This window comes from Salipiger bermudensis HTCC2601 (assembly GCF_000153725.1).
Classification (GTDB): domain Bacteria; phylum Pseudomonadota; class Alphaproteobacteria; order Rhodobacterales; family Rhodobacteraceae; genus Salipiger; species Salipiger bermudensis.
Window position 1 is genome coordinate 3,071,094 of the sequence record NZ_DS022276.1, and the last position, 42,110, is coordinate 3,113,203.

Here is a 42,110-nt window from a genome sequence, read left to right on the forward strand (position 1 = left end):
TCATGCCCGGTCAGCAGCCGCAGGTCGGATTGCGCCCGCGCTTGGTCAGCGAGACGCCGAGGCTTGCGGCCGCGGCGGTCGAGGCGGTCAGGCCCGGCGTGACATGGTAGGGGACGCCGGCGGCGTCGAGCGCTTCGGTCTCCTCGTCGAGCCGGCCGAACACGCCCGGGTCGCCCGCCTTGAGGCGGACGGTGCGGGCACCGCTCGAGGCGTGGGCGATGATCAGCGCGTTGATGTCGTCCTGCTTCATCGACGGACCGAAGCCCTTTTTGCCTACGGGCAGGAGCGTGGCGCCCTCGGAGGCCAGCGACAGGATTGCTTCGGGCACCAGCTGGTCGTGCAGGATGACCTCGGCGGACTGGATCTCGCGCATGGCACGGACCGTCAGAAGCTCCGGGTCGCCGGGGCCGGCGCCGACGAAGGCCACGTGCCCGCGCGGCGGGGTCTGGGAAGGATGTGCCATCTGGATCAGTCCGCTGTGAGTGTTTTGCTTGTGCAAATATAGAACATCGTCCCCCTGTATCGCTAGGAGGGGGCAGTTTTAAAGAACTTTGTTCTCATGAGCGGCGGTGCTATGAAACATCGTCTACGGATGGACAGGAAAGAGGAAAACCCATGCAGCTCGATGGCACCGACCGGAAAATCCTTCGCGAACTGCAGCTCGATGCGGGGCGTTCGCTCGACGAGATCGCCCGCGCGGTGGGCTCGTCCAAGACCCCTGTGTGGAACCGGATTCGCAAGATGCGCGAGGGCGGCGTGATCGGTCCTCAGGTGGTGATCGCCGACGCCGACAAGCTGGGTTTCGAGGCCTGTTTCTTCGTGCTGGTGCGGACCTCGGAGCACGATGCCGACTGGCAGGGGCGGTTCCTGCACGCGGTGCGCTCGCGCCCCGAGGTGATGGAGGCGCACCGGCTGGCGGGCGATATCGACTACATCCTCAAGGTGCGGGTGCAGAACCCCCGGGCCTATGACGTGTTCTACCAGGCGCTGATCTCGGAGGTGAAGGTGCACAACGTCACCGCGCTGCTGTCGATGGAGGAGATCAAGAACACCACGGCACTGCCGGTGTGAGGGGGAGCGCAGGGCGCCCGTTTCGATTGCATTAGGAGAGGAAGCGGCGCAGCGTCGGGCCGCGGATTGGCGATCTTCGCATCGAATCCCTCGATTTCTCCCGGCCACATGCGAAGGACCGCGAAGCTGATCAGCTGGCGTCACTAGATCGCCGGTCCGGGGGGCGGCCCGGCGATGCGCGGCGGTCTGCGGCCTTGATTCCGCGCGGGCACGCGGCTCAGGCGATACGGAAACACACGAACAGCGCGAGGCGCCGCCTCACCGCGCCACCACCAACCGCTCCAGCCCGTGGAACGGGTAGAGGTCTGCGTAGCGCGGCGTCTCCGCCAGCCGCAGCCCCGGGAAGCGCGCAAACAGGATCGGCAGCGCCACCTGCAGCTCCAGCCGCGCCAACGGTGCCCCGACGCAGAAATGCGGACCGCCGCCGAAGGCGTGATGCGCAGGCGCCTCGCGCCTAGGGTCGAAGCGCCGTGGATCGGCATAGACCTCCGGATCACGCCCGGCGGCCCCCAGCAGAAGACCGACCTGCTCACCGCGCCGGAAGCGGTGCCCGAACAGCTCGACCTCCTCATAGGCGTAACGCATGAACAGATGCAGCGGCGGGTCGTGGCGCATGATCTCCTCGCAGACCGGCGCTGCATCGGCCTGAGAGATCGACCTGCCGGTCTCGAGCAGCGTCTTGATGCCGTTGCCCATGGTGTGCACCGTTGCTTCGTGACCGGCATTGAGCAGCAGGATGCAGGTGGTGATCAGCTCTTCGGTCGAGAGTTTCTCACCCGCCTCCTCGGCGGCAATCAGCTGCGACAGAAGGTCGTCGCGCGGATCGCTGCGTCGGGCATCGATATACTCGGTCAGGAAGGCCGAGAACTCGGAGGCCGCACGCGAGGCCGCCTCTTCGGTCTCGCGCGTGCGCCTTGCCTGATACATCGCCACCATCGCGTTCGACCAATCGAGCAGTTGCGGCGCCATTCTGTCGGGCACCCTCAGCAGCCGCGCGATCACGATCACCGGAATGGGCTGGCAGAAGGCGGGCAGCAGATCGAACTCGCCCGCGGGGAAGGCATCGATCAGCTCGTGCGCCAGTGCCTCGATCTCCGGGCCCAGAGAGGCGATGCGACGCGAGGTGAAGGCGCGCAGCACCAGCCCGCGCAACCGGGTGTGGCGTGGCGCCTCAAGCTCGAGCATGGAATGGTTCTCGACCGCGTAGAATGGCGCAAGATGCTCGGGTACGGGCTGGGCCATCTCGGAAGGGATCTCGCGCCCGAAGCGGCGGTCGCGCAAAAGCGCATGCACCGCGCGATGCGAGGCGGCACAGACCATGCCGTAGTCGTCCCACCACGCCAGATCGCCCGCTGCGCGCAGGCGGTCGTAGAACGGGTAGGGGTCTTGCACGAAGGCGGGATCGGTCGGGGCGTGGGAGAAGCGCTGCATGGGCGCGACCCTGCCTCCGCGCCGCTTCCCTGACAAGACGGCGCTTGCTATGTCACGACGATGACGCGGACCCTGTATCACAGTCGCGGCGCGCTGCTGGCGCTTGCCCTCATCACCACCGCCGCGCTCTCGGGGGCGGTCTGGCACTATGGGTACGTGCAGGCGCTGGGCCCGCTTGCCGCGCGCGGGCAAAGCGATCTCGAGCTTGCCTCCGAGCGCCTTGTCACCCAGCTGCAGCGCTTCCGCGAGTTCGCCGTGCTGAGCGCCGATCATCCGGCGCTGAGCGGGCTGCACCATTTCGGCTCGCGCCGTGCCGCCGAGGCGACCCTGCTGCGGGGGGCCGATCGCTCCGGTGCGGCGCTGGCGGCCTATGTCGATGCCACGGGCCGAATTCTTGCGGCCTCCGAGCCGGGTCTGCCCGAGTGGGTGCTGCAGGGAGAGCCCTTCAACCGCGCGCTCGACGGGGCGCTGGGCATCGCGCATGGCGCGGGACCGGAAGGCATCGACCGGGCCTTCTATTTCGCCGCACCGAGCTTTGGCATCGACGGGCGGGTGCGCGGGGCGCTGATCGTGGTGGTCGACATCGCGCGGCTGGAGCAGGATTGGCGCGGCTCGCTGCCGGCGGTGTTCTTCACCGATAGCGGCGGCGAGATCTTTGCCACCAACCGCTCCGAGCTTCTGGGCTGGCGCCGCACCGGCCCGACCGAGGTGGTCACCGCCGACGGCACACGGCGCGAGGTCACGTTGCGTGATCCCGGTGGGCATATCGTCTGGCAGCAGCGCTTCTCGCCCTATGTGCCGGCCCATGCGCTTCGGCTCGAGAGTGAGTTGCCGGTGATTGACATGACCGGCGTGCTGCTGATGGACACCGCCCCGGCCACGCGTCTTGCCGGGCTGCAGGCGGCGGTCGTGGCTTCGGTGGTGCTGTTCTTCGGCGCGCTGCTCTGGCTGGCGCTCGAACGACGGCGCGCGCTGGCCGAGGCCAACGTGGTGCTCGAGGAGCGGGTCTCGGCCCGCACCCGGGCGCTGCAGCAATCCAACATCGCCCTGCGTCGCGAGATCGCCGAGCGACAGGAGGCAGAGGCCGCGCTCAAGCGCGCGCAGGCCGAGCTGGTGCAGGCCTCGAAGCTGAGCGCGCTGGGCAAGATGAGCGCCGGGATCAGCCACGAGCTGAACCAGCCGCTGATGGCAATCCGGTCCTTTGCCGAGAACGGGACGGCCTTCCTGGATCGCGGCAAGCAGGAGCGCGCGGCGGAAAACCTCGGGCGCATCTCGGACATGGCGAACCGCATGGGGCGGATCATCAAGAACCTGCGCGCCTTCGCCAAGGCCGAGCCCGAGCCCGCCCGCCGGGTCGGGCTGGCGGCGGTGGTGGAAAGCGCGCTCGAGGTGCTGGCGCCGCGCATCGCCGAGACCGGAACGGTGATCGACTGGCAACGCCCCGAGACCACAACGGTGGTGATGGCGGGGGAGGTGCGGCTGGGGCAGGTTGTCATCAACCTGCTCTCGAACGCGATGGATGCCATGGCCGACAGCGAGACCCGCGCCATCACCATCCGCGTCACGCGCGACGATGACGGCGGGCGCGTGATGCTCAGTGTGAGAGACACTGGTCCGGGGATTGTCGATCCGTCGCGCATCTTCGATCCGTTCTACTCCACCAAGGAAGTCGGTGCCGAAGAGGGGATGGGCCTCGGGCTGTCGATCTCCTATGGCATCGTGGAGGGGTTCGGCGGACGCCTGCGCGGCGAGAACGTCTCGGGCGGGGCCTGTTTCACCGTCGAACTGCTGCAGGCGAAGGAGATGGCATGAACGTGCGCAGGGTGCTTCTGGTCGATGATGACGCGGCAGTGCGCGAGGCGCTGGGCCAGACCTTGGAGCTGGCCGAGTTCGACGCGATCACCGCGGGCTCCTTCGTCGAGGCCAAGGACCGCATCGCGGCGCAATTCGAGGGGGTGATCGTCTCGGACATCCGGATGCCGGGGCGCGACGGGTTCCACCTGCTCGATTACGCCCACGAGCAGGATGCCGAGCTGCCGGTGATCCTGCTCACCGGAGAGGGCGACATCCCGATGGCGGTGCGGGCCATGTCGGCGGGGGCCTTCGACTTCCTCGAGAAACCCTGCGCGCCGCAGGACCTGATCTCGGTCATCGAGCGCGCGCTGCGCACCCGCGGTCTGGTGCTCGAGAACCGGCGCCTCAAGGCCCAGCTCGAAACCGGCGACCCGGCGGCGCGGATGATCTTCGGGATCTCGCCGCAGTCCGAGACCCTGCGTGCACAGGCCCGCGCCGCCGCCCGTGCCGGCACCGATGTGCTGATCCGGGGCGCCCGTGGCTCGGGCATCTCGAAGGTGGCCGAGGTGGTGCACCTGTGCTCGACCCGGGCCAAGGGGCCGTTCGAGAAGCGCTCGGCGGCTGGTCTCGGGCGCGAGGGGCTCGAGGCGGTCTGGCAGGGCTGCGCCGGCGGCACGCTGTTTCTCGACGAGATCGCGCAGCTGCCGCTCGACACCCAGCTGGCGCTGCAGGACCGGCTCGAGGCGGGCGGCGCGCGGCTGATCGCCGGAAGCGTCGAGGATCTGGGGCAGGCGGCGGACGAGGGGCGGTTCTCGGCCGAGCTCTATTACCGGCTCGAGGTGATGCAGCTGCGCATTCCGGCGCTGGCGGAGCGGCCGGAGGACATCCCCGTGCTGTTTCGCCATTACGTCGCGCAGGCGGCGGAGCAGTCTGGCCTGACACCGCCCGAGATCGGTGAGGAGGTCATCGCCGGGCTGATCGCGCGCGACTGGCCGGGCAATGCGCGGGCGCTGATGTCGGCGGCGATGCGCTTCGTGCTGGGACTGGGCGACGAGGACGCCGCTGGCGAGGGGCTGGGGCTCACCGAGCGGCTGGCGCAGGTCGAGCGCTCGCTGCTGGCCGATGCGCTCAAGCGCACCGGCGGTCAGGCCAGCGCGGCGGCCGAGATGCTCAAGCTGCCGCGCAAGACCTTCTACGACAAGCTGGCGAAATACGGGCTGAAGCCGGAAGAGTCCGCTGAGCCTCTCGGGCGCGTCGAACTTTCCTTGGCGATCACGGGCGACACGGCTGCGAATCGGATTTGTGCGGATTCCGCACAAGCCGTGTCGAAGACGTGCGGATTTCGCACATGTAGCGCGCGCAGTCGCAAGGTTGGGTATCACCGGTTAAGTATCCGTTTAAATGAAAAATATCGGAATCGACTCGCGTTTGAGCAATCCCTGATGCGTCTGGCGCATGGCTGTCTTGTGCCTAGCGAAGGGCCGGCAGGGGAGCGGGCCCTCGCTCATCATCATCTCGGGAGGATACCGATGAAGAAGTTTCTGATGACCGCCGTGGCCGCTGCGGCCCTCACCACCGGCGCCACCGGCGCGATGGCGGCTTGCGACGATGGCGAAATCGTCATCAAGTTCAGCCACGTCACCAACACCGACAAGCACCCCAAAGGCATCGCCGCCTCGCTGCTGCAAGAGCGCGTGAACGAGGAAATGAACGGCAAGGCCTGCATGGAGGTCTACCCGAACTCCACGCTTTACAACGATGACCAGGTGCTCGAGGCGATGCTGAACGGCGACGTCCAGATGGCCGCCCCCTCGCTGTCCAAGTTCGAACAGTTCACCAAGGTGTTCCGCATCTTCGACCTGCCGTTCATGTTCTTGAACATGGAGGCCGTCGACGCGTTCCAGAACTCGGAAACCGGCCAGGAGATGAAGGAATCGATGGTCCGTCGCGGACTGCTCGGCCTTGGTTTCTGGCACAACGGCATGAAGCAGATGTCGGCCAACAAGCCGCTGATGATGCCCGAGGACGCTGCCGGGCTGAAGTTCCGCGTGCAGCCCTCCGAAGTGCTCAAGGCGCAGTTCGAGGCGCTTGACGCCAGCCCGCAGCCGATGGCCTTCTCGGAAGTCTACGGCGCGCTGCAGACCGGCGTGGTCGACGGCCAGGAGAACACCTGGTCCAACGTCTATGGCCAGAAGTTCTTCGAAGTGCAGGACGGCACCACCGAGACCAACCACGGTGTGCTCGACTACATGGTCGTGACCTCCGCCGACTGGTGGGACAGCCTCGACGAGGACGTGCGCAGCCAGCTCGAGACCATCGTCAACGAAGTGACCGAGACCCGCAACGCGGCGATCGCCGAGGTCGACGCCGAGAACCGCCAGGCGGTTCTGGATGCCGGCGGTGAGATCCGCGAACTGACCCCGGAGCAGCGTGAAGCCTGGGTCAACGCAATGAAGCCGGTCTGGGAGCAGTTTACCGACGATGTCGGCCAGGAGAACATCGACGCCGCGCAGGCGTTCAACTCCGAAGTCCAGGGCTGATCACCAGCCACGGCACCCGACCGGCCCTTGGAGACAGGGGCCGGGAGGGGATCAGGGGACGCGAGGCCGTCCCCTTTTTCATACCATCCTGAACAACGGACAGATGGCGCCGGGGCCGGGGCCCGGACGCGGAATGGGGGACGGCATGTCCAGTCATTATCAAGGCCAGAGCGCGTTTGGCCGCTTCGTCAACGAGATCGAGGAGACCGCCATCGCGGTGATCCTCGGGCTCATGACACTCATCACCTTCGTCAACGTCGTGCTGCGCTACGGCTTCAACACCGGCCTGATCTGGGGCCTCGAAGCGGTGACCATCCTCTTCGCCTGGCTGGTGCTGTTCGGCATCAGCTACGCGGTGAAGGTCACCGCGCATCTTGGCGTCGACGCGGTCATCAACCTGGTCCCGCCGGCGGTGCGCCGGGTGCTGGCGCTGATCGCGGCGGTGATCTGCATCGTCTACGCGGCGCTGCTGCTCAAGGGTGCCTGGGACTACTGGGCCAACTTCGCCAACCTGCCACAGACCACAGGGCGCTTTTTCCCCACCGGCTTCGAGGAGATGAAACGGACCTCCTACCGCTCGTGGTACGAGGTGGTCGACATCCCGATGCCCGATTGGCTGCGCTTCATCGAGCCGTGGATCAACTACGGCGATGCTTACGAGAAGCTGCCCCGCTTCATCCCCTACGCGATCCTGCCCTTCGGCGCCGCGCTGCTGCTGTTCCGCTTCATCCAGGCCGGAGCGCGGATCTGGCGCGGGGACCAGCAGAGCCTGATCGTCAGCCACGAGGCCGAAGACGCGGTCGACGACGTGGCCCACATGAACCGCGAGGACTGATCTGATGGACGTTCTTCTTCTCTTCGTTTCCGTCATCGGCCTGATGCTGATCGGCGTGCCGATCGCCGTGTCGCTCGGCCTGTCGTCGATCGTCTTCCTGCTGGTGCTGTCGGACACGTCCCTGGCCTCGGTGGCGCAGAGCTTCTTCCAGGCCATGGCCGGGCACTACACCCTGCTGGCGATCCCGTTCTTCATCCTGGCCTCGAGCTTCATGTCCACGGGCGGCGTGGCACGGCGGATCATCCGCTTCTCGATCGCGCTGGTGGGCCACATGCATGGCGGCCTCGCCATTGCCGGCGTCTTCGCCTGCATGCTCTTCGCCGCGCTCTCGGGCAGCTCGCCCGCGACCGTGGTGGCCATCGGCTCCATCGTCATCGCCGGCATGCGCCAGGTGGGTTACACCAAGGACTTCGCAGCCGGCGTCATCGCCAACGCGGGCACGCTGGGCATCCTGATCCCGCCGTCGATCGTTATGGTGGTCTACGCCTCCGCGACCGACGTCTCGGTGGGCCGGATGTTCCTCGCCGGGGTGATCCCGGGCCTGATGGCCGGCACCATGCTGATGATCACCATCTACGCCATCGCGCGGGTCAAGAACCTGCCCAAGGGCGAGTGGCTGGGCTGGGGCGAGGTGCTGTCCTCGGGCCGGGACGCGCTCTGGGGCCTGTTCCTGATCGTGATCATCCTGGGCGGCATCTATGGCGGCATCTTCACGCCGACCGAGGCGGCTGCGGTGGCGGCGGTCTACGCCTTCTTCATCGCCAACTTCGTCTACCGCGACATGGGCCCGCTGGCGGGCCGGGACGGCGAGCGCAACCTCACGCTGCTGCGCAAGCCGATCGCGCTGGTGACCGCGTTCTTCCACCGCGACACCCGCGACACGCTGTTCGACGCCGGAAAGCTGACGATCACGCTGATGTTCATCATCGCCAACGCGCTGATCCTCAAGCACGTGCTGACCGACGAGCAGATCCCGCAGCAGATCGCGGCGGCGATGCTCGACGCTGGCCTCGGCCCGGTGATGTTCCTGGTGATCGTCAACGTGATCCTGCTGATCGGTGGCCAGTTCATGGAGCCCTCGGGCCTCTTGGTGATCGTCGCGCCGCTGGTGTTCCCGATCGCCATCGAGCTCGGCATCGACCCGATCCATCTCGGCATCATCATGGTGGTCAACATGGAGATCGGCATGATCACCCCGCCGGTCGGCCTGAACCTCTTCGTGACCTCGGGCGTTGCCGGCATGCCGATGATGAGCGTGGTGCGCGCCGCACTTCCCTTCCTCGCGGTGCTCTTCGTGTTCCTGATCATGGTGACCTACATCCCGATCCTGTCGACCTGGTTGCCGACCACCTTCATGGGGCCGGAGATCATCACCCGCTGATCCGGGGACGAGATCGCTGAAACGAGAAACGGCGCCCTGCTTCGGGGCGCCGTTTTGCGTGGAGAGGGCGGGATCGCCTCCGGCGGGAGTATTTGCCAACATGAAGAAGCAGGGGGCAGCGCACCACACCCCTGCTTCTCTACGTTTCTAAATACTCAAAATCCGAAGCTGTCAGCTTGCTGCGGCGTTCAGGGCCTCGATGATCGGCACGAAATCCGCGGCCTTCAACGAGGCGCCGCCCACCAGCGCGCCGTCGACATTGGAGACCGCGAAGATCTCCTCGGCGTTCGACGCCTTGACCGAGCCGCCGTAGAGAAGCCGCACCGAGCGGCCCACGCCCTCGCCGAAGCGTTTCTCGAGCCGGGCGCGCATGAAGTCATGCACCTCGCCGATCTGGTCGGTGGTGGGCACCTTGCCGGTGCCGATGGCCCAGATCGGCTCGTAGGCGATGACGAGATTGTGGCCGGTGGCGCCGTCGGGCACCGACTTGGCGAGCTGGCCGCCGATGATGTCGAGCGTGTTCGACGCTTCGCGCTCCTCGAGGCTCTCGCCCACGCAGAGCACAACCATCAGCCCGGCCTCCCAAGCCGCCTCGCACTTCGCGCGCACGTCCTCGTCGTGTTCGTCATGGTCGGTGCGGCGCTCGGAATGGCCGAGGATCACGTAGGTCGCGCCGGCATCCTTCAGCATTCCGGCTGACACGTCGCCGGTATGGGCGCCGGAGGCGCTCGCGTGGCAATCCTGACCGCCGATGGCGATGTCCCCGGAGGCGGCTCCGGAAGCGGCGGCGACCAGCGTGGCCGGCGGGCAGATCAGCACCTCGGAGGCGCCCTTGGCGGCCTCCGCCATGCCCTCGAGTTCCGAAAGCGAGGCTTTCAGACCGTTCATCTTCCAGTTGCCGGCGGCGAGTTTCGTGCGCATGGTCTCTCCCTTATTCGGTGTGCGCCCATCATCGGGGGCGGGGCGGCGGCGTCAAGGGCGCCGCCCGGGGAGAAATGACGCAGGGGCCTGATTTTGCAAGGGTCCGGCCAGCCCCGGAGCATCAGTTGGCCTGACGGTCGGCCTCGAGCTCGTCGAGATCCTTGAACTTGATCGATTCGCCGCAGCCGCAGGCGTCGGCGACGTTGGGGTTGTTGAACTGAAAGCCCGACTCGAGCAGCGAGACCTGGTAGTCGATCTCGGTGCCGAAGAGGAACATCTGCGCCATCGGCGCGATCATCACGCGGGCGCCGTCCTGTTCAACGACCTCGTCATTGCCGTCGGCGGTGTCGACGAACTCCATGGTGTATTCCATGCCGGCGCAGCCGCCCTTCTTGACACCGATGCGCAGCCCGGCGCGCCCGTCGCGCTCCATCAGCTTGCGCACCTGCGTCACTGCGGCAGTGGTCATGGTGACAGCCTGTTTGCCTGGAATGCCGAACATTTCGCGTCTCCTTATTCACCAGCCAAGGTAATATGCCAGCCCTGCCGTCACAAGGGGGCGGCGGGGGGCGTCCTTGTGCGCCAGCGCTCAGGTCTCTTTCGCAGCAGCGCGCAGCGGTCTTGCCGGGTTTCCGGCCACGGTGGCGCCCGGGGCCACGTCGCGCGTCACCACAGCGCCGGCGCCGATCACCGCGTCATCGCCGATGCGGACGCCGGGCAGGAGGATCGCGCCGCCGCCGATCCAGACGTTTGCGCCGATGGTGATGGCCCGCCCGCATTCGAGCCCCGCGTCGCGGGTGGCGCCGTCGCGCGGGTGATCGGCGGTGAGGATCTGGACGTAGGGGCCGATCTGGGTCTTGGCGCCGATGCGGATCGGGCAGACGTCGAGGCAGACACAGCCGTAATTGAAGAACACGCCCTCTGCGAGGTGAATGTTGTAGCCGTAATCGACGTGGAACGGTGCCCTGAGCGCCACCGCCTCGGGGCAGGTTCCGAGGAGCTGCCGCAACAATCCCGGCCGGGCATCATCGCCGTAGATGGTGGCGTTGTACTCCGACATAAGCCTCTGTGCGCGCTTGCGGTCGGCGGCAAGCTCGGGATCACCGGGATCATAGAGATCGCCGGCCATCATCTTCTGCTTCTCGGTTGTCATGCCGCCCTCCGCCGCTGCGAGACCCCGAGCCTGTCAAAGCCCGGGGCAGGGCGCAATGGCGACGCTCAGGCGGCCTCGGCGGGCGTGGCCTCGGGGAAGATCGCCTGCGCCTCGTCGTCAAGCTTGCGCGCCTCCTTGAGCAGCGCCTCGCGCACCTCGCAGGCCATGGTCCAGGCGAGGTTGGGATCGGGGGTCGGCACGAGGAAGACCACCTCCTGCCCGAACACGTCGTGGCCCTTGACGTAGACGCCGCGGTCCTCGGCGCGGTCCTCGGGAACGTCCATGTCGTCGAGGATCTGTTCGTATTTCCTGCGCAGCGCTTCGATATCGGCCTTGTGCGACAACCGCAGCACCACCTGTTCGATCAGGAAATGCTCCTTCATGGTCCAGTTCTCGAACGGCTCGGAAACGAAGTCCACCACCGGCACCACCAGCCGCGAACCGGTCCAGACGCGCAGCTGCACGAAGGTGAAGTGGATGCGCTCCACGGTGCAGAAGCGACCCTGGTAGATCACCTTGTCGCCGATTCGGGCCGACTGGTTCAGGGCGATCTGGAGCGACGCCATGATATTGGTGAGCACGTTTCGCCCGGCATAGGCGAGAATGATGGTCGCCGTACCGGCACCGGCCAGCAGCGACACCCCGAGCGAGCGCATCACGCTGGCCTCGTTGATGGTGATGCCGGCCCCGACTAGCACCACGATGACGATCACCGCGCGACGCGCTGCCGAGATCCGCGTGGCGACGTTGCGGCGCTGCTCCATGCCGTCGCCCATGGCGGCGAGTTCCTCGTCGTCGAAGTTCACCAGCCGCGACAGGATCACGTCGGCGACGTTGACGATGAGCCAGAGCGTGGCGACCACGAAGCCGAGGATGATCAGCGGCGACAGGACGGTATCGATGCGGCCGGAGAACACGAAGACCTTGCTGGTCAGCACCGACATGGTCAGCGTCACCACGGCCAGCGTCAGCGGACCGCGGGTGGCCACCAGCATCGAGGTCGGCGAGTCGCGATGGGTGCGGCCGAGCCCCTTGGACATCGCCTTGTTGAACAGGAAGCCCACCAGCGTGGTGATCAGAACCACCAGCGGGAAGGCGCCCACCTCGTACCAGCGCAGGCCCCAAAAGGCCTTCTGGCGCAAGGGCTCGGGCAGCATGAGCTCGAACTCGGTCGGTCCGTAGGCCTCGGCCAGCGCCGGAAGCGACATCACGGTCTGCCGCGACACCAGCCAGACCGGCTCGCCGACCGCAGGCTTGATTCGATTGATGCGGATTGGCACCGGACGGTCGCCAAGCTTGACGTACCAAAGCAGCAGCGAGCGCCGCGGCTCGCCCGCCATCGGCGCGTCGGTGGTACGTGCATCGACGGCGTCGGGCCTGTCGCGCAGGTCGTACCAGTCGATGATGATGCGGCGATCGAGCAGAGTGGCGAACTGCTCGGCGCGTTCTGGGCCGACCTTGGCCTGCTCGTCGGGCGGGATCGCCGAGAGGTCGAGCATGTGCGCCGCCTGGCCCCACTCCTCGGCGTCGGCCCGGAACAGGAAACTCTCGAGGCTCGAGCGCGGCGTGGTGCGGTCGATATTGCCGGGCGGCGCGCCGAGGCCGGGATTCACCTCGGTGACACGATACCAAGAGTCGAGGCCGCTTTGCTCCTGCGCGTGCGCGCCGGGCGCCTGCAGGAGCAGCACGGTCAGCGCGCAGAGGGCGGGGAGGAGGGTACGGACAAGCTGCAGCATCGCGATCAAACGGCGAATGCGGCCGGTTCGTTCCCGTTTGTGGTAAAATAAAACCGCCGGCCTCTGGCGGGGCCGGCGGGCGGTTTACATGAAGCCGAGCTCGAGGCGGGCCTCGTCGCTCATCATGTCCATGCCCCAGGGCGGGTCGAACACCATCTCGACATCGACCTCCTTCACGCCGGGGACGGCGCCGACCGCATCCTGCACCCAGCCCGGCATCTCGCCGGCGACGGGGCAACCCGGCGCGGTCAGGGTCATGATGACCTTCACGGCGTTCTCGGCGTCGATCTCGATCGTGTAGATCAGGCCGAGATCGAAGATGTTGACCGGAATCTCCGGGTCATAGACCGAACGGCACGCTTCGACGCATGCCTCGTGCAGCGGGTGCTCGGTCGAGGAGGGCGCGATCAGCGGGGCGCCTTCGAGCGGTGCGTCATCCATGGCCTGTCCTTTGTCTGCTTTCCTGAGGGATTATATAGGAAATCAGACCGGGAGGGTAAAGGCCGCAACCGCATGTGCCGCCTGTGCGGAGCCGCTCACAGCACGTGCGTGGCGATCCAGTGCCGCACCGTCTCGAGCCGGCCGCGTGCCACCGGGATAACGCTCTCGTCGGTGAGGCGCAGCACCGGTTTGCCGGCGTCCCGCCCGAGCTCGCGCACCGAGTGCCGAGGCACCCACCAGGAGCGGTGCGGCTGGATGCCGTCCTCGTCCCGGGTCTGGGCGACGATATCCGAAAGTCGCGCGCGTTGGCTCAGGGTGCCGTGATGCATGCGCACGTGGACGTGATGCTCGCGCGCCTCGATGACCGAGACCTCGCCGAGGGAAATCGGCTGCGATCCGATGTGTATCTTGCGGTCTTCCGAGTCGGGGGCAGGCTCGGCGAAACCGGGCTCGGCGCTTGCCGCGTTCTGGGGCGCCGGGGCCGGCGCGGCCGCGCGGTCCGGCGTGGTCGCGGAAGAGGCCACCCTCGGCAGCACGAAACGCGTGAAGATGGTCTCGAACATGATCACCGTCACCGCGACATACCAGATGCGTTTCAGAAGCAGCGGGCGCAGCGCGTCGCCTGCGGCCCAGCTCAGGCTCGTCTCCATCGCCACGAGGGTCGGGGCAAACGCCAGAAGGCTGACCACAGGCCAATAGATCGCGGGCTCGGTGCGCCCGCTGAGGTAGCGCAGCGCCGCCAGCCCGAGCATGATCGCGGCGTGAACGCAGATGTAGAGGATGAAGGCCGCCACCCAGGCAATCGCATAGAGTCCCAGCGGCACCGACGCGAACAAGTGACTCGGATCGGAGACCAGCAGAATCACCAGCACGAATCCAAGATAGATCCACGTCAGGCGATGTTCGAACAGCGCCAGGAATTGCCGGATGCTCAGGTCGATTGGCTCCAGCGTGGTGGCCCGCAGGTTCAGATTGGTTCGAAGAAAATCATGCACGTCAAAATATCCGGCTCAACTGCGCCTGGCTCAGAAATGCATGCGATTGTCAGGGAAATCAAGGCGCTCCACGGGCGGTGACGCAAGCCATAGGGGGAGGCGTGGTACGCTTGGTCAGGGCATGTGCCGGCCGGGGGCGCGCACCCACGTGGCTCTCTGACGGCACAGGATCATTTCGCGAGGGGCGGCCCGGTCCCTGCCGTGCATCAAGTCGCGCTCATGACCATGGGGCAGCGCCGAGGGCGGGGCGTCCCCGGCGCCCGCGCGGGTCCGGCGCCTCGTGGCAAATATCTGTTAACCCAAGAAAATATGGCGATCCAAGCTCGTGGGGCAGGGGCCGGGAAGCGGGGCTCCCGGCTTTTCTGAGAAAATGCACATTTCCCTCGCCGAAACCGCTTGACGGCATCCGGACCTCCGCCTAGAAGGGCCTCCACGTTCGGGGAGGCACTCCTCGGAGGGCAGTGAGCGGTTGTAGCTCAGATGGTTAGAGTACCGGCCTGTCACGCCGGGGGTCGCGGGTTCGAGCCCCGTCAACCGCGCCACCACTGCCCCCTAAGATGCCGCCCCGCGGAAAGCGCGGTTGTAGCTCAGTTGGTTAGAGTACCGGCCTGTCACGCCGGGGGTCGCGGGTTCGAGCCCCGTCAACCGCGCCACTTTCCCCACCCACGATGGACGAGAAAAATCACCCCCACCGGGGGCACCGGGCGTTCGCTCACGATCTTCTCTACGTCGTCAAATACTCCGGGGTGAATTGGCGCGCCTGCGCGCCAAGAGGGGCAGCGCCCCTTCGGCACGCACCCCCACGCGCGCACCGCTTGAGAAACGCCGTCACGCAGGTTAAACCGCGCCGGATCGCGCCCTCATTCCCGAACGGACCAGACACATGAAATTTCTCGATCTTGCCAAGGTCTATCTCCGCTCCGGCAGCGGCGGGAACGGCTGCATCTCGTTCCGGCGCGAGAAGTACATCGAATTCGGTGGCCCCGATGGCGGCGATGGCGGCGGCGGCGGCGATGTCTGGGCGGAAACCGTGGACGGGCTCAACACGCTGATCGACTTCCGCTACCAGCAACATTTCTTTGCCGACAATGGCCGTCCCGGCATGGGCCGGCAGCGGACCGGCAAGGATGGCGATGACATCGTGCTGCGGGTCCCTGTGGGGACGGAAATCCTCGACGAGGACGAGGAGACGGTGATTGCCGACATGACCGAGCTTGGCCAGCGCGTGCTGCTGTGCAAGGGCGGCAATGGCGGCTGGGGCAACCTGCATTTCAAGACCTCCACCAACCAGGCCCCGCGCCGCGCCAACCCGGGCCAGCCCGGTGTCGAGCGCACGGTCTGGCTGCGCCTGAAGCTGATCGCCGATGTCGGTCTTCTCGGCCTGCCCAATGCCGGCAAGTCGACCTTCCTCGCCGCGACCTCGAACGCGCGGCCGAAGATCGCCGATTATCCGTTTACCACGCTGCACCCGAATCTCGGCGTGGTCGGCGTTGATGGCAAGGAATTCGTCGTGGCCGACATCCCCGGCCTGATCGAGGGCGCCCACGAGGGCCGCGGTCTCGGCGACCTCTTCCTCGGCCATGTCGAGCGCTGCGCGGTGCTGTTGCACCTGGTCGATGGCAGCTCGGGCACGCTGCTCGAGGATTACGACACCATCATCAACGAGATCGAGCAATATGGCGCCGGCCTCGATGACAAGCCGCGCGTCACCGTGCTCAACAAGATCGACACCATGGATGACGAGGAGCGCGCCTTCCTGCGCGAGGAACTCGAGGCCCGCTCGGGTGGCAAGGTGCTGCTGATGTCCGGCGCCTCGGGCGAGGGCACCACCGAGGTGCTGCGGGCCCTGCGCGCCTTCATCGACGAGAAACGCCTCCGCGAGGCCCCCGAGGATGACAGCGAATGGCGGCCCTGAGCGAGGCGCGCCGGCTGGTCGTCAAGATCGGCTCGGCGCTGCTGGTCGACAAGCAGACCGGCGCCTTCCGCGGTGACTGGCTGCACTCCATCGCCGAGGACATTGCCCGGATCAAGGCCCGCGGCACCGACGTGATCTTGGTCTCGTCGGGCTCTATCGCGCTGGGGCGCGGCATCCTCAAGCTGCCCCCGGTGGCGCTGCCGCTCGAACAGAGCCAGGCCGCCGCCGCGGTCGGCCAGATCCGGCTGGCGCGCGAATGGGAAGACGCGCTGGCGCCGCACGGGGTGGTCACTGGCCAGGTCCTTGTGACCCTCGAGGACAGCGCCGATCGCCGTCGCTACCTCAACCAGCGCGCCACCATGGAGACGCTGCTGGGCTTCGGCGTTGTGCCGATCGTCAACGAGAACGACACCATCGCCACCGACGAGATCCGCTATGGCGACAATGACCGCCTCGCGGCGCAGGTCGCCGTCACCGTGGGCGCCGACCAGCTGATCCTGCTGTCGGATGTCGATGGCTTCTACTCCGCCAACCCGGCACAGGACCCGACCGCGCATCGCTACGAGGTGATCGACGAGATCACCCCCGGGATCGAGGCGATGGCCGGCGATGCCGGCTCGGGACTGTCGAAGGGCGGCATGAAGACCAAGCTTCTGGCGGCCAAGACCGCCACCGCGGCGGGCTGCGCCATGGCGATCACCGAGGGCTCGGTGCTGCACCCGCTCTCGGCGCTCGAGACCGGCGCCAACGCCACGTGGTTCACCTCGCGGCTCGATCCGCACGCGGCGCGCAAGCGCTGGATCGCGTCGATGAAGCCCTGCGGTGCGGTGATCGTCGACGATGGCGCAGCAAAGGCGCTCGGCGAGGGCCGCTCGCTGCTGCCGGTGGGGGTGACCTCGGCGGTGGGCGAGTTCGGCCGCGGCGATCCGGTGGCGCTTCTTGATGCCCGCGGTGTCACGCTGGGGCACGGGCTCACCCGCTACACCTCCGACGAGGCCCGGCTGATCACCGGCCGCCACTCTTGGGAGATGGAGGAGGCGCTTGGTTATCCCGGCCGCGCCGTGCTGATTCACCGCGACGACATGGCGCTCTGACCCACGGCCCGCCTGGCCCTGCCACGCGGATCGCCCTCCGAAACCCCGATGCGAGACGCGTGCCGCCCGCGCGCCCGCCCGTTCTTCTCTGGTTCGAAAATACCTCGGGGGAGTCGCAGCCCTGCTGCGACGGGGGCAGCGCCCCCTCCTTGCGCCCGGGCTCAGACCGCGCGCCGCCGGGATCATCGCGGCGATCTCTCCGGGGCTCCCAACTTCCCCTAGGCCCCGCCCGCGCGAGGCGCTATAGGGGAGCCCTCTGAAACCGGAACCCGAAGGGTGAACAGCGATGAACGACATGAGCGACATTCCCGCCGTCATGACCGAAATCGGCCGTCGTGCGAAAGCGGCCGCAGCCGAGCTCGCCTTCACCCCGCCAGCCCGCAAGACCGCGGCGCTCGAGGCCGCCGCCGACGCGGTCTGGGCCAACCGCGCGCAGATTATCGATGCCAATGCGCAGGATCTGCAATTCGGCCGCGACAAGGGGCTGACCGACGCGATGATGGACCGCCTGCTGCTCGACGAGGGCCGCATCAGGGGCATCGTCGACGGCCTGCGCGCCATTGCCGGGCAGGACGATCCCGTGGGCAAGGTCATCGCACAGTGGGAGCAGCCCAGCGGGCTGCAGATCGAGCGTGTGCGCACGCCGCTGGGCGTTGTGGGGGTGATCTACGAATCGCGCCCCAATGTGACCGCCGATGCGGGTGCGCTGTGCCTGAAATCGGGCAACGCGGTGATCCTGCGCGGTGGCTCCGAGAGCTTCCATTCCTCGCGCGCCATCCATGCCTGCCTCGTCGAGGGTCTGGTCAAGGCCGGCCTGCCGGAGGATGCGATCCAGCTCGTGCCGACCCGTGACCGCGGTGCGGTGACCGAGCTTTTGCAGATGACCGACTACGTCGACGTCATCGTGCCGCGCGGTGGCAAGGGGCTTGTCGGCCTCGTGCAGCGCGAGGCGCGGGTGCCGGTCTTTGCCCATCTCGAGGGCATCGTGCACATCTACATCGATGCCTCGGCGGACCCGGTGAAGGCGTTGGCGGTGGTGCTCAACGCCAAGACCCGGCGCACCGGCATCTGCGGCGCTGCCGAGTGCCTGCTGATCCACCGCGACGCGGTCGACACCATCGGGCAGGGGGTGATCCGCGCCCTGATCGAGGCCGGGGTCGAGGTGCGTGCCGATGCGGCGCTTCAGGCCATCGAGGGTACTTCGGCGGCCAGCGAAGAGGACTGGGGCCGCGAGTATCTCGACAGCATCATCGCCGCGAAGGTGGTCGAGGACGAGGATGCCGCCATCGCCCATATCCGCGATTTCGGCTCGCATCACACCGACTGCATCCTCGCCGAGGACCCGGCGGCGGCCCAGCGCTTCATCGAGCGCGTCGACAGCGCGATCGTGATGGTCAACGCCTCGACCCAGTTCGCCGATGGAGGCGAGTTCGGCATGGGGGCCGAGATCGGCATTGCCACCGGGAAGATGCATGCCCGTGGCCCGGTGGGCGCCGAGCAGCTGACCTCGTTCAAATACGTGGTCCGTGCCGACGGCGCGCTGCGCTCCTGACCGTCAGGGCAGGGTGTCGGGTCAGGTCGTCGGGATGGTGGTCAGGAGATGGCCACCGACACCGCCGCCTCCCCGGTACTGACATCAAGCTTGCGCCCGCGCTCGGGCGCAAGCGCCCCGAGCAGCGCGAAATGCACCCGCGCCGGCGGCAAGTCGTCGGGCAGGGCGCCGCCCGAGAGCATGGCCCAGGCAGCGGCCTCTATGTTGAGCCGCGGCCCGGTTCCTGTGACACGCCAGCCGCCGCCGTCTTCGGCGACGGCGACCTTTCCGCCAAGCGGCAGGGCACTCTCGCAGCACAGCGCTGCGAGCATGGCAAGCTGCATGTCCTGGCGCTCGGCATCGCCGGAGGGCAGCCAGTCGATGCTGAGCCGGCCTCCGGCGCAGTAGCCCGCAAGCAGCTTGCGCGCCTCGGCCCCGCCGATCTGCTGATCCGCCGAGGCTGCGCCGAACGCCATGCGAAAGAGGTTGATGCGGGCGGTGGCGGAGCTGCAGCTCTGCGATATCAGCGCCATTTCTTCGGGGCCGGGCTGGCCCGCCAGCGCGATCAGCTCGAGCCCGTTCGAGATCGCGCCGACCGGGCTCACCAGATCGTGACAGATGCGCGACCCTACCAGACCGGCGATCCGCGCGCTATCGTTGCTCATAAGAGGTTCCTCACAGCATGACAGGGTGGACATAGGCATCATGGACGAACTCAACGCATTACTCGAGCCCGGGATGCTGGTCTCTCACCCGGAGCAGCCCGACTGGGGTGTCGGACAGGTGCAGTCCAATATCGGTGGCCGCATCACGGTGAATTTCCGCGAAGAGGGCAAGGTGGTGATCGATGGCAGCCGCGTCACCCTGCTGCCGGTCTTCGGAGACTGAATAGGCCATTCTCTTTAGGACAGGTCGTCTTAACGAGAAGTTAAAGCCACCGCGCCGCACTTGGCGAGGCGAAACCGGTTTTCCTTTGTTGTGGCCCGGATTATGAACGGGCGGAGAATGGGTAGAGGGGCGCGGATGGCTCTGGACGACGCTGATTTCACCGTGCGGCTGGCCAGCGACGAGGCCGATCTTCGGGCCGCGCAACGCCTGCGCTACGAGGTCTTCGTGGCCGAGCTCGGCGGTGGCGGGGCGATGGTCGATCACGACGCCCGGCTCGAGCGCGACCGTTTCGATCCGTTCTTCGATCATCTGATCCTGACCGATGCGTGTCGGGACGACGCGGTCGTGGGCGTCTACCGGCTGCTGCGCGACGATCAGGCCGAGGCGGCGGGGCAGTTCTATTCCGAGGACGAGTACGATCTGGCGCCGCTGCGCGCCTCGGGCCGGCGGCTGCTCGAGCTCGGACGCTCCTGCCTGCATCCCGACTACCGCGGCGGCACCGCGATGATGCACCTGTGGAACGCGCTCGCCGGTTACGTGCGCGCGCACGGGATCGAGATCCTGTTCGGCACCGCCTCGTTCCACGGCACCGACGTGGCGGAGCTGGCGCAGCCCCTGTCACTGCTGCATCATCGGCATCTCGCGCCCGAAGCGCTGCGGGTGCGCTCGAAGCACTTCCAGAGCATGGACCTACTGCCCGAAGATGCCATCGACCGCCGCCTCGCCATGCGCGACGTGCCGGCGCTGATCAAGGGCTACCTGAGGCTGGGCGGCGTGGTCGGCGAAGGGGCCTTCGTGGATCATGCGTTCAACACCACCGATATCTGCCTGGTGATGGACACCGCGCGGCTCAACGAGAAGGCGGCGGGGATTTACACGCGGGGCCGCGGATGAGCGGCCCGACCTGGCGCGGAGACGCACCGGAAGAGGTGCGGCTCTCCGCCGGAGACTGGGCGCGGGTGACGCTGCGCGGGCCCGCGCTGGTCCTGCTGATCGTGCTGGGCGTTCTGGTGAAGCTGCCACTGCGGCTGATCGAGCGCCCGCTTTGCGGCCAGCGCCGCCCGGTGACGCCGTGGATCACGCAAGGCGTCTCACGGCTGGCGCTCGTGATCCTCGGGATCGGGCTGGACACGCGAGGGCCGCGGCTGCAGGGCGCCGGGGCGCTGGTGGCCAACCATGCGAGCTGGCTCGACATTTTCGCGCTGAACGCAAGGCGCAACCTTTATTTCGTCTCCAAGGCCGAGGTCTCGGGCTGGCCCGGGATCGGCTTCCTGGCGCGGCTGGCGGGGACGGTGTTCATCACCCGCGACCCGCGCGCCGCAGTTGAACAGAAGCGGGTCTTCGAAGAGCGACTGCTGCACGGTCACCGGCTGCTGTTCTTCCCCGAGGGCACCTCGACCGACGGACAGCGCGTGCTGCCGTTCAAGCCAACGCTGTTCGCCGCCTTTTTCGGAGACCCCCTGCGCCACCAGATGGCGCTGCAGGCGGTGACGGTGATCTGGCACGCGCCAGCCGGGGAGGATCCGCGGTTCTATGGCTGGTGGGGCGATATGGGCTTCGGGCCGCATCTGCTCAAGGTGCTGGGCGCGCGGCGGCAGGGCCGGGTGGCGCTGGTCTATCACCCGCCGGTGCGGGTCGACGATCATCCCAATCGCAAGACACTGGCGGCCCATCTCGAGGCGCAGGTGCGCAGCGCCCATCCGATGGGGCACTGACCCGGGTCTTCGCTGTCATGCCAGAGGGATTGCGCCGCGGACTGCGTCCGCGTCGCCGGGGGGGGGCGCCGCTGGCGCGGCGCGCGGCCTGTGGCTCGGGTGCGTTTCCCGACGAACGCGTGTGCGCGTGGCGCCCTCAGCCCATCGCGGCGATGAGGTCTTTCAGCGCGGCGGCGGGATCGTCTTGCGACCAGATCTCCTCGCCGATGCCGAAGAAATCGGTCAGCGGGGTCAGCGTGGCGACCAGCTCGGGGGTAAGCCCGCCCTCGGCCACCACCGGCAGCTCGATCATCTGCGACCACCATTCGAAGAGCTCGGGCTCGGCCAGCGTGCCGTCGCCGAGGGAGGCGCCGCCCACCGGGCCGAACGAGACGTAATCGGCGCCGGTCTCCCCGGCGGTCATGCCGTCATGGCGCGAGGCCGAACAGAAGGCGCCGACGATGGCGTCGGGGCCGAGCTCCTTGCGGGCATGGCGCACCGAGCGCGCGCCGTCGGTCAGGTGCACCCCGTCGAGGCCCAGCCGTTGCGCCAGCACCACGTGGGTGTCGATCACCAGCGCCACGTCATGGGCATGCGCCACCTCGCGCACGGCATCGGCGGCGCGCATGATGCGGTCCTCGTCGCGGGTCGTCAGCGCCAGGCGGATGCAGGCGATCGGCGCCGCCTGCAGCACCGCGTCGAGCTGCGCCGGGAAGGCGGAGAGATCGAACTCCGGCGGGGTGATCAGGTAGAGCTGGGGCAGATCGGTGTCGGTCTCGGCCATGGGGGTATTCTCCGGAAAGCTCCGGCGTCCATACACCGAGTGACGGAGCGGTGCCAAGGGGCTGCCTTGTGGTGGCCGTTCGGTGGGGGGCAGCGTGGGATGCCTCCGGCGGGAGTATTTTTGACGAAGAGAAGATGGGTGCGACGTGGCGGTGGCGGTTCGGTGGGTGCCCGGCATGGTGCCGGTGGCGATGTCGGGGGAGCGCGTCCGGCGGGCGCGTCGGGACGGTGGGGTGGGACGTTTCTTGAGGTTGCGGACAGGGACGGGGGGCGCCGTGGCCGATGCCGGCTTGCCCTTGTTTTGCGGGGCGCTTAGGGATGCGCGCGAGACAAAGGAGAGGCCATGCCGAGCGATGTGAAACAGCCCGCCTTCGTGCTGGTGCGCCCGCAGATGGGCGAGAATATCGGTGCCGCCGCGCGCGCCATGTGGAATTTCGGGCTCGATCGCATGCGGCTGGTAAGCCCGCGCGACGGCTGGCCCAACCCGTCGTCGGTGGCCATGGCCTCGGGGGCGGGACGGCTGCTCGACGACGCGGTGCTCAGCGAGGACGTGGCCGGCGCGGTGGGCGATTGCGACCTGGTCTTCGCGACCACCGCCCGCCAGCGCGGCATGACCAAGCCGGTCTACTCGCCGGAAGAGGCAATGCGGGCCGCGGCCGAGCGCATCGCCCAGGGTGGCCGCGTCGCGGTGATGTTCGGCCCCGAGCGCGCCGGCCTCGAGAACGCCGACGTGGCGCAGGCCAATGCCATCATCTCGGTGCCAGTGAACCCCGAGTTCCCGTCGCTCAACCTCGCGCAATGCGTGCTGCTCTGCGGCTACGAGTGGCGCCGGGCCAGCGCCGAGATCGAGGCGCGGCGCGACGAGATGGCCGGCGCGGCCTGGGCCAGCGGCATCGAGGTCGAGAAGCTCGCCGAGCATTACGAGCAGCGGCTCGAGGAGGCGGGCTTCTTCTTCCCCGATCACAAGGCGCCGGCGATGAAGCTCACGCTGCGCAATCTCTGGTCGCGCATGCCGCTGACCAGCGAGGACGTGCGCACCCTGCACGGCATCCTGCGCCAGATGGTGCGCTGGAAGGAACGCGGCTGACGCCGCCTGCCGGAGCGTTGCGTCACAATGGCGCGCGCAGGTTGAAGCAAGACCGGGGCGGCCCTATCGTCCGCTCCACATCAAGGAGAGGTGAGGCATGGCCGGACAGCGAAAGCTCTTCGAGGAGGTCGGCGCGGAGACGCCGAAGGCGCAGCCCGCGGGCGGCATGATCGACAGGGGGCGCGGCGGCGCGCGCGGCGCCATCCGCGTCTGGCTGATGCTGCTCTTTGCGCTGGTCATGGCGATGATCGTGGTTGGCGGCATGACCCGGCTCACCGACAGCGGGTTGTCGATCACCGAGTGGAAGCCGGTCACCGGCGCCATGCCGCCGCTCGACGCCGCCCACTGGCAGGAAGAGTTCGAGCTCTACCAGCAGAGCCCGCAATACCGCATCATGAACAACCAGATGACGCTCGAGGAGTTCAAGAGCATCTACTGGTGGGAGTGGGGCCACCGCCAGTTGGGCCGGGTGATCGGGCTGGTCTGGGCGCTGGGATTCCTCGGCTTCCTCGTGACGAAGAAAATCCCCACCGGCTGGACCGGGCGGCTGCTTCTGCTGGGCGCGCTCGGCGGGCTGCAGGGCGCGATCGGCTGGTGGATGGTGGCCTCGGGGCTCGTGGGCGAGATGGTCTCGGTCGCCTCCTACCGGCTGGCGACCCACCTGGGCCTCGCCTTCGTCATCCTCGGCTTCATTGCCTGGTACACCTTCGCGCTGAAGCGGCCCGAGCGTGAGCTGATGCAGGCGCGGCGCGGGCGCGAGGCCAAGCTCTTTTCCATGGGCACGGGCCTGATGCACTTCGCCTTCCTGCAGATTCTGCTGGGCGCGCTGGTGGCTGGGATCGACGCCGGGCGCAGCTACACCGACTGGCCGCTGATGGCGGGCGGGTTCTTCCCGCCGCAGCCCTTCGACATCGAGCCCGTCTGGCGCAACTTCTTCGAGGACCCCGGACTGGTTCAGTTCATGCACCGCATGGCGGGATACCTGCTCTTCGTCTTCGGAATCGTGACTTGGCTCAGGGCGCGCAAATCCGCCAACCCCGACACCCGCTTCCGCTTCAACGCGGTGATGGCGATGATGCTGGTGCAGGTGGTGCTGGGCATCGTCACGGTGCTCTACGTGGCGCAGATGCACATCGCGATCACCCACCAGATCGGCGCCGTGGTGCTCTGGGTGCTGATCATCCGTGCCCGCTTCGGAGCACAATATCCCAAGGCTCAATCCATCCGGGGGACCGCCGCATGACCGCCTTCGAGACCCTGATGAACTTCCAGCGCGAGACCGGCGCGCTGGCGCAGGTCGCCGGCCGACTGGGCTGGGATCAGGAGACCATCATGCCGCGCGGCGCCGGAGAGCAGCGCTCGGACGAGATCGCCGCGATGGAGTCGGTTCTGCATGCCCGCCGCACCGATCCCCGTGTCGGGGAGTGGCTCGACGCCATCGACGCCGGGGCGCTGGACGACGAGGGCAGGGCGCAGCTGCGCCACATCCGCCGCTCCTACGAGCGCACCTTGCGGGTGCCGGCCAAGCTGGCCTCCGATCTCGCACGTCTGACCAGCCGGGCGCACCGGGTCTGGGCGGAGGCCCGGGCCGACGACAATTTCGCCGCCTTCGCGCCGGTGCTGCGCGAGGTGGTGAGCCTCAAGCGAGAGGAAGGCGCGGCGCTGGCGGCGGGGGGCGATGTCTATGACGCGATGCTCGAGGATTACGAGCCCGGTGCCACCGCTGCGCAGCTGGCCGGGATGTTCGGCGCCCTGCGCCCGCGCCTCGTGGCGCTGCGGCAGGCGGTGCTCGAGAAGCCGCAGCCCCGGGCTCTGCGCGGCCCGTTCGATGAGCAGGCGCAGATGACGCTGGCGCAGACCGTGGCCAAGACCTTTGGCTACGAGATGTCGCGCGGGCGGCTCGACAAGTCGGTGCACCCTTTCAGCTCGGGCTCTGGCGACGATGTGCGCATCACCACGCGCACCAACGCGCTCGACCCGTTCAACTGCCTCTACTCGACGATCCACGAGGTCGGTCACGCCTGCTACGAGCAGAACGTACGGCAGGCCTACCGCTTCACGCCGCTCGGGGCGGGCGTGTCGATGGGTGTGCACGAAAGCCAGAGCCGGATCTACGAGAACCAGCTCGGCCGCTCGCGGGCTTTCACCGGCTGGCTCTTCGAGCGCATGACCGAGGCCTACGGCGATCTCGGGCTCGACGGACCGGAGGCGTTCTACGCGGCGGTGAACCGGGTGCAGAACGGCTATATCCGCACCGAGGCGGACGAGGTGCAGTACAACCTCCACGTCCTGCTGCGCTTCGATCTGGAGCGCGCGCTGATCGCCGGCGATCTCGAGGTCGACGATCTCGAGGCGGCGTGGAACGAGCGCTTCCTCGCGGACTTCGGCTACGAGGTCGACAAGCCTTCGGATGGCGTGCTGCAGGATGTGCACTGGTCTGCGGGGCTATTCGGTTACTTCCCGACCTATTCGCTCGGCAATGTCTATGCTGGCTGTCTGCACGCGTCGCTGCGGCAGGCTGTGCCGGATCTGGACACACAGCTCTCACAGGGCGATCTGCGCGCGGCGACCGGCTGGCTGGCCGAGAACGTGCAGCAATATGGCGGGCTCTACGAGCCGCGCGAGGTCATCACCCGCGCCTGCGGCGGGGCACCGTCGGAGACCGCGCTGCTGGATTACCTCGAAGCGAAGTTCGGGGCGATCTACGGGCTTGACAGAGGCCTCTGCGCGGCGCGCGAATGAGACGCGCCGCGGGTGGCACATCATGTGCCGTGGCGGATGGTCAGGACGCGCTTGCGTCCGCTTCGGTGCCGTCGATGTCTTCGAAGCAGCGAATGATCCAGTCGACCGCGCGGCGCATCCCGGGATCGTTGCGGCGGCTCTCGTGGTAGAACAGCCAGCAATTCTCGGTACGCACCGGCGAGTCGGGAAACAGCGGCACAAGATCGGGGTCGCGCTGCGCGATCAGGTCGGGAAGCGGTCCGGGCAACTCGGTCACCTTCATCAGACGGTGCAGCGCCATCAGGCTGTCGACCCGCAGCTTCGGCTCACGGCCGAACTGGTTCTGCCCGTATTGCATCAGCGGATTGTCGTCATGGGCCTCTCCGAGCCCGGCCCAATCCTCGCCCGCGGGCGCCTCCGCGAAGCGATAGAAACGGAAATTCATTTCGCCGACCTTGCGGGCGATGATCCGGCCCTGGTCGGGACGGTTGTATTGCAGCACGAGGTCGTGGTCGCCGAGCCCCTCGCGGAAGATCCGGTCGGAGAAGTTCAGCCGCACGCCATCAAGCATTTCGGCGTGCTTCGTCAGGCCGGGGAACAGCACCAACGAGGACAGCGCGGGCAGGCTGCCGACATTGATCGTCACCGGCTCGGAGTCTGTGTTGGCGGCCTGCGTGTTCAGTGCTGCCTGCAACTCGCCGTCGAAGCTCTGTGCCAAGGTGATCAGCGAGGCCACGGCCTCGGACGGGCGCCAACCGTCAGAGGTCTTGACGAAGGCTGGCATCCCGAGGGTTTCGGAGAGTCGTTCGATCCGGCGCGACACCGTCGCGGTGTTGGTGCCGAGGCTCTTGGCTGCCGCGGTCATAGTGCCGGTCTTCGATAGCGCTACCAGAAAGCGCAGATCGTCCCAGTTGTTCATTGTCGTCTGCTCGGAACCCTACAGAAACAGGTGGATCATTAACCGCAAGGATATGCGGGCGGAGACAGACAGGGGCATCGGCTCGGCGCTGTCGGAATCGATACCAGACTATCTACTAAACACGTCTTTAAGATGCGTAATTTGTTTTTGCAATAGTGCCATTACATATCTGCAAGGGCGCTAAGGTCTTGATTGCGGGCAAGAGTTTATCAAAGTGAAACGCCCGCCGCTCCTGATGGAGCGACGGGCGTGGCTTTATCGCAATCATAATTCCCGTTAGCCGGGAGGTCTTTCTGATCGCTCCTCTTGAGCGGTCAGCCGAACACGGCGCCAAAGCTGCTGCGGAAGATCTCGGAGAGCTCCGACAGCGGCGCCTCGCTGCCGCCGAGCTTGACGCTGTCGCCGTGGAAGCGGCCGACGGTCTCGATGGTGACACCGGCCTGGCCGGCGGCAATCATCAGCGCTTCGGCGGCATCGAAGCTGCAGGCGATCAGGTAGCGGCCCTGGTCCTCGCCGAACAGCGCGGCGGTATCGGCGCCGTCGAGCTGGACGCCGACGCCCGAGGCCTCGGCCATCTCGAAGGCCGCCAGCGCAAGCCCGCCGTCGCTGAGATCGGTGCAGCACTTGATCCACTCGCGGTTGGCGCGGATGAACTCGCCGTTGCGCTTCTCCTCGGCCAGATCGACCGCCGGCGCGTCGCCGTCCTCACGGTTGAAGACCTCTGCCAGCAGGGCGGACTGGCCGAGATGGCTGCCGGTCTGGCCAACCATGAGCAGCACGTGGCCGTCGCGGGCATAGCCCAGGATCGGCTCCTCGTCGGCTGCGATCAGGCCAACTGCGCCGATGGTCGGGGTCGGCAGGATGCCCTGTCCGTCGGTCTCGTTGTAGAGCGAGACGTTGCCCGACACGATCGGCATGTCGAGCGCCGAGCAGGCCGCGCCGATGCCGCGCAGGGCCTCGACGAACTGGCCCATGATCTCGGGCTTCTCGGGGTTGCCGAAGTTGAGGTTGTCGGTGGTCGCCAGCGGCAGAGCGCCAACGGCGGTCAGGTTGCGATAGGCCTCGGCCACTGCCTGCTTGCCGCCCTCGACCGGGTTGGCCTTGACGTAGCGCGGGGTCACATCCGAGGTGAAGGCGAGCTTCTTGTCGGTGCCATGCACGCGGATCACGCCCGAGCCGAAGCCGGGGATGCGCATGGTGTCGGCCATGACCTGGCTGTCATACTGTTCGTAGACCCATTCGCGCGAGCAGTAGTTGGGCGAGGCGATCAGCGCCTTCAGCCCGTCGATCGGATCGATCTGCGGCACGTCGGCGAGCTCGGCTGCCGGCTCGGAGGGCTCCCACGGGCGGTCGTATTCGGGGGCGGACGAGGACAGCCGCGACAGCGGCATGTCGGCTTTCACCTCGCCGTTGTGGACGATGAGGAAGCGGTCTTCCTCGATGGTTTCGCCGACGATGGCGAAGTCCAGATCCCACTTGTCGAACACCGCCTTGGCCTCGGCCTCCTTGGAGGGGTCGAGCACCATGAGCATGCGCTCCTGGCTTTCCGAGAGCATCATCTCGTAGGCGGTCATGTTCTTTTCGCGCTGCGGCACCTTCTCGAGGTCGAGCCGCACGCCGAGACCGCCCTTGTCGCCCATCTCCACGGCCGAGCAGGTCAGGCCCGCCGCGCCCATGTCCTGGATCGAGATCACCGCGCCGGTCTGCATCAGCTCGAGCGTGGCCTCCATCAGGCGCTTTTCGGTGAACGGGTCGCCGACCTGAACGGTGGGGCGCTTTTCCTCGATCGTCTCGTCGAACTCGGCCGAAGCCATGGTCGCGCCGCCGACGCCGTCGCGGCCGGTCTTGGCGCCGAGATAGACCACCGGCATGCCGATGCCCGAGGCGGCGGAGTAGAAGATCTTGTCGGCATCGGCGAGGCCCGCCGCGAAGGCGTTGACCAGGCAGTTGCCATTATATGCCGAGTGGAAGCGGACTTCGCCGCCGGCGGTCGGTACGCCGAAGCAGTTGCCGTAGCCGCCCACGCCTTCGACCACGCCATGCACGAGGCGGCGGGTCTTGGGATGGTCCTTCTCGCCGAAGCTCAACGAGTTCATCGCGGCGATCGGGCGGGCACCCATGGTGAACACGTCGCGCAGGATGCCGCCGACACCGGTGGCCGCGCCCTGATAGGGCTCGATATAAGAGGGGTGGTTGTGGCTCTCCATCTTGAAGACCACCGCCTGACCATCGCCGATATCGACCACGCCGGCGTTCTCGCCGGGGCCGCAGATCACCTGCGGGCCGGAGGTGGGAAGGGTCTTCAGGTGGATCTTCGACGACTTGTAGGAGCAGTGCTCGTTCCACATCGCCGAGAAGATGCCGAGCTCTGTAAAGGTCGGCTCGCGATTGAGGATCTGAAGGATGCGTGCGTACTCATCCGGCTTGATGCCGTGCGCCTCGATCAGCTCTTCGGTGATGGCCGGTTCCTGCATGCTCATACCCCTCTGGCAATCCTGCGCGCTCTTTAAGGCAAGGGTGACGCAGTGGGAAGGGGGCTGAGGGCCGCTCAGGGCCGGGTTGCTGAGAAAAGGTTGATGCGGGCGGGGATATGGCAGCCGTCAGCGTCGTCATAGGCGGCGAAGGCGGTGCGCATGTGTTCGAGAAGCGCTGCGCGGTCGGCCTCACTGCCGTTCTTGGAGCGAAGCTGGGCCGAGATCGGGCCAATATACTGTGTCAGCTCCGCCGCCTCGGCGCTGCCGCCGGGCATCTCGAGCGTTGTGTCGACCACTCGCGCCTGCGGGGTGTCGAAGCCGGCCTGCGAGAGCAGCGCCCGGACCCGCGCGGCGTCGGCAAAGGCGGTGGGGCCGGGGGCGTGGGGATCACCGGGCTCGGAGGGGCCGAGTCGCTCTGCCGCGGCGCGCTTGGCGAGGTCGAACCACGGGTTGTGCTCGGCCGCCGCCCAGGCGGCGAATACCAGCCGCCCGCCGGGGCGCAGGTGGCGCTGGATGTTGGCGAAACCGGCCACCGGGTCGGCGAAGAACATCAGCCCCATCCGCGACACGCAGAGATCGAAGGGCGCGCCCTCATGTGCCCAGGTCTGGGCGTCGGCCACGAGGAAGTCCGGCGCGCAGGTCAGCCCTTCGGCGCGGTCACGCCCGACCTCGATCAACGGGGCCGAGATATCCAGCCCCAGCACGTGGCCCTCGGTCCCGACTTGCTGTCCGGCGGCGATGGCCACGGCCCCCGCGCCGCAGCCGATGTCGATCACCCGCTCGCCGGGGCGCGGAGCGGCGGCGTCGAGCAGGATGTCGCTGAGCCGCGCGTGCAGGGTATCGAGCTCGAGGTGCAGCCGCACCCAGTGCTGGCCGGGGCCGGTGGTCCAGAAGGCCTGCTGCCCCGCGTTCGGCCCGTCTGTCATGCTGTCGGTCATGTTTGCGCTCCCTTGCTGCGAGCCTACCCAGGAATCCGGATGGGCGCGGCCAAAAAAAAGGCCGAGCACAAAGCTCGGCCGAAGTCCAACAGGGAGGTATGAAGATGATGCGCGCTAGGGCGCTTCAAGCTTCATCTGCCGAATATGTTATCAGTTCTGAGTCGATCAAGGGAGAAGACGCCGCAGGCGCAGCATTGCCGCCATGAATGTGGCGCATAGCTCACACTTTTAGGGCGAGTTTAGTCCGCTCCCATAGCCCGAAGCTGACGGCGGTGGGCAAAGATTTCTTCCTGCACGAAGTCGCGGAAGGCCGCTACACGCTTGGAATGGCGCAACTCTTCCGGGTATGCGAGGAACACCGGCACCTCGTTGCTCTCGATTTCCGGGAGCACGCGGACCACCGAGGGGAAATCTTCGATGATGTAGTCGGGCAGAACCCCGATGCCGAGATTTGCGACCACGGCCTGCAACACGCCGAAATAGTTGTTGACCGTAAGCGCTGTCTGGATGTCGTAGGTCAGCAGCTCCTGCACCAGCAGCTTGCCCGCGGCGACCTGCGAGGAGGCGGGATTCTGGCAGATCAGGCGGTGCTGCGACAGCTCGTCGAGCGAGCCGGGCACGCCACGATCGGCGAGATACTCGGGCGAGGCATACATGCGCATCCGGATCGACATCAGCCGCTTGCGGATCAGATCGGCCTGGCTCGGCTCTTTCATGCGGATGGCGACATCAGCTTCGCGCATCGGCAGGTCGAGCACGCGTTCCTCGAGCATGAGGTCGATCTTCAGATCGGGGAACTTCTCATAGAGCTTGGTCAGGCGGGGAGCGAGCCAGAGAACGCCGAAGCCATGGGTGGTGGTGACCTTCAGTTCACCGAACACCTCTTCCTCGCTGTCGCGGATGCGCGCGGTGGCGGCATCGATGCGCTTCACCATCGAGGCCGTGGCATCGAAGAGCAATTCGCCCTGTTCGGTGAGAATCAGCCCGCGGGCATGTCGGTGGAACAGGGTCGTATTCAGCGACTCCTCCAGAGAGCGGATCTGCCGCGACACCGCGGATTGAGACAGATGCAGCGCATCGCCCGCATGTGTCAGGCTGCCCGCATCCGCAACCGCGTGAAAGATTCTTAGCTTGTCCCAGTCCATTTCGGTACCCATGCCTGCTCGCGGCGCCTGTATACGACAGATATCATAAATAGGAACCTATCCTTTCAGGACAGCCTGAAAACACGAAAAAAATGATATCAAGGTCAGCGATTTTGACCTATTATGTGGGGGATATGCCACGGGATGAGCGTTGGGAGGCGCGCATGACGAAGCAAGAGATCTCACTCCAAGACCGATTTGACCTCGAGAAGAGCCCGGTGCTGCTCAACGGCACCCAGGCGCTCGTGCGTCTCATGCTGATCCAGAAGGCGCGCGACGTCGCCGCGGGCCTCGACACGGCCGGCTACGTTACCGGCTATCGCGGCTCGCCGCTCGGCGCGGTGGACCTGCAGATGCAGCGGGCCGGGAAATATCTCGCCGCCGCCGACGTCACCTTTCAGGAGGGGCTGAACGAGGATCTCGCCGCGACGGCGCTCTGGGGCAGCCAGCAGGCCGAGCTGCGCGGCGAGGGCAAATATGACGGCGTGTTCGGGCTCTGGTACGGCAAGGGGCCTGGGGTCGACCGCTCCGGTGACGTGATGCGCCATGCCAACATGGCCGGGACCTCGCCGCATGGCGGTGTCATCATGGCAATGGGCGACGACCACACGGGCGAGAGCTCGACCGTGCTGCACCAGTCGGAATGGGCGATGGTCGACGCCTACATGCCGGTGGTCTCGCCGGCAGGCGTGCAGGAGATCCTTGATTACGGCGTCTATGCCTATGCGCTGTCGCGCTTCGCCGGCGTCTGGGTGGGGCTCAAGACCATGAAGGACACGGTCGAGGCCACCGCGGTGGTCGATGGCCGCCCAGACCGCATGTCGCTGGTCACGCCCGAATTCGAGATGCCGCCGGGCGGGCTCAACATCCGGCTCGGCGACACGCCGCACGAGCAGGAAAAGCGCATCATCGATTACAAGCGCTTTGCGGCGGAGGCCTTCTCGCACGCCAACAAGATGGACAAGCGCATGTGGGGCAAGCCCGGCGCCAAGATCGGTTTCGTCGCGGCGGGCAAGAACTGGCTCGATCTGGTGCACGCGCTGTCGCTGCTGGGCGTCGACGAGGCCGAGGCGGAGCGGTTGGGGATCACCACCTACAAGGTCGGCCAGACTTTCCCGCTCGACATGCTGGGCTTTCACGACTGGGCCGAGGGGCTCGACCTGATCGTCGTGGTCGAGGAGAAGCGCAAGCTGATCGAGGTGCAGGTCAAGGAGGCGATCTTTGACGACCGCCGCGGCCGCCGGGTCTATGGCTGGCACAAGGGCGGCGGCGCCGGCTCGATGCACGGGCCCGAGCTGTTCCCGACGCAGGGCGCGCTTGATCCGGTCATGATCGCCGAACGCCTCGGCACCATCCTGATCGACGAGGGCCGCGACACCGAGCGCCTCAAGGCTGCGCTGCAAACCCTTGCGGATGCGCGGAAATCCGACAATGCCGAGGATATCGCGGCGCGGCTTCCCTATTACTGCGCCGGCTGCCCGCACAACACCTCGACCAAGGTGCCCGAGGGCAGCCGCGCCTATGCCGGTATCGGCTGCCACTACATGGTGCAGTGGATGGACCGCGAGACCACCGGCTTCACCCACATGGGCGGCGAAGGCGCCAACTGGATCGGCGAGGCGCCGTTCTCCAAGCGCCCGCACGTGTTCCAGAACCTCGGAGACGGCACCTACAACCACTCGGGCGTGCAGGCGATCCGCGCGGCCCTCGCGGCAAACACCAACATCACCTACAAGATCCTCTACAACGACGCCGTTGCGATGACCGGCGGGCAGGCCAACGAGGGCGGGCTCACCGCCGACCGCATCGCCCGCGAGCTCGTCGCGATGGGGGTGCAGCACATCGCCGTGGTCTATGACGAGAAGGAGGACGTGAATTTCGACCTCTTCCCGCAGGGCATCGAGAAGCACGTGCGCGCCGAGATGGAGGCGGTGCAGAAACAGATGCGCGAGGTCGAGGGCGTCTCGGTCATCCTCTACATCCAGACCTGCGCCGCCGAGAAGCGCCGCCGGCGCAAGCGCGGCCTGTTCCCGGATCCGGACAAGCGCGTGTTCATCAACACCGATGTCTGCGAGGGCTGCGGCGATTGCGGCGTGCAGTCGAACTGCGTCGCCATCGTGCCGGAAGAGACCGAGCTTGGCCGCAAGCGCGTCATCGACCAGTCGAGCTGCAACAAGGATTTCTCCTGCCTCAAGGGCTTCTGCCCGTCTTTCGTGACGCTCGAGGGCGCCAAGGTCCGCAAGGGCGCGACCACCGAGCTTGCGCTGCCCGACATGCCCGAGCCGGCGCTGCCGCGGATCGACGGCACCCACAACGTGGTGATCACAGGCGTTGGCGGCACCGGCGTGGTGACCATCGGCGCGGTGCTGGCGCAGGCGGCGCAGATCGCAGGCCTTGGCGCGGGGATGATGGAGATGGCGGGGCTGGCCCAGAAGGGCGGCGCGGTGCATATCCACCTGCGGCTTGCCAACCGCCCCGAGGATATCTCGGCGGTGCGCGTGGCGATCGGCGAGGCCCATGCGCTGATCGGCGGTGACCTCGTGGTCAGCGCCGGGGCCAAGACACTGGGGCTGACCGCCTCGGGTCGCACCGGCGCGGTGGTGAACAGCCACGAGATCGTCACCGGCGAGTTCACCCGCGACACGGAGTTTGCCTTACCGAATGACCGGCTGAAGCTGGCCATCGAGGCGCGGATGCAGGAGCGCGCCAAGCTCTTCGATGCCACCGAGCTGGCCAAGGCGACGCTCGGGGACTCGATCTTCTCCAACATGATGATCCTCGGGGCCGCGTGGCAGCAGGGGCTCGTGCCGCTGCCGCATGACGCCATCGCCGAGGCGCTGCGCCTCAACGGTGCGGCGGTCGAGAAGAACCTGCGCGCCTTCGAGATCGGACGCTGGGCGATGCTGCATCCAGAGGCGGCCGCAAAGCTCCTGAGCCCCACGGTGATCGAGAAGCCCAAGACGCTCGAGGAGAAGATCGCCTTCCGCGAGGCGCATCTGACGGCCTACCAGAACACGCGCCTGGCCAAGCGCTATCGCCGCATGGTCGACCGGGCGGACGATGAGCGCCTGCGCGAGGCCATCGCCAAGGGCTATCACAAGCTGCTGGCCTACAAGGATGAGTACGAGGTCGCGCGGCTGCATCTCGACACCGAGGCCAAGGCGCGGGCGCAGTTCGACGGCGATTTCAAGATGAGCTTCCACCTCGCGCCGCCGCTGCTGTCGAAGACCGGCTCCGATGGCCGCCCGGTGAAGAAGGCGTTCGGCGAGGGGATGCTGCGCAACTTCCGCCTGCTGGCCAAGCTCAAGGGGCTGCGCGGCACGCCGTTCGATCCCTTCGGGCGGACTGCCGAGCGTAAGATGGAGCGGGCCTTGATCGCGCAGTACGAGCGCGACATGGACGAGGTCCTGCCCAAGCTCACCCCCGAGACCCATGACGCAATCGTGGCGCTGGCGGAGCTGCCGCTGAAGATCCGCGGCTTCGGCCCGGTCAAGGAGGCCAACGAGCGCGAGGCGGCCAAGCGCCGCGAGGAGTTGCTGGCGGTGATCCGCGACGGCGGAGGGGCGATGGCACGGGCGGCGGAGTGATCCGCCGCCGGCACCGTTCGGCCTAGGTCTACGGTCGCAATGGATTTTCGCGCCGAACCGCCGTAAGAGCAGACAATACCGCGCAACGAGTCGCGGGCTTGGGCAGTGGCGGCAGGAGACAGGCCGATGGCGGTTGGCGTATTCGATTCCGGGCTTGGCGGGCTCACGGTGCTGGACGCGGTGAGCAAGCGCTTGCCCGAGGTGCCCTTCGTTTACTTCGCCGACAGCGCCCACGCGCCCTACGGCGTGCGCGATGCCGACGATATCTACAACCTGACCACCGCTGCGGTCGAACGTCTCTGGGAGGCGGGCTGCGATCTCGTCATCCTCGCCTGCAATACGGCCTCGGCCGCCGCGTTGCGCCGGATGCAGGAAAGCTGGATCCCGCGCGACAAGCGGGTACTGGGCGTCTTCGTTCCCTTGATCGAGGCAATGACCGAGCGCCAGTGGGGCGACAACTCGCCTCCGCGCGAGGTCGCGGTGCAGCACGTGGCGCTGTTCGCCACGCCGGCCACCGTGCGCAGCCGCGCCTTTCAGCGCGAGCTGGCCTTCCGCGCCATCGGCGTCGATGTCGAGGCGCAGGCCTGCGGCGGGCTCGTCGATGCCATCGAGGAGGGCGACATGATCCTGGCCGAGGCGCTGGTGCGAAGCCATGTCGATGCGCTCAAGCGCAAGATGCCCTCGCCGCAGGCGGCGATCCTCGGCTGCACCCATTACCCGCTGATGCAGGAGACCTTCCAGGAGGCGCTGGGAGAGGATGTCGCGGTCTATTCGCAGGCCAACCTCGTGGCCGAGTCGCTGGCCGATTACCTGCAGCGCCATCCGGGGATGATCGGCACCGGTACCACGAGCCGGTTCCTGACCACCGGCGATCCGCGCAAGGTCTCGGGCCACGCGACGCGCTTCCTGCGCCGCGAGATCACCTTCGAGGCGGCGTGACCCGCACCGCAAAACCGCGTCCGCTCGCCGCAATTTGATCTGCAACACTTACATGCGCGCCCTTGAATGCCATATAGTCTAGGCTGACAGCGCGGAACGCATCGGGCAGGCTGGCGCCGTCCGGTCGGAAGAGGAGAAACCATGTCGCTCAAATCGCTCAAGAAGCAGCGCCGTATCCAGGTGGTCGCGCTGGCTGCGGTCGCGCTGGTGGTCTCGACGGTGCTGATTGGCTACGCAATGCGCGACGGCATCAACTTCTTCCGCTCCCCCAGCCAGGTGATGGAGGAGCCGCCCGCGCCGAACGAGACCTTCCGCATCGGCGGCCTTGTCGAGGGTGGGACGCTGATCCGTGGCGAGGGCCACGAGATCCGCTTCAGCGTCACCGATGGGGGCGCCTCGGTACCGGTGGTGTTCGCCGGCGTGCTGCCCGATCTCTTTGCCGAGAACCAGGGCATGGTGGGCACCGGGCGCTATGTCGAGGGGGTCTTCGTGGCCTCCGAGATCCTCGCCAAGCACGACGAGACATACATGCCGAAAGAGGTCATGGACGCGCTGAAGGAGCAGGGCGTCTACCAGGATCCCAACAGCTGAGGCTAGGGGCGCGCTGTCGAGATGGGTGCGTTTTGTGCAGACGCGCGAACGTTCGCGGCGCGGAATCAAGGCCGAAGGCCGCCGCGCATCGGTCATGCTGGAAGCATGCCTTCGGCATGACCCGCCCCCGGGCCGGCGATTTGGTTGTGCCGGGTGCACAGCTTCGAGGTTCTTCGGACTTGGCTGATATAAATCGCGGGATTCCACGGAAGGATCGCCACCCCGCGGACCGGCGATGCGCGGCGGCGTCCGAGTTCGGAGCTTCCTGCGATTTAAAAGCGCTCGGTGCGGAGCGTAGAGCGCCTTCGGACCTTCCGTTCCATGCCCCGTCACAGGCTACACAGGCAGCGCGGTGTCCCGCGGCTCGGCGATGCGTGGCGGCGTTGATGCGCGAAACGCCGCAAGAGACCGCCCGCCAAAAGAAAAAGGCGGGCCCGAGGGCCCGCCTTTCCAAGTCTTACCAAGAAGACCGGATCACGCGTTGGCTTCGCGGATCTTGTCGGCGGCATCCTTGTTGTACTCGACCCCGCTCTGTTCGAAGAGCTGGTCGAGCTCGCCCGAGAGGGTCATCTCGGTGATGATGTCGCAGCCGCCCACGAACTCGCCCTTGACGTAGAGCTGCGGGATGGTCGGCCAGTCGGAATAGTCCTTGATGCCCTGGCGGATCGCGTCATCGGCCAGCACGTTCACGTCGTGGAAATCCACGCCCATGTAGTTCAACACCCCGGCCACGCGGCTCGAGAAGCCGCATTGCGGCATGGTCTTGGTGCCCTTCATGTAGAGCACCACGGTGTTGGACTTCACCGTCTCGTCGATCATCGTCTTCGCGTCGGTCATATCTCTCTCCTATCTGCGCGGTGCCTTGGCACCGGCTGGCCCCGCGCGGAGCGGGGCCGGTATTTTCCAGAACCCGGACCGGATCATCGCGGCGTGCCGCCGACGATCCGGGCGCGGGCGTCAGTCCGTGGTCAGTCCGGCGCCTTGGTGGTCAGCGCCAGCGCGTGCAGTTCGCCATGCGCCCCGTCCATCTTGCCCTTGAGGGCGGCATAGACGGCGCGCTGCTGCTGGACGCGGTTCTTGCCACGGAAGCTCTCGTCGATCACCTCGGCGGCGTAGTGGTTTCCGTCACCGGCAAGATCGGTGATGGTGATCTGGGCATCGGGAAACTCGGCTCGGATGAGCTGTTCGATTTCCGTCGCTTCAATGGCCATTGGGGCGTGTCTCCGCTGTCGTCCGTTCCCCCAAGATGTAAGCTCCGTGCGAAGCGGGTGCAAGCAGGCGCTTGGCCGGGCACGGGCCGGATCAGGCGGCGAGGTCGATCCAGACCGGCACGTGATCGGACGGCTTGTCGCGGCCGCGGATGTCGCGGTCGATCTGCACGTCGGTCATCAGGTCTGCCGCCTGCGGGGTCAGCAGCAGGTGGTCGATGCGGATGCCATTGTTCCGCTGCCAAGCGCCGGCCTGATAATCCCAGAAGGAATAGTGGCCGGGGCCCTGAGTGCGGGCGCGGAAGGCCTCGGTGAAGCCGAGGTTCAGGATGCGGCGGAAGGCGGCGCGGGTCTCGGGGAGGTAGAGTGCGTCCTCGATCCAGGCCTGGGGCTTGGCGGCGTCCTCGGCTTGAGGGATGACATTGTAGTCGCCCGCCATCACCGCTGGCATCTCGCTGGCCAGAAGTTCGCGGGCGCGGGCCTCGAGCCGTTTCATCCACGCAAGCTTGTAGTCGTATTTCGGCCCAGGCACCGGGTTGCCGTTGGGCAGGTAGAGCCCGCAGAGCCGCACCGCGTGGCTCTCGCCTATCACCGTGGCCTCGATCCAGCGCGCCTGTTCGTCCTCGTCATCGCCGGGCAGGCCGCGGGTGACATCCTCGAGCGGCAGCTTCGACAGGATGGCGACGCCGTTGAAGCTCTTCTGGCCGTGGGTTTCGACTTGCCAGCCGCGCTCCTCGAAATGCTCGCGGGGGAAGGCCTCATCGACAGACTTGATCTCCTGCAGCAGCGCGACGTCGGGCTGCGCCTCGTCGAGCCAGTCGGTGAGGGCGCCGATGCGCGCCTTGATGCCGTTGATGTTGAAGGTGGCGATCTTCATTTGGCCCTCCGAAATTTGAGCAAGCTATCGCCGAAGCGGAGCTCAGGGGCAAGCCCAGCGCGGTTTTCAGCCGACGATTCGGGGCCGTTTCCGGGGTGAAAAGCAGGTTTCAACAAGTCGCAAAAACTTATCCACAGAAAAGATTCCCCTGTGGACAACTTTGAATTGTGTTTTTTCTGTGTCTTTTAGGTCTTAATGTGCATGTGGATAACTCGTGTATAATTCAACCCTAACAAGAAACTATATTGCCAGAAACATGCATTGGAGGAAACCCTGAGCGTGCCAAAACGCAAACGCTACACCAGGAAGGGTTACCCCATGTCTGCACAACTCAAGCATGAAATCATTGAAGAATTCGCCAACGACTTCGGCGGCGACATGTTCGGTGGGGAAGGTGCCTCGATGTTCACCTCCTGCGCCGCACCCGAAAGCTTCGGCAGCGCACTGACCGGCGAGGCTGTGGATATGTTTACCTCTTGCGCCGCACCGGTGACCGGCTCCGCTGCCACAGGTGAGGCAACCGGCCTCTACACGTCCTGCGCCACGCCGCTGACCGGCTCGACCGCGACCGGCGAAGCCACCGGCCTGTTCACGTCCTGCGCCGAGCCCAAGGCTTCCGAGGCCCTGACCGGCGACGCGGTGGAAATGTTCACCTCCTGCGCCGCGCCGACCACCAGCTCGACCGCGACCGGCGATGTCGTGGGCCTGTTCACTTCGTGTGCCACCCCGACCACCGGCTCGACCGCGACCGGCGAAGCCACCGGCCTGTTCACCTCCTGCGCCGAGCCGAAAGCGTCCGAGACCCTGACCGGCGATGCCGTCGAGATGGTCACCTCCTGCGCCGCTCCGACCACCAGCTCGGCCGATGCCGGCGACGCGGTCGAGATGTTCACCTCCTGCGCGACCCCGACCACCAGTTCGGCTGACGCAGGCGACGTGACCGGCCTGTTCACCTCCTGCGCCGAGCCGAAGGCCTCCGAGGCCCTGACCGGCGACGCTGTCGAGATGGTCACTTCCTGCGCGGCTCCCCGCGACAGCCGTGCCGTCAACGGTGAAGTCACCGGCTCCTTCACCTCCTGCGCATAAGCCAGGATGCCATCGCTGCGGGCGTCTTATGGGGATGAGACGCCCGCGTGCGGCCGGAAACAGAAAGACACAGGGAAATCAGTCATGACCAACGTTATCGCACTTCGCCCGAAGGCCCCCGTCGCGTCGCAGGATGCCGGAGTTGCAGCGCTCGTGAAGAGCTTTGCCACCAGCCGGCGGCGAGAGGATGACGTGTTCTGGCTGAAGGAAAACGCAGAGCTTCTCAACATCCTGGAATGCACCGGGACCTACGTGCCCCGGGCCGCGCTGGCGCCGCTGCGCGGGTTCTACAAATCGGTGGAAGACCGCATGGCCTTCTTCCCGCAATACTACCGCTTCCTGCTCTCGCTCACCCTCGATCTCGAGGATCTGGGCATGGAGGGCGACACCGGCGCCAAGCTCACCGAGCGCGCCGCGCGCCACGGCTTTGCCGATGCCGAGCTTTCGGACCTGCAGCGCATGGAAGCCCGCCGCCTTCTGGCCCGCCGCGGCCATGTGAGCGAGGATGACGAGGGGCTGGCCGACCGCCTGCGCGCCTTCTGCGCCCGTTCGCAGACCTTCGCTCTGCCGAACAAGAAGGCCGCCTACGAGCTGACCCACATCGTGTTCTACCTCAGCGAATACGGCCGTCAGGATCCCGGCCTTGACGAGGAGGCGATCAACAGCCTCTACTTCGCCGGCAACCTGGCCTATCTGGACCAGAACTCCGACCTGCTGGCCGAGATCTGCATCGCCCTGCGCTATGCCCGCGAGGTGCCGCCGCCGCTTTGGACGATCTGGCTCGACCGCGAGACCCATCTGTTTACCGTGGAGAGTGGCGAGACCGTCTCGGTCGCCGATGATTACCACGACTTCCTCGTCTGCAACTGGCACGCCTCGGTGATCGGCGGCAAGCCGTTCCACAAGCCGCTGGAGGGCGGGCGGATGCGCTTCCAGCGGGCACAGCGCGTCGCGCCGCTGCGCGAACTGTCGGAAGCGCTCTTCGCCGAAGGCTCTGCCCGCAGCGCCGACTGGGCCGGGATGCGCGAGCGCATGGGGGCGCGGCTGTCGCCGCAGACCCTCGATGTGGTCGACCAGCTTGCCGATCATTCCCCGCGCTTCGACGCATTCTTTGAGGGCTTTGCCCGGGCAGGTAACGCATGAACGGGACACGCACAGCCATCGTGGGCGCTGCCCTTGTCGCGCTCTACACCGGTGCCATCGCTGCGGCGGACGGCATCACCAAGCTCATCGCCGGTGGCTACGCCGCGCCGCAGCTCTTCGCGCTGTCGGCGGGGCTCGTGCTGCTGATGTCCCTCGGCGCGTCGCGCAAGAACGGCGAGACGCTGCGCACCACCTGCCGCGGCGCCATGGCGTTGCGCGCGTTGCTCACCGTGGTTTCGGCGCTGAGCTTCTTTCAGGCCTTCCGCCTGCTGCCCTTCGCCGATGTCTTCCTGTTCATCGCGCTGGTGCCGCTGATCGCCGCCGCGATGTCGGGCCCCGCGCTCGGCGAGCCGGTGCGCCCGGCGGTCTGGATGGCGCTGCTGCTCGGCGCGGGCGGGCTGCTCTTCGTGATGCCGGCAGGCGAGCTTTCGCTCGATCCGGGCCACCTCTGGGCGTTGTTCGCCGCCTTCACCGGCACCGGCTCGATGATCGCCGCGCGCTACATCGCCCGCATCGAGCGCGTGCCGCTGGCGCAGGTGTTCTGGCCGAACCTCGCGCTGATGCTGAGCATGGCCGTGGCGCTGCCGTTCGTCTGGCAACCGATGCCGCTGGCGGATCTGGGCTGGGTCGTGACCTACGCGGTGTTCCTCTTCGCGGCCCGCTGGCTCTCGGTCGAGGCGCTGCGGCTGCTGCCGGCTTACGTGGCAACGCCGCTGATGAACCTGCAATTCGTCTGGATGGTTGTGATCGGCTGGTTCGGCTTCGGCGAGATTCCCGCCGTGGGCACCATGCTGGGCGTCACGCTGGTGGTCGGCTCGGGCCTGTGGCTGATCTTCGACGAGGCGGTGACACAGGAGCGCCGCAGCTCGGCCAACGCCTGATCATCTGAGAAAGATCTATCCCGCCCCGCAGCGCCAAGCCGCTGCGGGGCGGTTGCGTTTTGAGCGAAAGGGATTGGGTCGGGTGCTCAGGCGGCGTGGCCTTGCAGCACCTCGAGCGGCACGATCTCGAGCGCGCGCATATGGGTCGCCTCGAGCGAGACCTTGGGGGCGCAGCCCTCGTCATGCGCCTGCAAGAAGCGCGCAGCGCAGAGGCACCACGGGTCGCCGGGCTTGAGGCCGGGGAAGTGAAACTCGGGGCGGGGCGTCGACAGGTCATTGCCGACATAGGCGGAATAGGCAAGAAACTCGCC

General features: G+C 66.9%; 38 protein-coding genes, 2 tRNA genes and 1 pseudogene. 23 read left to right on the top strand and 18 right to left on the bottom strand.

Translation table 11 applies throughout. From position 1 onward, the window contains the following. Nucleotides 1–10: 10 nt before the first annotated feature. Nucleotides 11–463 carry a uroporphyrinogen-III C-methyltransferase gene (locus tag R2601_RS14400; RefSeq protein ID WP_007799604.1) on the bottom strand — a complete coding sequence of 151 codons (453 nt, stop codon included), beginning with the start codon at nucleotides 461–463 and terminating at the stop codon, nucleotides 11–13. A 152-nt stretch (nucleotides 464–615) separates the two neighbouring features. On the opposite strand from R2601_RS14400, the gene R2601_RS14405 reads away from it, so the two are divergent. Beyond that, nucleotides 616–1,071 carry an Lrp/AsnC family transcriptional regulator gene (locus R2601_RS14405; RefSeq protein WP_007799607.1) on the top strand — a complete coding sequence of 152 codons (456 nt, stop codon included), beginning with the start codon at nucleotides 616–618 and terminating at the stop codon, nucleotides 1,069–1,071. A gap of 258 nt (nucleotides 1,072–1,329) precedes the next feature. Here the strand turns inward: R2601_RS14405 and R2601_RS14410 are convergent, their stop codons facing one another. After that, nucleotides 1,330–2,502 (bottom strand): cytochrome P450, encoded by a 1,173-nt coding sequence (locus R2601_RS14410; protein ID WP_007799609.1) that lies wholly within the window; start codon nucleotides 2,500–2,502, stop codon nucleotides 1,330–1,332. A gap of 60 nt (nucleotides 2,503–2,562) precedes the next feature. Between R2601_RS14410 and R2601_RS14415 the strand changes: the two genes are divergently transcribed. From R2601_RS14415 to R2601_RS14435, 5 genes and pseudogenes are all read left to right on the top strand, one after another. Then, on the top strand, nucleotides 2,563–4,314 hold the full coding sequence (locus tag R2601_RS14415) for a sensor histidine kinase (protein WP_007799612.1): 1,752 nt from the start codon (nucleotides 2,563–2,565) through the stop codon (nucleotides 4,312–4,314). Next, nucleotides 4,311–5,528, top strand: a pseudogene (locus tag R2601_RS14420) (sigma-54-dependent transcriptional regulator); the annotation flags it as partial. The gene R2601_RS14415 and the pseudogene R2601_RS14420, both read left to right, overlap by 4 nt. Nucleotides 5,529–5,825: 297 nt before the next feature. Continuing rightward, nucleotides 5,826–6,836: a TRAP transporter substrate-binding protein gene (locus tag R2601_RS14425; protein WP_040545399.1), complete on the top strand. Its 1,011-nt coding sequence runs from the start codon at nucleotides 5,826–5,828 to the stop codon at nucleotides 6,834–6,836. 145 nt (nucleotides 6,837–6,981) lie between these two features. Then, a complete protein-coding gene (locus tag R2601_RS14430) occupies nucleotides 6,982–7,671 on the top strand; it encodes a TRAP transporter small permease (protein WP_040545400.1) in 690 nt (229 codons plus the stop codon). A gap of 4 nt (nucleotides 7,672–7,675) precedes the next feature. Next, nucleotides 7,676–9,052 (top strand): TRAP transporter large permease, encoded by a 1,377-nt coding sequence (locus R2601_RS14435; protein ID WP_007799617.1) that lies wholly within the window; start codon nucleotides 7,676–7,678, stop codon nucleotides 9,050–9,052. Nucleotides 9,053–9,223: 171 nt separating this feature from the next. On the opposite strand, the gene tpiA is transcribed toward R2601_RS14435, so the two are convergent. The 6 genes from tpiA to R2601_RS14465 all read right to left on the bottom strand — a co-directional run bounded on the left by tpiA (nucleotide 9,224) and on the right by R2601_RS14465 (nucleotide 14,298). Further along, complete coding sequence (tpiA, locus tag R2601_RS14440; protein ID WP_007799618.1) at nucleotides 9,224–9,973, bottom strand: triose-phosphate isomerase; 750 nt, start codon at nucleotides 9,971–9,973, stop codon at nucleotides 9,224–9,226. A 121-nt stretch (nucleotides 9,974–10,094) separates the two neighbouring features. Next, on the bottom strand, nucleotides 10,095–10,475 hold the full coding sequence (locus R2601_RS14445; protein WP_007799620.1) for a HesB/IscA family protein: 381 nt from the start codon (nucleotides 10,473–10,475) through the stop codon (nucleotides 10,095–10,097). An 87-nt stretch (nucleotides 10,476–10,562) separates the two neighbouring features. Further along, a complete protein-coding gene (locus tag R2601_RS14450; protein ID WP_007799621.1) occupies nucleotides 10,563–11,126 on the bottom strand; it encodes a sugar O-acetyltransferase in 564 nt (187 codons plus the stop codon). A gap of 65 nt (nucleotides 11,127–11,191) precedes the next feature. After that, entirely contained in the window at nucleotides 11,192–12,862 is a 1,671-nt protein-coding gene (locus tag R2601_RS14455) for a mechanosensitive ion channel family protein (protein ID WP_040545401.1), read from the bottom strand. A gap of 84 nt (nucleotides 12,863–12,946) precedes the next feature. Beyond that, complete coding sequence (locus R2601_RS14460; RefSeq protein ID WP_007799625.1) at nucleotides 12,947–13,303, bottom strand: SUF system Fe-S cluster assembly protein; 357 nt, start codon at nucleotides 13,301–13,303, stop codon at nucleotides 12,947–12,949. 95 nt (nucleotides 13,304–13,398) lie between these two features. Next, nucleotides 13,399–14,298 (bottom strand): LytTR family DNA-binding domain-containing protein, encoded by a 900-nt coding sequence (locus R2601_RS14465; RefSeq protein ID WP_007799627.1) that lies wholly within the window; start codon nucleotides 14,296–14,298, stop codon nucleotides 13,399–13,401. Nucleotides 14,299–14,763: 465 nt separating this feature from the next. Between R2601_RS14465 and R2601_RS14470 the strand changes: the two genes are divergently transcribed. From R2601_RS14470 to R2601_RS14490, 5 genes are all read left to right on the top strand, one after another. After that, nucleotides 14,764–14,840, top strand: a tRNA-Asp gene (locus R2601_RS14470). A 34-nt stretch (nucleotides 14,841–14,874) separates the two neighbouring features. Beyond that, nucleotides 14,875–14,951: transfer RNA gene (locus tag R2601_RS14475), tRNA-Asp, on the top strand. A gap of 230 nt (nucleotides 14,952–15,181) precedes the next feature. Beyond that, nucleotides 15,182–16,213 carry a GTPase ObgE gene (gene obgE, locus R2601_RS14480; protein ID WP_007799629.1) on the top strand — a complete coding sequence of 344 codons (1,032 nt, stop codon included), beginning with the start codon at nucleotides 15,182–15,184 and terminating at the stop codon, nucleotides 16,211–16,213. Beyond that, complete coding sequence (gene proB / locus R2601_RS14485) at nucleotides 16,201–17,307, top strand: glutamate 5-kinase (RefSeq protein WP_007799631.1); 1,107 nt, start codon at nucleotides 16,201–16,203, stop codon at nucleotides 17,305–17,307. Before obgE ends, proB begins: the two co-directional genes overlap by 13 nt. A 286-nt stretch (nucleotides 17,308–17,593) precedes the next feature. Then, a complete protein-coding gene (locus tag R2601_RS14490) occupies nucleotides 17,594–18,859 on the top strand; it encodes a glutamate-5-semialdehyde dehydrogenase (RefSeq protein WP_007799633.1) in 1,266 nt (421 codons plus the stop codon). A gap of 41 nt (nucleotides 18,860–18,900) precedes the next feature. Here R2601_RS14490 and R2601_RS14495 read toward each other — a convergent pair whose 3' ends face one another. Continuing rightward, nucleotides 18,901–19,503, bottom strand: a complete 603-nt coding sequence (locus R2601_RS14495) for a histidine phosphotransferase family protein (protein WP_007799635.1) — start codon at nucleotides 19,501–19,503, stop codon at nucleotides 18,901–18,903. Nucleotides 19,504–19,543: 40 nt separating this feature from the next. Between R2601_RS14495 and R2601_RS14500 the strand changes: the two genes are divergently transcribed. The 3 genes from R2601_RS14500 (at nucleotide 19,544) to olsA (ending at nucleotide 21,441) form a co-directional block, all read left to right on the top strand. Further along, nucleotides 19,544–19,726 (top strand): DUF3553 domain-containing protein, encoded by a 183-nt coding sequence (locus R2601_RS14500; RefSeq protein ID WP_007799637.1) that lies wholly within the window; start codon nucleotides 19,544–19,546, stop codon nucleotides 19,724–19,726. A gap of 135 nt (nucleotides 19,727–19,861) precedes the next feature. Then, a complete protein-coding gene (gene olsB / locus R2601_RS14505; protein WP_007799639.1) occupies nucleotides 19,862–20,620 on the top strand; it encodes an L-ornithine N(alpha)-acyltransferase in 759 nt (252 codons plus the stop codon). After that, nucleotides 20,617–21,441, top strand: coding sequence for a lyso-ornithine lipid O-acyltransferase (gene olsA / locus R2601_RS14510; RefSeq protein ID WP_007799641.1), 825 nt, complete (start codon nucleotides 20,617–20,619; stop codon nucleotides 21,439–21,441). Before olsB ends, olsA begins: the two co-directional genes overlap by 4 nt. A 136-nt stretch (nucleotides 21,442–21,577) precedes the next feature. Here olsA and R2601_RS14515 read toward each other — a convergent pair whose 3' ends face one another. Then, a complete protein-coding gene (locus tag R2601_RS14515) occupies nucleotides 21,578–22,204 on the bottom strand; it encodes a thiamine phosphate synthase (protein ID WP_007799643.1) in 627 nt (208 codons plus the stop codon). Nucleotides 22,205–22,546: 342 nt separating this feature from the next. Here R2601_RS14515 and R2601_RS14520 point away from each other — a divergent pair, with 342 nt between their 5' ends. The 3 genes from R2601_RS14520 (at nucleotide 22,547) to R2601_RS14530 (ending at nucleotide 26,032) form a co-directional block, all read left to right on the top strand. Continuing rightward, entirely contained in the window at nucleotides 22,547–23,290 is a 744-nt protein-coding gene (locus R2601_RS14520; protein WP_007799645.1) for an RNA methyltransferase, read from the top strand. Nucleotides 23,291–23,387: 97 nt separating this feature from the next. Continuing rightward, a complete protein-coding gene (gene ctaA / locus R2601_RS14525; RefSeq protein WP_007799647.1) occupies nucleotides 23,388–24,533 on the top strand; it encodes a heme A synthase in 1,146 nt (381 codons plus the stop codon). Beyond that, nucleotides 24,530–26,032 carry a carboxypeptidase M32 gene (locus R2601_RS14530; protein ID WP_007799650.1) on the top strand — a complete coding sequence of 501 codons (1,503 nt, stop codon included), beginning with the start codon at nucleotides 24,530–24,532 and terminating at the stop codon, nucleotides 26,030–26,032. Before ctaA ends, R2601_RS14530 begins: the two co-directional genes overlap by 4 nt. Before the next feature lie 40 nt (nucleotides 26,033–26,072). On the opposite strand, the gene R2601_RS14535 is transcribed toward R2601_RS14530, so the two are convergent. The 4 genes from R2601_RS14535 to R2601_RS14550 form a co-directional block, all read right to left on the bottom strand. Beyond that, the gene (locus R2601_RS14535) at nucleotides 26,073–26,930 is read right to left on the bottom strand and encodes a LysR family transcriptional regulator (protein ID WP_007799652.1); all 858 of its coding nucleotides are present in this window, start codon (nucleotides 26,928–26,930) and stop codon (nucleotides 26,073–26,075) included. 314 nt (nucleotides 26,931–27,244) lie between these two features. Then, a complete protein-coding gene (gene purL / locus R2601_RS14540; protein ID WP_040545402.1) occupies nucleotides 27,245–29,404 on the bottom strand; it encodes a phosphoribosylformylglycinamidine synthase subunit PurL in 2,160 nt (719 codons plus the stop codon). Between the two features lie 74 nt (nucleotides 29,405–29,478). Continuing rightward, nucleotides 29,479–30,342: a class I SAM-dependent methyltransferase gene (locus R2601_RS14545; protein WP_007799654.1), complete on the bottom strand. Its 864-nt coding sequence runs from the start codon at nucleotides 30,340–30,342 to the stop codon at nucleotides 29,479–29,481. Nucleotides 30,343–30,581: 239 nt separating this feature from the next. Beyond that, entirely contained in the window at nucleotides 30,582–31,487 is a 906-nt protein-coding gene (locus R2601_RS14550) for a LysR family transcriptional regulator (RefSeq protein ID WP_007799655.1), read from the bottom strand. A gap of 164 nt (nucleotides 31,488–31,651) precedes the next feature. Between R2601_RS14550 and R2601_RS14555 the strand changes: the two genes are divergently transcribed. From R2601_RS14555 to ccmE, 3 genes are all read left to right on the top strand, one after another. Next, nucleotides 31,652–35,074 (top strand): indolepyruvate ferredoxin oxidoreductase family protein, encoded by a 3,423-nt coding sequence (locus R2601_RS14555; RefSeq protein WP_040544753.1) that lies wholly within the window; start codon nucleotides 31,652–31,654, stop codon nucleotides 35,072–35,074. A gap of 126 nt (nucleotides 35,075–35,200) precedes the next feature. Then, on the top strand, nucleotides 35,201–36,013 hold the full coding sequence (gene murI, locus R2601_RS14560; protein WP_007799657.1) for a glutamate racemase: 813 nt from the start codon (nucleotides 35,201–35,203) through the stop codon (nucleotides 36,011–36,013). Between the two features lie 141 nt (nucleotides 36,014–36,154). Beyond that, a complete protein-coding gene (ccmE, locus tag R2601_RS14565) occupies nucleotides 36,155–36,604 on the top strand; it encodes a cytochrome c maturation protein CcmE (protein ID WP_007799658.1) in 450 nt (149 codons plus the stop codon). 474 nt (nucleotides 36,605–37,078) lie between these two features. Here ccmE and grxD read toward each other — a convergent pair whose 3' ends face one another. The 3 genes from grxD to xth form a co-directional block, all read right to left on the bottom strand. Continuing rightward, nucleotides 37,079–37,441 carry a Grx4 family monothiol glutaredoxin gene (grxD, locus tag R2601_RS14570; RefSeq protein ID WP_007799659.1) on the bottom strand — a complete coding sequence of 121 codons (363 nt, stop codon included), beginning with the start codon at nucleotides 37,439–37,441 and terminating at the stop codon, nucleotides 37,079–37,081. Between the two features lie 131 nt (nucleotides 37,442–37,572). Further along, the gene (locus R2601_RS14575) at nucleotides 37,573–37,815 is read right to left on the bottom strand and encodes a BolA/IbaG family iron-sulfur metabolism protein (protein WP_007799660.1); all 243 of its coding nucleotides are present in this window, start codon (nucleotides 37,813–37,815) and stop codon (nucleotides 37,573–37,575) included. Nucleotides 37,816–37,906: 91 nt separating this feature from the next. Beyond that, entirely contained in the window at nucleotides 37,907–38,689 is a 783-nt protein-coding gene (gene xth / locus R2601_RS14580) for an exodeoxyribonuclease III (protein ID WP_007799661.1), read from the bottom strand. Nucleotides 38,690–39,007: 318 nt separating this feature from the next. Here xth and R2601_RS14585 point away from each other — a divergent pair, with 318 nt between their 5' ends. The 3 genes from R2601_RS14585 to R2601_RS14595 all read left to right on the top strand — a co-directional run bounded on the left by R2601_RS14585 (nucleotide 39,008) and on the right by R2601_RS14595 (nucleotide 41,799). Further along, nucleotides 39,008–39,775, top strand: a complete 768-nt coding sequence (locus tag R2601_RS14585; RefSeq protein WP_007799662.1) for a DUF6749 family protein — start codon at nucleotides 39,008–39,010, stop codon at nucleotides 39,773–39,775. Nucleotides 39,776–39,859: 84 nt separating this feature from the next. Further along, nucleotides 39,860–40,918 (top strand): DUF6902 family protein, encoded by a 1,059-nt coding sequence (locus tag R2601_RS14590; RefSeq protein WP_007799663.1) that lies wholly within the window; start codon nucleotides 39,860–39,862, stop codon nucleotides 40,916–40,918. Continuing rightward, entirely contained in the window at nucleotides 40,915–41,799 is an 885-nt protein-coding gene (locus tag R2601_RS14595; RefSeq protein ID WP_007799664.1) for a DMT family transporter, read from the top strand. The genes R2601_RS14590 and R2601_RS14595 overlap by 4 nt, the downstream gene beginning before the upstream one ends. Nucleotides 41,800–41,885: 86 nt before the next feature. Here R2601_RS14595 and R2601_RS14600 read toward each other — a convergent pair. Continuing rightward, nucleotides 41,886–42,110 (bottom strand): DUF2237 family protein (locus R2601_RS14600; RefSeq protein ID WP_007799667.1); only part of this gene is annotated, 225 nt, incomplete at its 5' end.

Coding starts and splice junctions, on each gene's coding strand:
- R2601_RS14590 (WP_007799663.1), top strand. CDS start 39,860: ATGACCAACGTTATCGCACTTCGCCCGAAGGCCCCCGTCGCGTCGCAG.
- R2601_RS14585 (WP_007799662.1), top strand. CDS start 39,008: ATGTCTGCACAACTCAAGCATGAAATCATTGAAGAATTCGCCAACGAC.
- R2601_RS14495 (WP_007799635.1), bottom strand. CDS start 19,503: ATGAGCAACGATAGCGCGCGGATCGCCGGTCTGGTAGGGTCGCGCATC.
- R2601_RS14545 (WP_007799654.1), bottom strand. CDS start 30,342: ATGACCGACAGCATGACAGACGGGCCGAACGCGGGGCAGCAGGCCTTC.
- R2601_RS14460 (WP_007799625.1), bottom strand. CDS start 13,303: ATGGATGACGCACCGCTCGAAGGCGCCCCGCTGATCGCGCCCTCCTCG.
- R2601_RS14490 (WP_007799633.1), top strand. CDS start 17,594: ATGAACGACATGAGCGACATTCCCGCCGTCATGACCGAAATCGGCCGT.
- R2601_RS14445 (WP_007799620.1), bottom strand. CDS start 10,475: ATGTTCGGCATTCCAGGCAAACAGGCTGTCACCATGACCACTGCCGCA.
- olsB (WP_007799639.1), top strand. CDS start 19,862: ATGGCTCTGGACGACGCTGATTTCACCGTGCGGCTGGCCAGCGACGAG.
- olsA (WP_007799641.1), top strand. CDS start 20,617: ATGAGCGGCCCGACCTGGCGCGGAGACGCACCGGAAGAGGTGCGGCTC.
- R2601_RS14530 (WP_007799650.1), top strand. CDS start 24,530: ATGACCGCCTTCGAGACCCTGATGAACTTCCAGCGCGAGACCGGCGCG.
- R2601_RS14430 (WP_040545400.1), top strand. CDS start 6,982: ATGTCCAGTCATTATCAAGGCCAGAGCGCGTTTGGCCGCTTCGTCAAC.
- R2601_RS14410 (WP_007799609.1), bottom strand. CDS start 2,502: ATGCAGCGCTTCTCCCACGCCCCGACCGATCCCGCCTTCGTGCAAGAC.
- R2601_RS14515 (WP_007799643.1), bottom strand. CDS start 22,204: ATGGCCGAGACCGACACCGATCTGCCCCAGCTCTACCTGATCACCCCG.
- R2601_RS14575 (WP_007799660.1), bottom strand. CDS start 37,815: ATGGCCATTGAAGCGACGGAAATCGAACAGCTCATCCGAGCCGAGTTT.
- murI (WP_007799657.1), top strand. CDS start 35,201: ATGGCGGTTGGCGTATTCGATTCCGGGCTTGGCGGGCTCACGGTGCTG.
- obgE (WP_007799629.1), top strand. CDS start 15,182: ATGAAATTTCTCGATCTTGCCAAGGTCTATCTCCGCTCCGGCAGCGGC.
- R2601_RS14450 (WP_007799621.1), bottom strand. CDS start 11,126: ATGACAACCGAGAAGCAGAAGATGATGGCCGGCGATCTCTATGATCCC.
- ccmE (WP_007799658.1), top strand. CDS start 36,155: ATGTCGCTCAAATCGCTCAAGAAGCAGCGCCGTATCCAGGTGGTCGCG.
- ctaA (WP_007799647.1), top strand. CDS start 23,388: ATGGCCGGACAGCGAAAGCTCTTCGAGGAGGTCGGCGCGGAGACGCCG.
- R2601_RS14555 (WP_040544753.1), top strand. CDS start 31,652: ATGACGAAGCAAGAGATCTCACTCCAAGACCGATTTGACCTCGAGAAG.
- tpiA (WP_007799618.1), bottom strand. CDS start 9,973: ATGCGCACGAAACTCGCCGCCGGCAACTGGAAGATGAACGGTCTGAAA.
- R2601_RS14400 (WP_007799604.1), bottom strand. CDS start 463: ATGGCACATCCTTCCCAGACCCCGCCGCGCGGGCACGTGGCCTTCGTC.
- R2601_RS14435 (WP_007799617.1), top strand. CDS start 7,676: ATGGACGTTCTTCTTCTCTTCGTTTCCGTCATCGGCCTGATGCTGATC.
- R2601_RS14500 (WP_007799637.1), top strand. CDS start 19,544: ATGGACGAACTCAACGCATTACTCGAGCCCGGGATGCTGGTCTCTCAC.
- R2601_RS14425 (WP_040545399.1), top strand. CDS start 5,826: ATGAAGAAGTTTCTGATGACCGCCGTGGCCGCTGCGGCCCTCACCACC.
- R2601_RS14415 (WP_007799612.1), top strand. CDS start 2,563: ATGACGCGGACCCTGTATCACAGTCGCGGCGCGCTGCTGGCGCTTGCC.
- R2601_RS14455 (WP_040545401.1), bottom strand. CDS start 12,862: ATGCTGCAGCTTGTCCGTACCCTCCTCCCCGCCCTCTGCGCGCTGACC.
- R2601_RS14535 (WP_007799652.1), bottom strand. CDS start 26,930: ATGAACAACTGGGACGATCTGCGCTTTCTGGTAGCGCTATCGAAGACC.
- proB (WP_007799631.1), top strand. CDS start 16,201: ATGGCGGCCCTGAGCGAGGCGCGCCGGCTGGTCGTCAAGATCGGCTCG.
- R2601_RS14405 (WP_007799607.1), top strand. CDS start 616: ATGCAGCTCGATGGCACCGACCGGAAAATCCTTCGCGAACTGCAGCTC.
- R2601_RS14520 (WP_007799645.1), top strand. CDS start 22,547: ATGCCGAGCGATGTGAAACAGCCCGCCTTCGTGCTGGTGCGCCCGCAG.
- xth (WP_007799661.1), bottom strand. CDS start 38,689: ATGAAGATCGCCACCTTCAACATCAACGGCATCAAGGCGCGCATCGGC.
- R2601_RS14595 (WP_007799664.1), top strand. CDS start 40,915: ATGAACGGGACACGCACAGCCATCGTGGGCGCTGCCCTTGTCGCGCTC.
- grxD (WP_007799659.1), bottom strand. CDS start 37,441: ATGACCGACGCGAAGACGATGATCGACGAGACGGTGAAGTCCAACACC.
- R2601_RS14550 (WP_007799655.1), bottom strand. CDS start 31,487: ATGGACTGGGACAAGCTAAGAATCTTTCACGCGGTTGCGGATGCGGGC.
- purL (WP_040545402.1), bottom strand. CDS start 29,404: ATGCAGGAACCGGCCATCACCGAAGAGCTGATCGAGGCGCACGGCATC.